This window comes from Candidatus Magnetaquicoccus inordinatus (genome assembly GCF_004217665.1).
Classification (GTDB): domain Bacteria; phylum Pseudomonadota; class Magnetococcia; order Magnetococcales; family Magnetaquicoccaceae; genus Magnetaquicoccus; species Magnetaquicoccus inordinatus.
This window is the reverse complement of sequence record NZ_RXIU01000006.1, coordinates 1-52,318: the sequence shown is the minus strand read 5'-3', so window position 1 is coordinate 52,318 and position 52,318 is coordinate 1. Positions and strand designations below refer to the sequence as shown.

The window sequence follows — 52,318 nt, the reverse complement described above, 5'->3', positions numbered from 1 at the left end:
CCTACACCGCGCCCCGAAACATCCGAGACCTTTTTGGCCATCGAAAATCCAGGAGCAAAAATCAGATCGAGCAGCTCTTCCTCACTCATCTCTGCGCCACGCGCTTCGGTGATCAACCCCTTCTCAATGGCTTTGACTTTGATCCTTTCCGAATCAATACCGGCACCATCGTCAATCAAGGCAATATTGACCATGCCATTTTCATGGTAGGCTGCCAACTCCACTTTACCGGCTTCCGGCTTGCCAATCGATACCCGATCTTTGGGCAGCTCAATAGCATGATCGGCCACGTTACGGATCATATGGGTCAAGGGGTCGGAGAGATGTTCGATCACCGACTTGTCCAACTCCACATCACCGCCCCGCACCTCCAGATCGATCTTTTTACCCAGTTTGAGGGCCAAATCGCGCACAATGCGGGGAAATTTATTAAAGACCACGTTGACCGGCTGCATGCGTGCCTGCATCACCTTGCCGTGAATACGGCTGGTGACCGAGTCGATGCTTTGTACCAGAGAGGCGAGATGGGGCGATTGTGCCACAAAGCTGGAGGTGGCGCGGATCAACTGGTTACGGGTCAACACCAACTCGCCGGCCATATTGATCAACTCATCCAACAAGGCCACACTCACGCGCAGCGTCTCTTCCACTGTGGGCTGTCCGGCTTTTGCCTTGTCTTCGGTGCGTCCGCTGCTGCCAGCGGCTCCCAAATCTGCTCGCGGTTTCACCAATCGCGAAGAGTGGGTCGAGGATTTGGCCTTGGCAACCGCACGCACCGGCTCCGGTTCAACCACCTCAGGGACGGTCGGTTTGCTGACCGGAACCGGAGGCGCCAACTTGTTGACCAAGGCGGTGGGAATGGCAACCGGCTGAATGGCTTGCGGTTTCAGTTGTACTATGTCTTGCAACAGATCGGGAGTCAGTACCGACGAAACCAGGATGCGTAAATTTTTGTCTGGCAGAGTCGGAACAGAGCCTCCTGAACCCAGGGCCGGTTTGAAATCCACCACCGTACCCACCGATTCTACCAATTGACTGAATTGATTAACAAAATCTTTTCGTTCTTTTTCGTCATCCAGCAGCACTTCCAGTCGCAATTCATAGAATTTGCGATTTTCTTTCAGCGCCTCGCTGACCACGTTGGTATAGTTTTCCAGAACAAACGGTTCAGCGCCAGCCAAACTGGCTACCGCAGTGCTGGTAGGCTCTGCTGCCGCAGGGGCTGCCGTCGCAGGAGGAGGAGCTTCCGCTGCCGGTGCTGCCTCGGCTGGTTTTGGTGGTGGTGGCGCACTGGGTACCGCATGGCCAGAGCGTTCCAGAATGGCCAAGATGGCAGCCACTTCGGCAGAGGCATCCACCGCTTCACTGTTGATGACATCGTGCACCATGGTTTTCAGCTTGTCCAAGGCGGAAAGCAAGCTGTCAGAGACCTCTGAAGTGGGTTCGATGCTCTTGTCGCGCACCTTACCCAACAGATTTTCCATGGTGTGGCTTAGTTTGGAAATTGCTGTCAAACCAAAAAAGCCGGCAGAACCTTTTATGGAGTGCACACCCCGGAACAGGCTATTGATGATTTCCGGGTCAGTGGCCGCACCACGCTCTTCCAGGATCAACAGATTGGGCTCGATGTTTTCCAGGTGTTCTGTCGACTCCTGGACAAACATCGCTAGTAGTTCTTCATCTTCTTCCGCCATTCTCTTTCTCCATCAGCAGAAACAAAAGCAGATTCGGGAAATCCATGCCTTCCCAGATTCTATTCCTGGATTCGCAACCGGCTCAACGTCTTGTCCAAGTCTGCCGTGATGGCGGTAATGGTTTCGACTTGTTTGCCGACGGTTTTACTCTTTTTATCAATTATATCTACGGTACGCTTCACCTCGATTATGCCCTTTTCCATCGAACCGGCTACTTTGGAGGTTTCGGCAATATGACGCGAAATTTCCGCACTTACCGAAGAGACTTCCATCAATGATTGGGTCATGCCATCGACTCCTGAGGAGGCTTCAACGACATTGCGGGTCACCTCATCAATACCGGAAGAGATCTCCTGGACATTGCGTGACACCTCACCAATGCCCGTAGAGGCATCGACAACCCGTTTGGTGACTGCGGCTGTCTCAGCCGACACCTCCACCATTGAATGGGAGATTTCAGAGACAGTGCGGCTCTGTTCATCCACCGCCTGCAGAATCTCCCCATTGGCACCGCTCAAACGCTTGATGATTTCCCCAACCTGTTGGGTGGCGATACCGGCAGCGTTGGTGGTGTCCTGGATTTGGGCAATCTTTTCCGAAATCATCCGTGTTGCTTCGCTGGTCTGGCGCGCCAACTCTTTGACCTCGTTGGCCACCACAGCAAAGCCCTTACCCGCTTCCCCGGCACCAGCCGCCTCAATCGAGGCGTTCAAGGCCAAAATATTGGTCTGTTCTGCAATATTGCTGATGACCGCGACCACTTTACCGATCTCTTGTGCTGAAACACCCAACTTTTGCATGACTCCAAAGGTGTCCTGAGCATTGCGCTTGGCCTCTTCTGCCTCTTTGGAGGCACTTTCGCAACGCAGACGCACTTCGCTGATGGAGGCAGTCAACTCTTCAACCGAGCTGGCAACCGTGCTCACCGATTGTCCAGTTCGTTGTGAGGTGTCACGCACCTGCTCCATGTTACGGCTGGCCCGTTCGCTGGATTGTGCCACCGAACTCAAATTGATATTGGCCTCTTCGGCAGCCGAAGAGATGGTATTCATATTGGCACTGATCTGTTCAGCAGAGGCCGAAACAGTTTTCATATTGTTGGTCATCCGCTCCGTGGTGGCCAAAATAGTCTGCATGTTGCTATTCATATTGGTCACCACCCCAGTAGTCGAGGTGGATTGGTTGTTCAACTGATCGGCGCCACTGGTCAATTCACGTGCCGCATTGGCCAACTCAGTTGCCGATTGCCGCAACTTGCTGGCATCCTGGCTAATATCCCGAAACATTTCGTTCAGGCTTTCCACCATGCGTTGTACGGCACGATTCACACTGTTGTCGCTGCTGGCGTTGCGCCCCATTTCCACCAAAAAGTTGCCATCGGCAATCGCTTCGGCTACCTGACGAATGGAGCCCGGATCGCAACCGGCATTGGAACCAATGTTGCGGATCAATACAAAGGAGATAATCAAACCAATCAGGAGTCCAATACCCGGAACCAGAAGTGAGCCGAGCAGTGAAGAGCGTCCCTGCTGCGCTGCGCTTGTGATATGCTGGAGAGTTTTACGAGTTTCAGCGGTTGCCTGTTCCAGCAAACGATCCAGATCCCGTCTTTTCCCGGTCAATTTTTCTGTCAAATCGGTGGCTTCATTTTGCCGATTGCTGCGCAGCAATTCAAAAACATAGGCACCCAATTTACTGTATTCGCCAGCATCTTTTTCGATGTTACGCAAAGAGTCGGCCAAGGCATTCAACTCTTGGGCACTTTTATCTCCGCTGCGACTGGCACGGCTGATTCCGTCGCGGAGCATATCCTGGCCTTTGCGTACACCATCGGCAACCTGAGATACCAAACGTTTGAAATCGCTTTCAGCACGTTGCACGCCATCGCTGGAAGAGCTGCCATCGGCTGAATCACGTCGTTCCTCACGGCTGCCATCAGTGGGTTTGCTTAGTCCACGCTCTACTTTCATGCTGGCTGATAAACGACCAGGGCCTTCCTCTTCAGCTTTTTGAGTCACGGCATCACGACCTTTGACGCCGCCAAGGGCGCGAATGGTGCGCAAAGCCCGTTCAATTTGGACCGCTTGTTCCATTTGGTTGGCCCGAACGGTTGCCAGGGTATCTGTCAAAGGCATCACTGCATCCAGGAGAGCAGATGAATCCTCATTGCCGCTCGGAGAGCGCAGAATACCGATCAGACTGGTGATAACCAGAATGGTTAACAGTACAGCCGTCAACATATACAGTTGCGTTTTGAGCCTCATTGTCCCCAACATCTCGATACCTCTACCTTGTTAACTGCCTTGCTGATCCATTAATGCTTGCTTGCCGCAGGTGCATCCGTTTTTTGTTTCGGCGTGCTGACTTCAGCAGAAAGTGTTTCCCGGGCAATACGAATCTCTATACGTTTGGACTGCCCCAAGTGAGTGTTTTTAATGGCAGCAGATTCCGCTGGCGCATTGTTCTTGCTATCGCTGCTACCAGTAGCGCTGGCCGCTTTGCCTTCGGTGCGGATACGCCAGGCAGGAATGTTTCCTTCAGAAACAAAAAATTCTGCGAGTGCTACCGCATGGGCCAAGGCCGGATTATTGTTGAGCAGGGCGATTGCCTGTGACTTGTCATTGCCTTTTCCAGCAGTTGCGTTGGCACTCTCAGCAGCAGGGGGAGCCGCACCAGTCGCACTTGCTGGGGTGCTGGGTGGGGGGCTGAGGGCTGAGACCTGTTGCAGTTGGGTCGTCAGCGCTAGAGTACCCGCAGACCGCGAGTTGCCACCTGTTTCTGTGCCGCCACCCCGTGCGCTGCTGGTCGCGGAGTGTGTTCCACCTTCTGCAGATGCTTTACCGCCCTCTTTTTTACTGGTTGCCGGTTGCGCGGGAGAATCGATATATCCCGTGACATGCAATAAATTTTCCAGGCTGGCCAGCAGAGTGGCCATCGAACGCAGACGGTGACGAATCTCTGGACGCATTAAGAGGGTGCCGGGGACAAAAACGGTGTCCAGATCCATACGCATAAAAAATCCCTCTTTCGTGGTCTCCACCTCAGCCAAACGCCGATCGACCAACGGGGTGATTTGGTGCAACAGAGCTATTTTTTGCGGAAAACCGATTGGATCATCTACTGCTTCTCCGAGCGCTTGTGGTGCAGCGGCTCCTTTGACACCTAAAGCGCGCTGGATCGATGCCACCAACATGCCAGAACGGTTTGGATCCGAACGAGAAACCGATAAAAAGCCAACAAAAATAATCAACAGCAACAAGGCCAGATTGGCGACAGCCAAGGTCCAGGGCGGCATACGCTTTGTCTTGTTCAGAGAAAGTGGTACCACTTCCTGCGCTCCTTTCTGTCTATTGCCAAGAGAACGAACCATTAGTCATTGGCGGTCAGTTGTCACCAGAAGATCCTGCTTTCTGAAAACATGCAATATCTGCCACATCTTCAAATACGCCAGATTCGCTAAAATATCAAGTGTGGATCATCTGCATTTGGCCATCATTTTTCGTCAAGGATGTTACTGTTGAGCGGGCTTGTCTGCTTTTGCTTTGCTCCATGCGGCGCAGTGATCACTGCTCTCGGCACTGGCAGGGGTCAACCAGAGCATTTCATGTGCGGGGAGAAAGCTGGTTGAACCGATATGCAGGGTTGGCAAGGGCAACGAGGAGACAAACTCCTCCCATGAACCACTGATCAAGCCCAGGTTGAGTTGACGCAGTTGCGGGCGCAGAGCGTGGACGCGCTCATAGATCCCCATATTATGGGTGACATGACCGGCACCGACGATGATGACTATGGGAGAATCATTGTTTTCACTCATTGCAACAATGCTTTGCGCCATGGCCTCATTGCGTGCCAGCCAGGTTTCATAGAGTCGATCCAACAAGCTTTCCGAGGCCATGCCACAATGGGCTTGCGCCAATTTATCGCGCATCAGTTGTTGATAATCCGCATGTTGAAAAGGGGTTTGCCTCCACAGAGAGCGTTCAAGTGGGGTGAGGGATTGCAATCCCTCACGTGTCAAGCGCAGCCGCAATCCCTCTGGCAGATCGGCACCAAATATGGTCAGATGCTGCTGTCGTGCCAGTTGCAGAAGTGGAAAATAGTAGGACCAATCCTCTCGTTTTTCCCATCCCAACTGTACACGCAACTGTTGATCCGGATCCAACGGCTGTTTAATGGGCAGGCTGGAGGGTTTGCCGACCGTATAGTGCATCAACCAAGGGGTTTGCTCTCTGGAGAAAAACTCAAAGCCGATAAGGGGCTTTTTGCCGTGTTGCAGGAGTTGTTGCAGCACTGCCAACTGTATCTGATGGTGGTGCGGGTTATCATGCTCTTCTCCCAAATAGATCACATCGGCCTTCAGGAGTTCTGGCAAAAGAGCAGCAGGATTCAGTTGTTTATGGTTGCGGCTGTCCAGGATGGTAGGCGGGCTGTCGGTTTGCCACAGCGTCTCTGCAGGATTCAGGGACGAGGCGACGGGGAGTCCTTGGCACGCGGTAAGCAGCAGCAAGCAGCTCAGGCACAAAGAGTGATATAACTGAGAGAGAGAATGTTTCATGGCAGGTGCTGTTGCAAAATCTGCTCATCAGTTGCAGAAAAAGCCACCAAGGTGACCTGCATATTGGCGTCAGGATGTTGGGCAAAAAAGCTGCGGATAGTCGCGATGGCGATTTGGGCTGCTGCCTCTTTGGGAAAGCCATAGACGCCGGTGCTGATTCCCGGAAAAGCGATTGTTTTGGCGTTTTGTGCCAAGGCCAGCTCCAGACAGCGTCGATAACAACTGGCCAGGTGTCCATGCGGATCGGGATCGCTATCATAAATGGGGCCGGCCGTATGAATCACCAGCGCTGAGGGCAAATTGCCGCCGGTGGTGACGACCGCTTCTCCGGGAGGCAAGCCTTGGGGATAGAGCGTGCGCCGAATCTCTTGACAGGCTTCCAGGATGGCTGGACCTCCGGCGCGATGGATGGCGCCATCCACCCCGCTCCCGCCTAGCAGGGAGGCGTTGGCCGCATTGACGATGGCATCCCTGGTCAGTTGCGTAATATCAGCGGTCAGAGTGGTGAGTTGATTCATCGCTGGCTCCTGATAGGCTGGCAAGAAGGGGGTCAGTGCACGTTGCGGGTTGTGCAGGAGGATGGATTATTGCTGCCACGGCAGCAACCACATCATCCAGCCTGGCACTGTTCATTTCGGTAAAAAATGCACCGCCAGGGGCGATGCGCAGGTTGGGGCCTTCATGGCAACGCCCAAAACAGCCAATCGGTTCAACGGGGATTGGCAGACCCGCTTCCTGCAGTTTGTATTCTAACTGTTTGGCCAGTTTTGCGCTGCCCTGCACACCACAAGAGGGACGATCGCTAAAGCGTTCATTGATGCAGACGAGTATGGAAATTTTTCTTGTGGGCATGAATAGTCTCTAGAGTGCTTTCTGGGGAGTGATCCAGACCAGATCTGTCTCTATCGTGCCGTCGGCATGCAGATGCAGCCAACGGAAAGCGAACCGATCATGAATAAACTCTGGTTTACTGGTACCATGGGCAAATTGCACACAGGTGGAGGGAGTGCCAAGCAGGCGAATAGAGCGATAGAGTGTATCGAATGGCTGATGGATATGTCCGAAGAGTATCAAAGCGACCTGTGGATAGCCTGCAAGCAGGGTGAACAACTCTTCAGAGTTACGCAACGCCATCTGTTCCATCCAACTGCTATCGGTGGGTCGGGGATGGTGGTGCAGGACGAGTGCGGTGGGCAGAGGCGGAAGCTGCTCCAACTGCTGCTGCAAATGTTCTAATTGTGCAGCGCTCACCTCTCCTGCATCCTGTTTGGGAAGCACAGCGTTGAGAAAAAGAAAGTGCCAACCCTGTAAAGTCAGAGAGGGTTGCCAGTGCAGCGCTGTTCCGTTAAAGAGTTTTTCCATGGTTTCCGGGCAGTCATGGTTTCCGGGTACGCTATAGACCGGACAGCCAAGGGCGGAAAACATCGTATTGAGTTGTTGATAGGCAGCGGCTTCACCATGTTGGGTCAGATCTCCGCTGATAATAGCCATATGGCTGCGGGCTGCCCAGGGCTGGGCTGCCTGTAATACCTGTTGCAGGCATTGTTCTGGATCGGCTCCGTACAACCTTTCCTGGGGATCAGCCAACAGATGACAGTCAGAAAACTGCAAAACAGAGAGCATGGGTCAGATCTCCAACGCAACCAGTGAAAAAATCTACTGTGCAACATTGTACTCGGCTTGTTTTCTTTCGGCAAGAAAGGGTTGCACAGATTTTTTCCGGAGCAGTGCACATGATCAATCCTTGCAAATCAAGAGAAAGAGGTGAACCATCCCGTCGGTAATGGCCACCATCCAAAAAATGGCAGTGATGAGGTGAGGGCCAATTCTTGGCGGAGGTTGCACAATGACAGAAGGGAGGAGCAGTCGTGCACAGCAGTGAAGAGTGGCAGCAACCCTATCGGGAGTTGACCTGGCAGGCTCTGGCGTTGGGGATTGTCAGCGGAATATTGTTGAATGTCGCCCTGATCTATTCGGCTCTCAAATTGGGTTTTGCCATCAGTGCCTCGGCCATTGCCGCTTTGATTGGTTTTGTGCTGTTGCGGGGGCGCTCCTGGCGGGGTACCGTGATTGAAAACAATCTCAACCAAACCATTGCCGCAGCCATCGTGACAGCAGGTTCCGGGGTGGTTTTTACCCTGCCGACCCTGTTTTTATTGCAGAGTAACAAGACTATTGGTTCCTTTTCCCCCTGGCCATTATTGGCTGCCGGGGTGGGGGGAGCTTTATTGGGTGTGGTTTTGATCATTCCCTTGCGGCGGAAAATGATCGAAATCGATCGTCTGCGCTTTCCCACCGGCACGGCGGTGGCCACCATTTTGCGCTCTGGGGCGGCGGGGAGCGAGAAGGTAACTCTGCTCGCTTATGGATGTGCCATTGGAGCTGCCTGGAAACTGTTGCTGCTCTCTGGTTGGCTCAATTGGCCGGGGGTGATTGAAAATGATGAGCTGTCATTGAGTTTTGGTCTGTTGCCAAGCTATCTCTCTGCCGCTCTCTATCTTTCACCTTTGACCTTTGCTTCCGGTTTGCTGGCGGGACGAGGCGGTTTGCCCTTTTTTTTCGGTGGAGTGGCCGCCTGGTGGATCATTGCCCCGTGGATGGTTCATGCTTCCTGGCTCAATCCCCAGTTGGCTAATGCGGAACTTGTTGAATTTATTTATAACAAGTCATTGCGACCGTTGGGGATTGGGGTTTTGATTGGCGCTGCCATCATGGCCATGTTGCTGACTCTGCCCATTATCGTTGCCGCACTGCGTTCCGTAGCGCAGGCGGTGGGTGAGTCCCGAGCGCAGGGAGCCAAGAGCAACGAAATCTCCCCATGGTTGCTGTTGTCTGGTTTGTTGGGAGCGATGCTTTTGCTCTTTTTTGCCTCCTGGAGCACGGCAGTCGATGTACCGTTATGGCGGATTTTGCTGGCGACTCTGGTGGGTACCCTGTGGCTGGGTATCGCAGGTTTGATTGTCGCGCAGGCGACCGGGATGACCGATATCTCGCCGATGTCGGGCATGACTCTGGTGTCGGTGGCCTTGACCATGGCTTTGCTGGGTGGCGAGGTGGTGGCTGCCTTGGCAATGGGGATAGCCATCAGTGTGGCGGTGGGACAAAGTGCCGACATGATGCAGGATCTGAAAACCGGTTTTTTGGTGGGTAACCGTCCCTTGCAACAGCAGGCTTTGGAGTTTTCCCTCTCCTGGATCGGAGTGGTGGTAGCCTTTGCGGTGATTTATGCCTTGTGGCAGGGAGGTGGCAGCGCTGGGGGGGGATTTGGTCCCAACAGCTCTTTGCCTGCTCCGCAAGCCAGCGCCTTGGCCGAAGTGATCGAGGCGGTGCAAAAGCAGCAGATTCCGCTGGATAAATTTATTCTCGGAGGAGTGGCAGGCATGGTGCTGGAGGGAACTCCGGTGGGAGGTTTGGGTATCATGGTCGGTTTGGCCATGTATCTGCCCTTTTCCATCACCTTGACCTATGGTTTGGGCTGTTTGGCGCAGATGCGCATCGAAAAAATTCGTGGTTATGCCTATGCAGAGGGTGTGCTGGTGCCTGTTGCTGCCGGGTTGATCATTGGTGAAGCGTTGATTGGCGTTGCCGAGGCTTTTTGGCACATGGGAGGAGGATGAAGGAGGCTCTGGTGAATAAACAGATTTTTGCTCCCTTGGGCACCTTGTTGGCACTGTTGCTGGCACTGCTGGCGGCGGCCAAACCGCTGGCAGAGAGTGCGCAGTGGCCAGATACCTGGCAGCTTTGCCTGCTGGCTGTTCTGGTGGCTGGCGGGCTCAACCTTTTGTGGCGCGCCCAACCGCAACCTCTGTGGGCAGAGAGCATAAGCGGTGCAGAGGAGAGTGCTGCTGGCGCTACTGTCTCAGCAGAGGCTTTGCGCGAGTGTATCGATGCCTTGCAACAGTTGCACAACGCGGCGGCGGCTATGGGTTTGCCCGCAATTTTGCATGAGTTGGAGGAGATTCACAGCCAGTGGTTGTTACCTTTGATTCACACCAGGAGCTCTTTGAGTGCTGGTATGAATCGTTTACAAAGAGGTCGTTTTTTGGCCGAATTGGCTGCTGGCGAGCTGTGGCTGAATCGGGCCCGTTCCACTGCCGGTGATTGCTATCGCGTGGAGACCCAGCAGGCTATTATCCAGGCGTTGGCACAGTTCATCTCTGTGCAACAGTTGCTGGCAGCGTCGCGGTAGAGGGTTGCGGGAGCAGGTTGGCTGCCACAACAGGACACAACAGGAGATGCCGAAATTTTATGTGTTGGGCAGGGACTAGGGTTTGCCCGGTTGCCAATTGTCGGCACGAGTTTCTGCCTCTTCTCTTTGCGCTGGTTGCAGATGTTTACGCAGCGCATTTTTGGCTGCCTGCAATTGGGGAGCATTGGTTTCGCTGTAATGGGCATGTTTGCTGGCCAAGGAGAGCCAAAAATAGGCCATCTGCAAATCTTTGGCGACTCCTTTGCCCTGTTCGTGCAGTAGCGACAGACGGTATTGGGCGTCAGGATTGTTTTGCGCGGCGGCTTTTTGATACCAGTGGGCCGCTTCCTGGCTGTTTTGTGCTACCCCTTCACCATTTTCATACATTTCACCCAGAGTGAATTGTGCCAGATCATCCCCTTGCTCGGCCGCCTTGCGAAACCAGCGCAGTGATTCATTTCTGTCCTGGGGGAGTCCATCTCCTTCACTGTAGCGGCGGCCCAGACTGGATTGCGCGACACTGTTGCCCTCTTCGGCCGCTTTACGGAACCATTCTGCTGCCTTGCTGGCATCCTGGGGCACACCGTCGCCCAGTTCGTAGAGCAGACCCAGGCTGAATTGGGCACTGCTGTTGCCCTGTTCTGCGGCTTTCAAAAACCATTTTGCTGCTTCTTGGGCATTGCGGACGACACCTGTTCCAGAGTGATACATTTCACCCAGGGTGGCTTGGGCGCGGGCATCTCCTTGTGCTGCTGCTTCCTGAATGGCTGCTGGCGTGTGTGGTTCGGCAGCGAGCAAAGGCGCAACATAGAGTAGGGCGGACAAGGTTGTACCACAGATGATTGCTGAAAAAACGCTCTGTTTATCGTTATCTCGCATTGCCAGTGCCTTCCTGGAGGTTCAAGAGTGGAGATTTCGCTACAATTATTTACAATGCCGATTCTACTCTATTCAGGAAACAATGCGCTATTATATTTTTCTTGGCTGGCTTGCTCTCTGGGTGCGGATTGTTTTCACCAATAAAAGTTCTATAAATCAGGTTGATGGAGAGTTTGTTGTGGCAGATGCAGCAGGGCAGGTGTGAGGAGGAGGCGAAGCAATGGCAGTACAACAAGAGGAGCAGAGAGTGCATGACTCTGCGTTAGAGGTGCGTGGGGCTGCAGATCATGGCACTCCTGGCAAGCCTGATCCGCGCCACTCCCGGTGGCGCTGGTTTGTTGGGCTCATACTGTTGTTGTTGCTTGGGACTGCCTGGCAACAATGGCCGCAACTCACCCTGCTGTGGTCTGGCAAAGGTGAAAAGCGTGAGGAGGCTGGAAAGGGGGGGAAGGGAGAGGGGCGTGGCAAGGGAGGGCCGATTCCGGTGGTGACCGCTGTGGTGACTACGGGTGCGATTCCGATACAACTGGATGCCCTTGGTACAGTTACTCCTGGCCAATGGGTGGTGGTACGCAGTCGTGTGGATGGTCCGCTGCTACGCTATGCTTTCAAGGAAGGGGAGTTGGTCGAAGCGGGGCAATTGCTGGCGGAGATCGATGCCAAACCTTTTCAGATTCAATTGGAGCAGGCCAAGGGGCAGTTGTTGCGTGACCAGGCTCTGTTGGCCAATGCCCAACGTGATGCCCAACGCTATCGCACTTTGCTCAAGGAGGACTCGGTGTCCAGGCAGCAGGCCGATACGCAGTTGTCGTTGGTGCAGCAATATCAAGGCAGTGTCCAGGTGGATCAGGCATTGGTGGAGAGTGCTGCTTTACAGCTTTCCTACACGCGCATTACTGCCCCGATCACTGGAATAGCTGGATTGCATCAGGTGGATCCGGGAAACATGATTCGCCAAAGTGATGCCAATGGTTTGGTCGCTATTGCCCAGATTCGACCGATTCAGGTGTTGTTTACCCTGGCCGAAGATCAACTGCCCCGTTTATTGCCCTATTGGCAGAAGGGCAACCCTCTCAAGGTGATCCTTTTTGATCGAGAGCGCAAAAACCGTTTGGCAGAAGGCAAGCTGCTGACTTTGGACAACCAGATTGACAGCAGTACCGGCACGGTCAAACTGAAGGCAGAATTTGCCAATGAAGAGGGAAGGCTTTTTCCTAATCAATTTGTCAATGTTTCTCTTGTTTTGGAGGAGCGTCCTGCGGCTTTATTGATTCCGTCGGCAGCGTTGCAGAGGAGTCGCAAAGGAACATATGTTTTCCGGGTGCAGGAGGATCAAACCGTGACCCAGCAGATGGTCAAACCGGGGCCGGTGCAGGGAGAGGTGACGGCCATTGATGAGGGGTTGCAGGCTGGAGAAAAGATAGTGGTAGCGGGTGTGGATAAATTGCGGGAGGGAAGTCGGATTCAGGAACCGGCAAACGAAGGGGGAGCCGACAAGGGTGGTGGAGCGGGAGGCGGCAAAGCAGGGGGTGAAGGCAAAAAAGAGCGCAAAGGTGGGCAAGGAGGCGCCAACGAGCCACGAAAGGGGGCTGCCGGGGGAGGCTAGGCGATGAATCCTTCGCGTTTGTTTATTTTGCGGCCGGTGGCGACCACTTTGTTGATGGCCGCCATCTTTTTAGCCGGTCTTTTGGCCTTTCGTTTGTTGCCGTTATCGGCCTTGCCGGAGGTGGATTATCCCACGGTGCAGGTGATTACCCTCTATCCGGGGGCTAGTCCAGAGGTGATTGCCTCCTCGATTACTGCACCGTTGGAGCGGCAATTTGGACAGATGCCTGGTTTGAATCGTCTCTCTTCGACCAGTTCGGGGGGCTCCTCCCTGATTACTTTACAATTCAGTTTGCATCTGACGTTGGATGTGGCCGAGCAACAGGTGCAGGCGGCGATAAATGCTGCCGCCAATCTGTTGCCCACTGATCTGCCAGCGCCACCCATTTATTACAAGGTCAATCCGGCGGATGCACCGATTCTCACCTTGGCGGTAACCTCTCGTACTTTGCCGCTGCCTCGGGTGCAGGATCTGGTGGAGACACGGGTGGCACAAAAGATTTCGCAACTCTCAGGGGTCGGTTTGGTGACGTTGAGCGGTGGTCAACGCCCCGCTTTGCGGGTGCAGGTCAATCCTTCGGCGCTGGCTGCTTATGGGATGGGTTGGGAAGAGTTGCGACTGGCTATTGCCAATGCCAACGTCAATCAACCCAAAGGCAGTTTTGATGGTCCCAGCCGGGCGAGCACTATAGATGCCAATGATCAGATCAAATCGGCCCAGGAGTTTGCGCAGATTGTCATAGCCTATCGCAACGGGGCAGCGATTCATCTGCAGGATGTTGCCGAAGTGATAGAGGGGGCGGAAAACAGCCGTTTGGCCGCCTGGTCTGGTTTGGAACCAGCCATTATTCTCCAGATACAGCGGCAACCGGGTGCCAATGTCATCCAGGTGGCAGATCGGGTGAAAGAGCTGTTGCCACGTTTGCGGGCGTCGTTGCCGGGCAGTGTGGATCTGCTGGAGGCCAGTGATCGCACCTTGACGATTCGGGCGGCGGTCAGTGATGTACAATTTGAGTTGCTGTTGGCGGTGGCCTTGGTGGTGATGGTTATATTGCTGTTTTTGCGCAATATTAAGGCTACTGTGATTCCGGGCATTGCTGTGCCCTTGTCCTTGATTGGCACCTTTGCGCTGATGTATTTGGCCGATTTTTCCATCAATAATCTGACATTGATGGCTTTGACCATTGCCAGTGGGTTTGTGGTTGATGATGCCATTGTGGTAATCGAAAATATCTCCCGCCATCGTGAAGAGGGCAAGTCACCTCTGCAGGCGGCTTTGGATGGTTCGCGGGAGATCGCCTTCACGATTGTCTCGCTGACCTTTTCGCTGATTGCGGTGTTGATTCCATTGCTTTTTATGGCAGATGTGGTGGGACGTCTGTTTCGGGAATTTGCCATTACCCTGGCTGTGGCCATATTGATTTCCGCTTTGGTGTCGTTGACCTTGACACCGATGATGTGCGCACGGCTGTTAGAGAAGGGTGTGGCTGAGTCAGAGTCTGCTGGGCAGGGAGTGTGGAGTCAACGGATCATTACCGGTTATGGTCGCTGGTTGGGCTGGGTTCTGGATCATCAGAAAAGTACCCTGTTGCTGGCTGTGGCAACTTTGCTGTTGACAGTATGGTTGGCGGTGATCATTCCCAAAGGCTTTTTTCCGCAAGAGGATAGCGGTTTGTTGCAAGGAATCAGTCAGGCACCCGCTGCGAGCTCGTTTGCAGCCATGGCCGATTTTCACCAGCAGTTGAGCCGTCAGTTGTTGGCCGATCCCGCAGTGAAGGGGTTGACCAGCCATATCGGAGTGGATGGCACCAATATCACGCTCAACAGTGGCCGTTTTTTGATTGCTCTGCATGCACGGGCAGAGCGTCAGGGGGAGTCGTTGGCAACTGTGTTGGCGCGATTGCAGCAGCGTGTGGCGCAAGTGCCGGGGGTTATGCTCTATCTGCAACCGGTTCAGGATTTAACCATCGAAGAGCGAATCAGCCGTACCCGTTATCAGTTTACTTTGGAATCGCCAAGCCAGGAGGATCTGGCGCTGTGGACGCCGCGCTTGTTGGAGCGTCTGTCGCAGGAGCCGGCATTACGCGATGTCACCAGTGATCAACAAGAGGAGGGGTTGCAGGCCTATCTGGTGATTGATCGCGATGCTGCGGGCCGTTTGGGGGTGACTGCGGCAGCGATTGATAACGCATTGTATGATGCCTTTGGCCAACGTTTGATCTCTACCGTTTTTACCCAAGCCAATCAATATCGCGTGGTTTTGGAGGCCAAAGGGGGGGCGCAACAGGGGCTGGCGATGCTGGATGGTTTGCGAGTCACAGCGGCCAATGGCTCTTTGGTTCCCTTGAGTGCTGTGGCGCGTGTTGAAGAGCGTTTGGCACCCTTGGTGTTGCAGCGGCAGGGTCAATTTCCTGCCGTCAGTCTCTCTTTTAATGTGGCTGCAGACTCCTCTTTGGGGGCCGCGGTGCAGGCTATTGAGGCGGTCCGAGAAGAGATCGCTGTGCCGGCGCATATCCAGATCACCTTTTTGGGGGCTGCCCATGCCTTTCGGGTGGCGTTGGCCAATGAGCTGTGGTTGATACTGGCGGCCATTGTCACCATGTATATTGTCTTGGGGGTGCTCTATGAAAGCTATATTCATCCGGTGACCATTCTTTCCACGCTGCCTTCGGCTGGTGTGGGGGCTTTGCTGGCCTTGCTGCTGGCCGATATGGAGTTGGGAATTACGGCGATTATCGGGATTGTTCTTTTGATCGGAATAGTCAAAAAAAATGCTATTTTGATCATTGATTTTGCTTTGCAGGCGCAGCGACAGAGGGGCTTGACAGCCAGAGAGGCGATTTATCAAGCCTGTCTGTTGCGTTTTCGGCCCATTTTGATGACCACTTTGTCCGCCCTGTTTGCCGCTTTGCCGTTGATGTTAGGCGGGGGAGCCGGTTCAGAGTTGCGGCAACCGTTGGGAGTGACCATGGTGGGAGGATTGTTGCTCAGTCAACTGGTCACTTTATTTACCACACCGGTGATTTATCTGACTTTTGCTGCCTGGGCGGAGCGACTGCACAGGTGGCGGCAAGCCAATTTTGTCTTCAGGGAGTCGCTGCAGTGAACCCTTCGGTACTGTTTGTGCAGCGACCGGTGGCCACCTCTTTGTTGACTATGGCCATTTTGTTGGCGGGCTGGTTGGGGTTTCGTTTGTTGCCGGTGGCGCCACTGCCACAGGTTGATTTTCCGACCATATCGGTGTCGGCGGGATTGCCAGGAGCCAGTCCAGAGACCATGGCGGCCATTGTGGCTACCCCTTTGGAGCGTACTTTAGGACGTATTGCCGGGTTGAGTGAAATTACCTCACAAAGCACTTTGGGCAGTACCCGAATTATTCTGCAATTTGATTTAAGCCGAAATATTGATGGGGCAGCACGCGATGTGCAGGCGGCCATCAATGCCGCTCGCGCCCTTTTGCCGCCCAACCTTCCTTCCAACCCCAGCTTCCGCAAAGTCAATCCGGCGGATATGCCGATCATGGTACTCTCCTTGACCTCGGAGAGTAAGAGCCAGGGGGAGATGTATGATGTGGCGGCCACCGTACTGGCGCAAAAGTTGGCACAGGTGCAAGGGGTAGGGCAGGTCAGTTTGGGGGGGAGCTCTTTGCCGGCGGTACGAGTCGAACTGGATCCGGGAAAGTTGCACGCTGCCGGCATTGGTTTTGAGGAGGTACGCAGTGCCATTGCCGCAACCAATGCCAATCGCCCCAAAGGTGTTGTCGAGCAAGGAGAGCGGCAATGGAGTCTCGATGCCAACGATCAAGCGCGGGTGGCGGCAGATTATCGTCCGATAATTATTACTTGGCGCAAACAGGCGCCGGTGCGTTTGGCTGATGTGGCGGAGGTGGTGGATTCGGTACAGGATATGCGCAATGCCGGGATGGCAGATGGCAAGCCGGCGGTGTTGCTGATTATCTCGCGTCAACCGGGAGCCAATATCATCGAAACGGTTGGGCGAATTCGTGATTTGGTGCCGTCGTTGCACAGTATTCTTCCCAGTTCCATCGAGTTGACAGTCTTGATGGATCGTACCCCGACCATTCGCGCTTCATTGGCAGAGGTGGAACAGGGGTTGTTGTTGGCCATTGTGCTGGTGATTTTGGTGGTGTTTCTCTTTTTGCGCAATGTGCGGGCGGCATTGATTCCCACGGTCGCGGTGCCGGTTTCCTTGATGGGCACCTTTGGTTTTATGTATCTGTTTGGCTATAGCTTGGATAATTTGTCGCTGATGGCCTTGACCATTGCCACCGGTTTTGTGGTCGATGATGCCATTGTGGTTTTAGAGAATGTCTCCCGCTATTTGGAAAAGGGGATGAGCCCGATGCAGGCCACGCTGCAGGGGGTGCGCGAGGTGGGCTTTACAGTTTTGTCGATGAGTGTGTCGTTGGTGGCGGTTTTTATTCCCATTCTGGCCATGGGGGGGATTGTCGGGCGGTTGTTTCGGGAATTTGCGGTGACTTTGAGTATAGCGGTATTGGTGTCGTTGCTGGTTTCGTTGACCACCACTCCGGCGATGTGTGCCCGATTGTTACGCGCCAAGGGGGCGCACAGTGGGGCAGGCGCTGATAATCGATCCGAGTATGGAGCCATTTTTGGGGCGGTCTTGGCATTTTATGCACGCACTTTGGCCATCGTCTTGCGACACCCTTTTTTGACTTTGCTGGTCTTGCTGGCCACCATTGCCTTGAATGTCTATCTGTATATTACCATTCCCAAAGGATTTTTTCCGCAGCAGGATATTGCTCGTTTGATTGGCACCATTCAAGGGGATCAGGGGATCTCTTTTCAGGCAATGCGCAACAAGGTGGAGGAGTATAGTCGGATTATTGGTCAGGATCCGGCAGTTGCACATGTGGTGGCCTTTACCGGAGGGGGGCAGCGCAACAGTGGGGTGATGTTTGCTGGCCTGAAGCCGCGCCAGGAGCGGGGCAATATCGAGCAGGTGATGGGTCGTTTACGCGGTCAATTGGCGCGGGTGGCCGGATCCACCATGATGCTGCAACCGGCACAGGAGATTCGTGTGGGGGGGCGCCAAGGGAGTGGAACCTATCAATATACATTACAATCAAGTGATTTGGAGGAGCTGCGTTTTTGGGAGCCCAAGATTCGTCAGGCTTTGAGTGAGTTGCCGCAACTGGCGGATGTGTCGAGTGATCAGAATGAACGAGGTATTTCCACATATATTCAACTGGATCGTGCCAACGCCTCCCGCAAGGGGGTGACACCGCGTCTGATGGATCTGACCTTGAACGATGCCTATGGCCAGCGTCTGGTATCGACCATCTATACCCCTCTGAATCAATATCGGGTGGTGATGGAAGCTGCACCCTCTTTTGTGCAAGATCCACAGTCGCTGAACACTTTGCACATTACCAATAGCAGTGGCCAGCAGGTGCCATTGAGTGCGATAAGTACGATCAGCCAAAGTGTGGCGCCGTTGGCGGTCAACCATCAAGGTTTGTTTGCCGCTTCCACCATCTCCTTCAATTTGGCTGGCGGAGTCAGTCTATCCCAGGCTACCCAGGCCATTGAAGAGAGCTTTGCCCGTTTGGGAACCACGGTGCAAGGAGGGTTTCAAGGCACCGCCAAGGTGTTTCAAGCCTCTTTGGAGAGTCAGCCTTGGTTGATTTTGGCGGCTTTGTTGTCGGTTTATATCGTCTTGGGCATGTTGTATGAGAGTTTTATCCATCCATTGACCATATTGTCTACCTTGCCTTCGGCGGGGGTGGGCGCCTTGTTGGCATTAATGATCAGTGGCAATGAGTTTAATCTGATGGCGATGATTGGTGTGGTATTGTTGATTGGTATTGTCAAGAAAAATGCCATCTTGATGATTGATTTTGCACTGGATTTAGAGCGCCAGCAGCAGGTTTCTCCGTTGGAGGCGATTCGTCAGGCTTGTTTGTTGCGGCTGCGACCTATTTTGATGACCACCATGGCGGCGTTATTGGGTGCCTTGCCCTTGACCATGGGGCAGGGGGAGGGCTCGGAGATGCGTTTTCCATTGGGGATCTCGATTGTTGGTGGTTTGATATTGAGTCAACTGCTTACCCTCTATACCACGCCGGTGGTCTATCTCTATCTGGATCGTTTGCGTTGGTATGTGCGTGGACGGCGGCAGCCGACCACTTACAATTCTTAACATATTGCCTCTGTTTCCAAACCTTTGCGCACGATACAATGCCGCCAAAATATGCCAATGTGCCAGTTGGTCAGCTTTGTGCTGCCGAAATGATCGGGGATGAAGAGTATGGAGAATGATCCACCTATCCTGTTATTGGTTGATGATGATCAGGAGTTATGCGCCATGTTGCAGCGCTATTTGACCACCGAGGGTTTTCGTTGTCAAAGCGTATTTGATGGCGAGGCTGCCTTGGAGTGTGCTCTCAACCAGCCTTTTGACGCCATCATTCTCGATCTGATGCTGCCCCGGGTCAATGGCTTTGAGGTTCTCAAGCGCTTGCGCAAGGTGAGCGCAGTACCGGTATTGATGTTGACGGCACGTGGCGATGACAGCCATAGCATTTTGGGGTTGGAGGGGGGAGCCGATGATTATTTGACCAAGCCGTGCAATCCCAAAGTGTTGGTAGCGCGGGTAAGGGCGGTGTTGCGGCGGGTGCAGCCCAATACGGAGAGTGCGCAAAACAGCTCTGTATTACAGGTGGGAGCGATGAAGCTGTATGCAGCTTCGCATTTGGCAACCTTGTCGGGGAAGAGTCTGGAGTTGACTTCGGCGGAGTTTTCCCTGTTAAAGCTTTTGCTGCAACGAGCCGGGGAGGCGGTGAGCAAGGAGTTGTTATGCCAGAAAGGGTTGGGACGCAAGCTGACCAGTTATGATCGCAGTGTGGATATTCATATCAGCAATTTGCGGCGCAAACTGGCGGCGGTCAAAGGGGGCAAGGCAGAAATTGTGACGGTGAGGGGTGTGGGTTATCTGTATGCTTTGCCGGTTGAGGAGTAGGCAATGCGGTTGTTTTTGAAGCTGTTTTTCTCCTTTTTGTTGACGATATTGCTCATCAGCAGTGTCGTCTTCTGGATAGGTCACCATTTGCGTCCCGAGATGGATCAGCTTATGCACCAGCAGTTGCGGCAGGTGCAGCAGGAGCGGCGCCAATTGGCGCTGCTTGTGGAGCAGAAAGGGGTGGAGGCTGCCAGAGAAAAGCTGCTTGCTTCTTTGCTGCAAAAAGAGATTTTGCTGCTGACCGAGGAGAATCAAGATATTTTGGCGCGTCCTGTTCCAGAGGAGGTGTTGCGCCATTTGCGCCGTGCCGGGTCAGGAGAGCGGCAGTGGTCTGTGGAAAGAGGTCTGGTAGTTGAGTTGCAAGCACGCTTGAAGGGAGAGGGGCAAACGGGAGCTGAGAAGCTGGTGCAAAATCATGACAACGCTGAGGAGTTGGAGCGTCGTCTCTATCCGCCACCGCATCTGCCGTTTTTGGTGCGCGACAGCCAGCAACGTCTGTACAAGGTGGTCATGATGCCCCCCCCACCGTTATGGCGACGGATCAGCAGTGAATATCCTTTGCTGCCTTTGGGGGTAGTATTTTTGAGTGCGTTGGCAGTATTTGTGCTTGCCGGCCATTTTACCCGACCGATTCGTCGGTTGCGGCGGATGGCCAAGACGATAGCGCGTGGTGATTGGGGAGAACGGGTCTCTTTTGTGCGCGGGCGCATTCCTGATGAATTGAATGATCTGGAGCGGGATTTTCATTTCATGGCCCAGCAGTTGGAAGAGATGTTTCATGCCCGGCAGAGATTGTTGCGTGATGTATCCCATGAGTTGCGTTCGCCATTGGCGCGCTTACGGGTGGCTTTGGGTTTGCTGGAGCAGGCTCATCCGGAGGCGGATGAAAATTTGCTCCGCATGGCGTTGGAGTTGGAGCGTTTGGATGAGTTGATTGGGCAGATTATCGTGGTTTCTCGTCCTTTGTCTGCGGGGGAAGGGCGTCGTGATGTCTTGGTGGATCTGCCGGAGATGATTCGCCTGGTATTGGCGGATGCCCGTTTTGAGGTAGAACGTCATCCTGGGGTCACTATTCGTGAGCAATTGGCAAGCAATGCTCTCTTGTGGGCCAATGGCAGTGAATTGCGTTCGGTGATTGATAATCTGGTGCGCAATGCGTTGCACCATTCAGGACAACAGGGTGTGGTAGAGGTCTCTTTGCAGTGCCAGGATCAACAGGCCTGTTTTGCAGTTGCCGACCAGGGACCGGGTGTACCGGAGGAGGAGTTGCAGCGGATTTTTTATCCGTTTTATCGCGTGGAGGAGTCACGAGCCCAGGAGGGAGGGCGATTTGGTTTGGGGTTGGCCATTGCGGCACGGGTGGTGCAAGAGCATGGTGGCCGCATCCTGGCGCAAAACCGGGCGGAAGGGGGGTTGTTGGTGACAGTCTGGTTGCCGTTGGTCACGGACAAGGAGGTTGAGGAGTAGTGATAATTGTGCTTATTGAAACATTGGAGAGGTTTTTCTTTGCTTTTCGGCAGAAAATGCTGTTGGGGCGATTTACTTTGTCTGTGATGATTTGTTATGCTGCATGACCGGATAATGACATTTTTCCAACTGCTGCCATTGCCAAGGTGGGTAGCCTGATTTTGTTGAGGTTGCAGGGTGGGCATCTGCTGCAGGCAATGGGGAGAAGTGGTAATGGCTGGTCGTCTGTTTTTTTTCTTGTGGTTGCTGGCAAGCCTTTTTTTTCCTCACACACTGTGGGCAGTGGAAGAGGTACGCATCGGTGTGCTCTCATTTCGTACTCCGGCAGAGACGTTGGCATTTTGGTCTGCGACGGCTGAATGGTTAACCGCCCGGATTCCTGGCAAACATTTTCAGATTATCCCCTTCTTTTTTTCCGATTTGGATCGCGCTGCCGCACGAGGCGAAGTCGATTTTATCCTGACCAATCCAGAACATTTTATCCTGTTGCGCAGTCGCATACACATTACCCCTATGGTCACTTTGATGTCCGTGGCGGAAGGGCATCCAGTCACCCAATTTGGTGGGGTCATTTTTGTGCGTTCGGATCGTTATGATCTGCAGCAATTGTCGGATCTAAAGGGCAAAAAAGTTGCAGCCGTAGATGAACGTTCGCTGGGTGGATATTTGATGCAGGCCTGGAGTTTGCGCAAGGCCGGAGTGGATGCTGGCCGGGAGTTGGCGATGCGCTATACCGGAATGCCGCATGCCAAGGTGGTACCGGAGGTGTTGTCGCGTCGGGTGGATGCAGGCTTTGTGCGTACCGGGATTTTAGAAAATTTGCTGCAGGAGAATCGACTGGATCTGCAGGAGATTCGCATACTCAACATGCAGGGGCCAAGCACATTTCCGTTGCTGTTATCCACGGATCTCTATCCTGAATGGCCTTTTGCGGCCATGCCGGATTTGCCGGACACGTTGGTCAAGGAGGTGACGCTGGCCTTGCTGGAGATCACTCCTGACTCTTTGCCAGCCAAGGATGGTCACTATTATGGTTTTTCCCCGCCGGCCAATTATCAATCGGTTGAGGCGGTGATGACGCGCTTGCGGGCCAATCCTGATCGGATTGATTTTGATTGGCAGGATATATTTGATAAATATACTTTTATCATTCTTATGGTGTTGGTGGCCTTGCTGGTGACTGCCTTGTTGGTGGCCTTGCGTCTGCATCGCGGCAAAAAGCTGCTGCTGCGGGCATTGGCAGAGACCAAACGTTTGGGGGTGCGCAATATATTACTGGAAAGTTTGGGTGAAGGGGTGTTGGGAGGGGATACAGAGGGGCGCTGTATTTTTGTCAATTCAGCGGCTTTGTCATTGACTGGTTATCGTCAGGAAGAGGTGATCGGCAATCCTGTCAACTTGCTGTTTCACTGTCGGCGTTGGGATGGCAGCGCTTATGAAGAGGGTGATTCGCCGATTGATCGGACCATCCGTGACGGTAAACAGAGAGAAAATGAGGGGTTGTTGATTACCCGTGACCAAAGACAGGTGCCGGTGCACTGGTTGGTGACCGCCATTCAACCGGAGATGACCCCTTCTGGGGTTGTCATCGCTTTACAGGATATCTCTTTGCGCAAGGCGATGGAAAAATCGCTGCGCGAGAGTGAACGCCGACTCAAGGATATTCTCAACCACACGCCGTTGCTGGTAATGTTGAAGGATTTGCAGGGACATGTATTGCAGGTCAATCGGCAATATGGACGGATTTTTGCGGTCTCAGAGGTGGCGGAGAGTGGTTGGAATTTGCGTGATCACCATTCGCCGAAGGTGGTGCAGCGTTTGCTGGAGATGGATCAACAGGCTTTGACGCGCTTGGCGCCGGTTCAGGCGGAGGAAGAGCTGTTGCACCCGGATGGAGAGCGTCACACCTATTTATTGATTACTTTTCCTCTGTTGACCGATGATGAGGTGCCATATGCGCTGTGTACGGTGGCGATGGATATCAGTAAGCGGGTGCGGGCGGTGGCCGAGTTGGCGGTAGCCAAAAAGCAAGCTGAAGCAGCCAATCAAGCCAAAGGAGATTTTCTGGCAGCGATGAGCCATGAGATTCGCACGCCAATGAATGTTGTTTTGGGGATGTCGGATCTGTTGTTGGAAAGTGCTTTGGAGGAGGAGCAGCGGGAGATGGTGCGCATGATGCACCGTTCCGGGAAGGCGTTGTTGGGGGTGATCAATGATGTTTTGGATTTTTCGCGCATTGAGTCCGGTCGCTTTGTTTTGTCGGAGGTGATCTATTCGCCGCGCCAGGTTGTGGAAGAGACCACAGCTTTGATGCGGATGGCGGTTGAAAACAGTCAAATTGTGTTGCAGGAGGAGATTGCCAAAAATATTCCTGAACAGATGTATGGTGATGATGGCCGGGTGCGGCAGATTTTGATCAATTTGTTGGGTAATGCCATCAAATTTACCCACGAGGGTGGGGTGACAGTTGAGGTATTGCGTGATCCGGTGCAGGAGAATCAGTTGATGTTTCGGGTGCGTGACAGTGGGATCGGCATTGCCCCGGAACATATGGAGCATATTTTTAAACGATTTACCCAAGCCGATTCCGGGATCACTCGTCGCTATGGGGGGACCGGTTTGGGTTTGGCGATTTGTCGCCGCCTGGTGGAGATGATGGGGGGGCAGATCAGTGTCGAGAGTCGTTTGGGGGAGGGGAGTACCTTTTCTTTTTCTTTGCCGATTCAGCCTCTTCCTGTAACCCAGTCTCCACAGTCGGAGCAGGATCGACAACTGGATCAAGGAAATCGCATTCTGGATATTTTGTTGGCAGAGGATCGGTTGGACAATCAGACTCTGTTTCGGATTTATTTGAAGAGCACGGGTCATCGTTTGACCATCGTTGCGGATGGGCAGCAGGCGGTGGAAAAGGTGCGCACGCAACGTTTTGATTTGATCTTGATGGATATCCAAATGCCGGTGATGGATGGCTATGCAGCAACGCAGGCGATTCGACTGTGGGAAAAGCAACAGGGAGTGACTCCTGCCATTATTATTGCTTTGAGTGCCCATGCTTCGTTGGCCAAACGGGCGGAAAGCCTTTCTGCCGGTTGTAATGATCATTTGACCAAACCGATAGACAAACAGACCTTTTTACGAGTGGTGCAGCAGATTGCTGATAGTGTACAGCACAATCGCCCTTTTACCACACTGCAACTCTATTCTTCCCAGGTGTGAGAGGCATGGCTCTCTCCATTCGCGTTCGTCTGTACAGTGGTTTCAGTTTTTTGTTGGTGTGTTTGATGGTATCGGCGTTGCTGGCGGTGACCATGCTCGGCCAATTGAATGAGCGGGTCAATTTGTTGGTTGCCGAGGATATGGAAAAGGTGCGTCTGGTAGCCTTGTTGGAGAAGAGTCTGTTGGGTGTCTCCAATGCCGAGCGCAGTATCATACTGTTGATTGAGCAGGATGAGATGATGCACTTTGCCGGGGAGATGGCCTGTCATGCCGAGCAGGTGCGGCGGGCGTTGGATCAACTGCATCTGTTGCACACTTTGGGGGATGAAGAGCGGCGGATTGTGCAACGTATCGAAGTGTTGGTAGCCCAAGTGATCTCCATTGATCTGGAGGTGCAACGCCTGGGACTGCTCAACTCCAACGTGCGTGCGGCACAGTTAGCCGAACAAGAGGGGCAGTTGGCCATGTCACGGGCAGAGTCGGCATTGGATCAATTGCTCCGGCACCTGGAAGCAGAAGAGGAGAGCAATGGCTCGTTTGATCCGAGCAAGCAATTGGAGCGGTTGCGCCTGCTGCGGGAGATGCAGCGCGTATTGAAAAAAATGTTCAATCAGGAGTTGAATCTGTTGCTGGCCACAGATGAAACTCGTATTGAACAACTGCTTGTGCGGGTGGCAGACAGTGAAAGAGAGTTGCAACAATTGTATCAAAGCGTTTTGCCGTTGTTGCAGGAGAGGAGCCATTCCGGGATAGAGAACTGGGAAAAGAGTATTCAAGCCTATTTGGAGATCTCCAAGCAGTTGCATCTGCTCAGTCAGGAGCGCGGTAATTTGCGTGCCACCCGTTTGTCGCATGATCAAGGGTGGCCATTGATGGTGCGCTTGCGTGCGGAGCTGCAAATTTTGTTGCAGAGCAGTGAACATTTGATGCGCGAGGCCAAGGAGCAATCGGAACGGGAATTTCGTGTTGCCACTTGGATATTGTTGATCATTCTTGGGTTGAGCATCCTGATTGGTGTTGTGATGTCCTGGAGGATTGCCCAGGATGTGCATCGCGGTTTGCGTTGGGTGGTGGAAAAGTTGGAGGCGGTGGCCTTGGGCGAGATTGCTCCTGGCGAGGAGCAGGAGGCAAGTGCGACCAGTGATGAGTTTGGGCGCTTGCGATTGGCGGTGCACCGTCTGGTGCAGGCAGAGCGGCATGTGGCGGATATGGCAGAGCGTTTGGCACAGGATGATCTGGCGTTGACCGTGCAGGAGCGCTCGCCGCAGGATCGCTTGTTGAATGCCATGAAACAGTTGTTGACCGCCTTGCGCGAGCGTTCGGAGTTGCGTCGGATGCTGATTGTGGCAGAAAAGATGTCTGGAATCGGTCAGTTTGCAGTACGGGTGGCGCATGAGATTAATAATCCGTTGGCGACGGCGGGGATGGGGTTGCATAACATTCGATTATTGTTGCCCAATGAGTTGCTGCAGGGAGCTTTGGAACATCGCTTGCGGCAGGTGGAGGGCAATATCAGCCGTGCGACGCGCGTAGCCCGGGAGATGTTGGCCTACTCCTGGAGTGGGCAACCGGATTGGCAGGAGTTTGATTTGTGTGAGGAGCTCAATGAGATCTTGGCTCTGGTACAGTTGGAGGGGAGTACGCCGGAAATTATTTTGCAACTTCCAGAGCGGATGATGCTGGTGGGGGACCGGGTAAAAATCGGACAGGTGTTTCGCAATTTGCTGCAAAATGCCTTGGATGCCTCGGCAGCAGGCTCTCCTGTGTGGGTGACAGTGCGCCAGGAAGAGGAGTGGATCGAGGCAGAGGTGGTGGATCAAGGGAGTGGGATTGCGGCGGAGATTTTACCAAAAATTTTTGAGCCTTTTTTTACCACCAAGCGTTCAGGGTTGGGGGTAGGCTTGGGTTTGCCGATTTGTTATAGTATCCTGCGTCAGCATGGGGGAACTCTTGAGGTAGTCAATGGCTCTGGTGGTGGCGTGCGGGCGACACTACGCTTGCCGTTATGTCCCGCTGGGATAGGAGTGCATTTTGATGAGCAGTCGGTCACAGGTTTTGATTGTCGATGATGAAGCGGAGTTGCGCGATAATTTGTCGGCCGTATTGGAGTATGAGGGGTTTCAGGTGGTGACAGCGGCATCAGGTGCAGAGGGGATCCATCTGATGTCTGCGCAGCGTTTTGATGTGATTTTATTGGACCTGATCATGCCGGGACAGGATGGTATCGATACCATGCTGGAGATGCGTCGTTTTAACAATCAAACCAGATATATTATCATGACCGCCTATGCGACGGTGAATACGGCGGTGCAGGCGATTCGCAAGGGGGCATCGGACTATCTCTCCAAGCCGTTTCGGGTAGAGGAGTTGGTGGCGGTGATCAAGCGTTCTTTGGAAGAGGCCCGTTTTGAGCGGCAGATTGTGGCGTGTAATCTGGACAAGACCTTGACTTCTCTGGCCAATCCCATCCGTCGCCGCATCATTGAGTTGATGGGGTGTGCCCCTTTGCTGCGCATGACCGACATCAGCCAAGCCTTGGAGATTGATGACCATACCAAGACCATGTTTCATTTGCGCACCCTCAAGGAGGCGGGATTGCTGCATCAACCGGATGACAAATCCTATGCTCTCACCCCGGCAGGGAGCAATGCTTTTAATCTGTTGCGATTGTTCAATAATCGAGAAAGTTGAAATTTATTCCTATAAAAATAGAATGAAAATTATATTGTTGTAGCAGTGGATCAGTCGGACAATCTTGTTTAACGGTTCTTTAGTGCTGGGGAAAGGAGCGGAAACATGGTTCGTTTACTGGTTGTAGCAGGGCTGCTTTGGGGAGTTTTAATGGGCAGTGCTCGCGGGCAGGAGAGTGACTGCAAGCAGGCGTTGGTTGCTGCCGAAATGATGGTCTGCCAGGATCCAGAGCTGTTGTCACAAGAGAGGGCGATCACCCATTTGTACCAACGCATTTTGGAGAGGGGAGATGCCGCCATTCGTGCAGAACAGGAGAGCTGGTTGGCGGAGCGTAAACGTTGTTGTGATATAAGTTGTGTAAAAAGCCTGCAAAATTATCGGTTGCAGGCGTTGCAGAGCCGTTTTGGTGTGATGATGGAATATGGTACAGCCGCCGGGCAAGAGTGGCAGGATCCGGTGACCGGGATTGTTTTTGTCTGGGTTCCTGGAGGCACTTTCCAAATGGGTTGTGGTTCATGGAGTGGTGAGTGTCGGGATGATGAGACGCCAGCTCATACGGTACGGGTGGATGGATTTTGGTTGGGCAAATATGAGGTGTCACAAGGGGAGTGGAAACGGTTGATGGGTAAAAATCCCTCGCGTTATGCCTTGGGCGAGAACTATCCGGTGGATAATGTTTCCTGGCTGGATGTGCAGCAATTTATTGAAAAGAATGAGTTGATCAACAATGTTCGCTATCGTTTGCCCAGCAGTGCCGAGTGGGAGTATGCCTGTCGCAGTGGTGGCAAGGAGGAGCTGTATGCTGGAGGTGAGGATCTGGCGACTTTGGCTTGGTATCGAAGCAACAGCGGTCGGCATCCGCATCCGGTAGGTCAAAAGCGTCCCAATGGTTTGGGTCTGCATGATATGAGTGGCAATGGTTGGGAGTGGGTGGAAGATGCCTATAGCAATGATTTTTATGCTACGCCGCAGGCGATACTGCCCAATCCGGTCAATCGGGATGTGGGCAGTGGTTTACGGGTTTTTCGCGGTGGTTCCTGGGGCAGTGAGGCACGCAATCTGCGTTGCACGGCCATTCATAGCGACTGGCCCAATGATCGTCCGCGTGGCAATGGCAGTTTTCGTTTGGTGCGCGAGGTGGCGGTGCAGGGACCACGGTGAAGAGAGAGGGTTCGGGATGGGGGATGAGGGGAAACATTGTGTTTTCTCTCATCCTTCCTGAGCAGAGACCGGAGATGCCGGTACTGGCTAAACTGTGTTTTATCTTGCGCTCATCTTTTATCCATCCAGATACAAAGTTGTATTTTTTTAAGGCTGTTTTATTGGGGATTCATTTTCCTGTGCAGGGCGGATGACCTGACCGCGACTGATAAAGGATTGCGATTGGGCTCCCCAGCTAAAGAGATGGACTGTTTCCATGATGGGTTGATTGATGGGGCGCTCTGCCCGCCAAGTGACCACAAAGTTGGCTCCCGTTCCTCCAGAGCGCTCTCTGTATTCCACAAAAAAATCGGCAGATCCCATTGGTTTCAAAGCTTTTGGTTGGTTCAGATATTCGCGTAAGCGTGTACCATGGGTATCATAATAGGTGACTGATTGAATGGTCATACCGTGCACGGGGTCGGTATTGCGCACACTCAACATCGCAGAGAGCAGAATCTCTTTGGCTTGTCCGCGTTCGTTGACATTTCCATAGAGCACAGAAGAGTAAACCGGAACATACACCATTTGTCCCATGGCTAAGGGGGGATTTTCCATGGCTTGGGCGTCGGTAACCAGCAGGAATAATGCCAGGGCAAAGATGCGGAGAGAGTGCGGTTGGGACGGAGTAATCATGATTTATTCTCCTTTGTGTATGGCGGATGCAACATAATTGCGAAAGGAGTTTCTGGCCTCTTGACTGCCGATGATAGCGAGAGAGTCTCCTTCTGCCAATATAAAATTGGCTTCTGGGTTGACGTGGAGTTGTTGTTGACGCAGCAAGGCGACAATGGAGACACCGAGAGAGGAGCGGACAGCCAGACCGCTGATTGAGTGGTGGGCGAGTTGGGAGTGGTTGGGGATGGTGATCCATTCCATGTCAAAGAGTTGCGGAAAATGGCCCAGTTGTGGATGGGGATCCAGGTTGGGACAGAGAGAGGCAGAAAGGCGGTTTCTGGCTTCGGTTGTCAGTTGGTGAATCAGGGAGGGTGGTGTATGCAGCAGAGCGAGGGCGCGGCGTGACATCTCCAGCCCGGTTTCCAGGTGTGGCCAGACCAACTGTTGTACACCGGCTTGCTGCAGTGCTTGAAACTGGTCCAAGGCGGAAACCTGGGCAACGATAGCGATGGTGGGGTTATATTTTCTTGCTTGCGCGATGATCAAGGAGGCGATGTTCAGATCAGGGATGGTGATCAGGAGCAGTGAGGCGGTGTGAATTTTGGCAACATCCAGGAGCAGTTCCTGTGTTGCGTCTCCAAAGAGTGTGGGCATGCCCGACTTGGCCAAGGAGTCAACTCGCCTTTGATCGATTTCGATAATCAGACAGGGTGAGGAGATCTGTTTGAGCAGGGTGGCGATTTGTTGACCGACGCGCCCACCACCGATAATCAGGGTATGCTCTTTGAGCTCTTTTTGTGTGATATTGAAGGTGGCGAGGGGTGGTTTTTTTCTCTTTTTTTTCCAGAAGGCATAGAGTGGTGTGGTCAACCCGGAGAGGGTTGGGGTCAGCAGCATAGTGACGATGGTGACCGAGAGGAAGAGGGAGTAGGTGTCGTCGTTAAAGGTTCCGAGGGAGTGGCCGGTTTTGGCCAAGACGAAGGCAAACTCTCCGATTTGGAACAGTCCGAGTCCGACGGCCAAGGGGATCACATTGCCATAGCCGAAGAGGTGGCTGATCAGAATCAGAATGGCGGATTTGCCGATGGTGACCAGGAGCACCAGGATAAGAACAATGGAGGCGTTGTTAAGGAGGTAGAGGGGATCGAGCATCATGCCGACGGAGACGAAGAAGAGCATGGCAAAGAGGTCACGGACTGGGGTAATGTCGCTGAGTGCCTGGTGTCCGAAGTGGGAACCGCCCAGGACCATGCCGGCGACGAAGGCACCCAGGGCGAAGGAGAGTCCAGAGAGATAGGTGATATAGCCCACGCCGAGACCGACAGCGAGCAAGGTGAGAGAAAAGATCTCCCGAGAGTTCCATTGGGCGACGCGGCGCAGCAACCAGGGGATGAGACGCACCCCGACCAGTAGCATGCCGATCAAAAAGAGGGTCGCTTTGGCGGCGGCGAGGGCCAGAACAGTATAATTGAGCTCCGCCTGATTGAGTTGCGGCAAAATGATCAGCATGGGCACCACAGCCAAGTCCTGGACGATGAGCAGGCCGATCATGACCCGACTGGAGAGGGTGCCCAGCCATCCTTGGTTCATCAAGGTTTTCAAGATGACCATGGTGCTGGAGAGGGAGCACATGGCGGCAAACCAGAGGCTGGGCAGCCAATCCAGGCCGCAGAGGCGAGCGGCGCCATAGCCGAGCAGCATGGAGAGGAGCATCTGCAAGGGGGTGCCCAGCAAAGCGATTTTGCGCACTGGTCGCAGTTCTTTGAAGGAGAATTCCAGGCCCAGGGCGAACAGGAGCAGAGCGACACCGATTTCAGCCAGCAGTTCGATATCATGGATTTGGGTAACCGTGATGCCACCGGTATGGGGTCCGACTACGATACCGGCCAGAATATAGCCGATAATCAGGGGCTGGCGGAGGATATGGGCCATCGTGCCGCCGAGCAGGGCGGCAATGACGATGATAATGATGTCGGTGGCAAGCCCCATGTTTCAGTCTTTCGGAAGACAGGAAAGGGTATCAGGGCAGGATCTTGCAGAAGATCTCCTATGATATTGTATGGGGGTATTATGTCGGAGATTCAGTAAAAAGAGAAGTATCCGGCCTGGGAATAGAGAGAGATGGCAGAGACGTGCTATCACTGTTTAGTACATGACTAAAATGTTATATACCATCTGGATAGAGGGTGGGCACGATGGTGTTGGGTGTGCTGGCAGCAAGGATTTTGGCATGTTTGGATGGGTCGGTGTCGATAAAGAGAATTTTCAGCAATTTGTTCGAGGATTGCTGCCGTGGTTCAGCACCCTGCAAACGCAGAAAAAAACAGCTTGTTGATCATATCGCTAAAACTCAAAAATCCATGGTATGGATATTGCTGCTCAAGATAGTGCTATATTGCTGTTCAACACAGTGCTATATTGCTGTCTAGGAAGAGTGTATTGCGAGGGAAGGTTTTGACTGTTTTTGAACAGAATGAGGAGCTTTATTGGTCGTGCGGATGCGATTGTGAGGGTGGGTGCTGTTTTTGCTGGTTGTGGTGACTATGCAGAGATGTGGCTGTTCAAGTCTGGAAATAGTTGCCTCTATTGAAAAAAATAACAGGGAAAGGGGTGCGTTATTCTTTTGCTTCGAGAGTTTGGTTTGTTGCAGGATCTTGTAATAAATAATTTTTTTTGTATTATAATTATTTATTACAGTAAAAAAGATGTTGAAGTTGTTCAATAGGAAAAGATTGCCGTTGCCAGTAGCAACCTATTGTTACTGGTTCTGGTGGAGCAACCAGGGATTGGGGGGGGGATTGAATGACTGTTTCGACACCAGTTGCTATACTGTCTAGTGAGTCTGCTGTTGTATCTACTGGTATGGGTTCGATGGATGATTTGCAAAGAGAGGTGCGTTATCTGCGCTTTTCCAGAGATCTGACCAGAGAGTTTGTTCAAAGTAGCGGTGGGATGAAGAAGGTGATGTCCGCCGTTTTCGCCAAAGTCTTGACGACAATGGATGCGGAAGCCGGATCATTGTGGATTACCGATGCGGCGACTAAAACCAATATCTGTCATCAGGCAGAGGGGCCGGCAAAAGCCAAGATTTTGGGGTTGCGCCTGCCACTTGGTCAGGGAATTGTTGGTCAAGTAATTGCCAAAAACACAATGGATGTGGTGTTGGATTGTGCAAAGGATGCCCGTTTCAGTGCCGATGTCGATCAAAAATCCCATTTCAAAACAGAGTCCATGATCTGTATTCCCCTTGCCGATAAAGGGGTTGCGTTTGGGGCTCTGCAAATTATCAACAAGCGATCCGGGATTCAAAAGCAGTTTACTGAAGATGATCTGCGCTTGGTTGAAGATTTGGCCTTATCGGCTGCCATTGCTGTCCGCAATGCCAGGCAACAGCAGTTAGAGAGCGATAACCGAACCGAGCAGGTCAGCGCCATGCAGCGGGAGGTGCAATATTTTCGGTTTGCCCGGGATTTGACCCGTGAGTTTGTACAAAGTTCTGGTGGCTTAAAGCAGGTGATGACAGAGATTTTTGCCAAAGTTTTAAGTACCATGAATGCCGAAGCCGGTTCCCTATGGTTGACTGACGAACGATCGGGAACCAATATTTGCCATCAGGCAGAGGGTCCAGCCAAAGGTCGCATTCTGGGGTTGCGTTTGCCACTTGGGCAAGGCATTGTGGGCCAAGTCATATCTTCCAATAAAGCAGATGTGGTTCTCAATTGTGCTTTGGATAGTCGTTTTGATGCGCAGGTGGATAAGCGGTCAAACTTCAAAACAGAATCGATGATTTGCGTTCCTCTTTCCGAGCAAGGTTCCGCTTTTGGGGCCATTCAGATTATCAATAAACACTCTGGTTATCAAAAGCGTTTTACTGAAGAAGATCAACGTTTGGCTGAAGATTTGGCTTTGTCGGCTTCCGTAGCGGTGCGCAATGCCCGTTTGTTGGAAAGCGAGAGCCGGGTCAAGGAGATGAACACCTTAATGGAACTCTCCCGGCAAATCAGTGCTTCGGTAGATATGGATGAGGTGTTGCTGCTGGCGGTGACGCTTTCTGGAGAGTTGGCTGAGATCTCGCACGCCGCAATTGCATTGGTGGATGAAACCAGCAATGCACTGTTTTTGGCGATGCTTTCTGGTGGAGTAAAGGTGGATGCCAGTGTCTCTTGGCAGAGTGCTCTCTTGGCATTGCTGGAGCAGGTTCGACAGGCTAAACGTTTGAGTTATATTCCCGATCTTATGGCTTTACGGGAGCAACAAGGAAAAGAGACGCCTTGGACAGAGTTTTTAGCACAACGCGGTTCGGTTGCCGCTTGGTCGATGCCTTTGGCTGACACAGAGGGGATACTGGGGGTGTTATGGTTGGAAAGCGACCGCAAACATTTTGCCAGTGGTACAAAATCGGACATGATCTCCATTCTGGCAACACAGATTACGGTTGCGCTGCGCAATGCTAGTCTTTTCAAACGTATCCCTTTCTCTTCCGTAATGAGTCGTTTGGGGGACAGCGGAAAAAAATGGGCAGTAGGTTGGCGGAAACGGGTAGCGTTGCTTTTGGCAGGTACAGCAATAGCGACTGGATTACATCATTTGCCGATCTTTCGTTCGGTCAGCGGTGATTGCGTTGTGGATTCCCGTTTTGGACAAGGGGTCTATCTGCGGGTGGCAGGTCGCATTCAAAAGACACTGGTAAAAGAGGGGGATCAAGTTCAAGCCGGGGATGTGTTGGCCAAGATTGACGAGATGCCCATTCGGTTGCGTTTAGTGGAAGCAGAAACCAAATTGGCGCTGTTGGATCGGCAAATTATCGAGGCCAAGGCTGCTTCAGATGCATCGGCTCTGAGTCGGGCGCTCATCGACCGTTTGGCTGCCAAGGCAGCATGGGAACAAGCAAAATTGGATATGGAACAGGTGGAGATTCGCGCCCCTCTCTCGGGCGTTATTCTCACCGCACGTACTGAAGAACTGGTTGGTCGTGAACTGGGATTGGGCAATGAAATCTTGCGCATTGCCAATCCCGATAATTTTACTGTGGTGATCCAGCTTCCTGAAGAGGATGTGAGCGATGTGCGTAGCGGACAATCCGTTCATGGTGTTTTGAAATCCCGTCCTGGACAAGGATTTCGTGGTGAAGTGCTCCATGTGGGTCGTGCCTATACTGTTCCGACCGAGGCTTTGGAAAAAGGGGTGACCGACAAAACGCAAGCAGAGGGGTTTATTGCTGAGGTGCGGGTATTGGAGAAGGATGTGCCTTTGTTGCCTGGCATGACAGGTCGAGCATCTATCAGCACTCCTGAGGTATCGGTCATGACGCGCTTTTGGCGAAGGGTAGTTAATCTTTGGTCTTTCTGGATTGCCAGGAGTTAAGCATGGCAGCTCCAGCCCCTTTGCGTGATGTATTAAAAATTCGCCGTTTGGTTCAGCGGAATGAAATTACATATGTAATTAAAGAGCCCGACAAACAGGCATATTACCGTTTCAGTGAAGCGCAATATCTGATGTTGACCCTGTTTGATGGTCAAAAGGATCTGGATGCTTTGTTGGAGGCGTTTGATGAGGCCAGCGAAGAGTATGCGTATGACAAGGAGGCTTTGCTGGATTTAATTCGTTCGGCAAAGGATTTCCAACTGTTACAGCGCACACAAGAGGAGGAGAAAGCAGCCTTTTTAGAAAAATTGCGGGCCCAGAGAAAAGGACGTTTTTTGCAGGCCAAGGGATCTTTATTGAATATGCGCTTTCATTTGCATGATCCCAGCCTCACTCTGGACCGGGTGCTTCCCTATCTGCGTTGGTTGTGGACGCCGCAAGGTGTGTATGCTTCGATAGTGTTGATAGCAGTAGCAGTTGCTGTGGTTTTGCTACAGTGGGATCGTTTTACTGCCGATTTTGAGAGGGTGTTTTTCTTTTCGCAGCAAAGTGGAGAGAATGCGCTGACCGTGTGGTTGATCATTCTCAGTGCCATTGCGGTTCATGAAATGGGCCACGGTTTAACATGTCGTCATTTTGGTGGTGACGTGGATGACATGGGTGTGCTGTTGTTGGCCTTTCAACCCTGTTTATATGCCAATGTCAACGATGCTTGGTTGTTTGAGAATAATCGTCATAAATTGTATGTGGCATTGGCTGGGGTTTGGGTGGAACTGATTTTGTGTGCCTTTGCCGTCTTTATTTGGACCATGACCGATGTGGACTCTTTTATAGGACGGATTTCATTCATTCTGGTAACTGTTGCCACCGCTTCCTCTCTGTTTCTGAACTTGAATCCGCTTATGAAGTTTGATGGTTATTATATACTGAGCGATCATTTGGAAATACCCAATCTGCGGCAAAATGCCATCGACTGGTTTTCTTTCTCCTTGAAGAAACATCTGTTGCATTTGGATGTGCCACCACCCTTTGACGTGGATCATCGGGAGAAGAAGATCTATTTTTATTATGGATTGTTGATTGTCGTGTATCTGACCATCATGTTGGGTGGTTTGGCTCTATTGGGATATGGTGCTGTTGCTGATATCTATGGTTTCTGGGGCATTCTGATTTTTTTGTTGCTTGTTTTTAAGTTGGCAAAATTGATGACTGGAAGTTGGGTGGCAACCTTGAAGGAGTGGATCATGACAAAAATGTTTTCCACCCCGCAACGGCGTGTATATTCGTCTGTTTTTGGCCTGTTGCTGGTATGGGCTTTGTTTGCTTGGCAGCCACGTATTCTGGTGTTGACTACTGGTATGGTGGACGCCGATATAGTGGCTGTGCATGCTCCAGAGAGTGGTTTTATTGAGCAGATTGCCTACCAGGAGAATCGTTTGTTGATCGGCAAGGCGGGGGAGAGTCTGTTTACTGTGGTTTCTCCTGAGTTGGAGTTGGAAATGGGCCGGACCCAAGCCCAGTTGGAAGGGATGGAGATCAAGCGCAATAGCGCTTTGGTGCAGAGTGATCGGGCCAAACTGTTGCAGGTGGCCCTTCAAATCAACAAAATGCAGGAGCAGCTATCGGGATTGCAGGGGCGCAGGGGTCAGATGTCGGTTTTGATACCACCAGGCGAGTGGCAAGTGGAAGCACCACCACCACAGGTAATGCGTGGTCGTTATGTTGCTCGAGGCGAAACAGTGATAAGTCTTGTGCCGTTGCGGCAAAGACGGATCAATGTCTTGCTCGCCCAGTCGGATCTTTCCGTGGTGCGTGAGGGTGATCCCGCGCGTATTCGTTTGAGTGGATCTCCAGAAAGAATCTTTTCTGGACTGGTACAGAGTATTACCCCGGTGACCAAAAAAGATGGTCCCAATCGTCTTTTCCAGGTACGTATCGATATGATCATTCCAGAAGGCGTGACTCCTCCACTGTTGGATACGACAGGAAGTGTCAAGATTGAAGGGGAGTCGGCGCCATTATGGGCACATCTTTTGCGTCCTTTGCGGACAACATTTCGCACAGATTTATGGATTTGATTTTCATGCGTGTCATCCAGATAGGGAGTTTTAGTGTGCACTCAAACAGGAGGGGTGAGGTTAATGGATAGACCATTACAACAGAGGCGATGCACGCAGCGGGTAGTATTCATGGCCTTGGCAGGTATCATGTTGTTTGGGTCAACAGTCAGTGCGAGAGCGGCAGAAAATGGTGATGCGACTATCCATTTACGGGGGGTGGTATTGCCGGTCAGTCAATCCAAACTGGGTTTTACCCAGTCGGGTGTGGTTGTCTCCATACCATTGGAGGGTGCGGAGGTAAAAAAAGGTATGCTGTTGGCTCGCATTGACGATGCAGTTGTACTGCAACAGTTGGCGAAGGCCGATGCTGCACTTGCCAATGCACAGCTAAAATTGCAACAAGCGGTCCATGCACAGGAAAAGAACAAGCGTTTGTATGCGGAAAATGTGTTGGCTGATATGGCGTTGAAAGAGGGCGAGTTTGCGATCATTCAGGGACGGATAGGTGTTGATCAGGGAAAGGCCGAAAGGGAGGCTGCCCGTTTGGCTGTGGAAGGGACTAAAATGTTGGCTCCGTTTGATGGAGTAGTGGCCAAGGTGACAGCACATTTGGGAGAGTGGATCGGAGCGGGAGCCCCGGTTTTGGAATTGGTGGATATGAGCCAATTGGAAGTCAGTATGGATGTACCTCCTGACTCACTCTCTGGATTGCAGGTTGGTATGGAGACCGCAGTTTTGCTTGAAGGTCAGCGGGTTGGTACAGCCAAGGCGCGGACTATTTTGCCTCTGGTAGATGCGGCCAGTGGCTTGCGTCGGGTGATGTGGCGGATTATCCCTAATCCTGGCCAATTGATGACCGGGCGTTATGTGACCTTGGAACGATGGAAGGTGAGTCAGCCAGGAGGAAAACCATGAAATCGGTTATTGGCTGGTGCAGTGTCATGCTGTTGGCTGCATGGCAGAGCACATCACTCTATGCAAATGCGCTACATGAATCTGGGGCAGATAGTATTATTGCAGAAAATATGCAGGCTTTATTGACGGATGAGGTTTCGGAGAGTTCTGCATCGGAAAGGCAGAGTGTACAACAAGCGATCCCTGTTGCAGCAAAGGGTGAGGGATCTGCGATGCGTGGAATGGCCAATCAAGATGCCATGACACTGGAGGAGATTTTGGCGATTGCTTTGCGTGACAATCTGGGTTTGGTTTCAAAAGAGTTGCAATTGCAGAACAAGCAGTTAACCGCATCTGCTTCCTTCCGAAAAATGCTGCCCACAATGAGCTTGATCAGTAAACGATCTGACATTATGCGCAATACCGGGGGCACGGATGGTATCACTTATGATACCACCGTCACCATGACCCAGCCTATTTATAAAGGTGGAGCGCTGTGGAATAATTGGAAATCAGCAGAATTGCAGGAGACGCAAGCGCGTTTGGATCTGTTGCATACCGCTCGTACTTTGATCAAGGATGTAAAAACAGCTTGGTACTCTTTATTGGAAAAAAAGCTGTTGTTGAAAGAGGCTGAGGATACCTTAGTCAGACTGCGTCAACTGGAAAACAATGCTCGTTCATTTTTTCGGGAGGGGCGAATGTGGCGCAATGAGGTGTTACAGGCCAATGTGCGGGTTGCCCAAGGTGAGCAAGCTCTGATTACTGCGCAAAATCAGGTAGAGTTGGCCCGTTCTGAGTTGAATCGGTTGATGCGTCGCTCTTTGAACCATTCTCTGGAAACCAATGGTGAGCTGGCATGGGAAAAGCTGCCGTGGACACTCGAAGATGCCTATGCGCATGCCAAAATACACAGAAAAGATTTGGAAAAAGCTAAATTGGATGTGGAAGTGGGTGAATTGACTGAAAAGAGTACAGCAGCAGCCACCTCTCCGACGATGGATTTTTCTCTTGCCTATAACTGGAATGCACAGGAGGCAGATTATCGTGATCGAGACAGTAAAACCACAGCATTATTGACGATGAACTGGACAGCCTGGAACTGGGGGCAGACGGCTCAAGAGGTTTCTGCCGCCAAGGCCACAACCAACAAAAATCGCATTACTTACGATGATCTATTGCAGACTGTGCTACTGGAGACACGCAAGGCATTTTTGACGGCGCAAGAATCGGCTCTACGTTTGGAAGTGGTCAAAAAATCTCTGCAGCAAGCCGAGGAAAACTATCGTGTCAATCAGTTGCGTTATCGCGAGCAGTTGGGTACAGCCACCGATGTGCTTAATGCCCTGGATCTCTTGACAACTACCCGTAATACCTATACCTCGGCATTGGCCGCATATCTGACAGCCATGGCTGCTTTGGATTTGGCAGCAGGCAAAGGACCAGAAGATTTGGAGAGGACATATGAGTGAGATTGAAAAGGAAACGGATGACTCTGCGGTGCGTCGGGTACGGATGATCCGTGTACCCTATGACAAGGATGTGGTTCTGCATCTGGATGATGGCAGAGTTGTTTCTGGACAGGCAACCAACTTGAATGCAACCGGTTTTTTCATGGCTATGGACATTGGGCAAGTGGATTCCTCTTTGGCAGGTGCAAACGGCTATATGGTAGAAGAGTTGCACGGTGAACGCTTAACCATGGCTTGCCGCATTGTCCGTGTGGTGGAGAGTGGTGTGGGAGTGTTGTTTCTCAATGGATCATGAAAAATTTATTGCGAAGAGTGTTTTTTTATTGCAAAGAACATCTTTGTGTGTGCTATACTTACTACCTGTAGTTTGATGGGTAGCAGTACTCTATCGTCTTTTTTGTCTGAGGGGGCAAAACATCGTGTTGACCTTTTATTCATCTTCCTACCGCTAATTTCCCGCCGTTCATGCGGTGCATCGAAGCGTAGGGGTTCGCTGCATTCGCTTTCTCTCTCTGCTGTCTAGAAAATTAATCATTGCTTGCGTGCTGCTATCAGCTTTGGAGGCCGGTATGCTGGTTTTTTTCACGTGCAATTTTCCCTGATTGGTGAACAATTTCCATTGCTCATGTTATTTCTTGCATAATATCTTAGCATATAAGGAGATTAGTTGTGTCTAAAGACAAAGATAAGAAAAAAGTTGTTTCTGGTAAAGTGGAGCAATTGGAAGATCGTATTGCCCCGGCCATGATTGGTGGTGATTTGGCCTCAGTGGCTGCTGATATTCCGGTAGCGGGAGAAGATTTGGGTAGCTCTTCTGGCCAAGATCTCGGTGTGCCGCCGCCTCCAGTCGGCGAGGGTGTAGATATGCCGCCGATGGAAACTGGTGAGGAGTTGCCCCCACCTCCTGAGGGGATGGATACCCCCCTGCCGTATGAGGGAGGAGAGCCTGTCGATGTGCAACCAATTGGCGAGGAGGCTTATATTCCCCCTCCGGCTGATGAGTTTTCCGATATTCCACCGCCACCAGCAGATGAATTTTCCGATATTCCACCGCCTCCACCTGTTGATGGAGATGCGCCTCCTCCCCCACCACCTGCTGGAGATATGACAGCACCGCCACCTCCGGTAGATGGTGACGCGCCACCGCCTCCGATGGATGGAGAAGGCCAGCCACAGGTGGAAGGCGAGGAGAAGCCGCCGATGGATGGAGACGGCCAGCCACCGATGGATGGAGACGGCCAGCCACCGATGGATGGAGACGGCCAGCCACCGATGGAAGGCGAGGAGAAACCTCCGATGGATGGAGACGGCCAGCCACCGATGGAAGGCGAGGAGAAACCTCCGATGGATGGAGAAGGCCAACCACCGATGGATGGAGACGGCAAGCCACCGATGGAAGGCGAGGAGAAACCTCCGATGGATGGGGAAGGCCAGCCACCGATGGAAGGCGAGGAGAAGCCACCGATGGATGGAGAAGGCCAACCACCGATGGATGGAGATGGTAAGCCTCCGATGGATGGAGAAGGCCAACCACCGATGGATGGAGATGGCAAGCCTCCGATGGATGGGGATGGCAAGCCACCTATGGAAGGCGAGGAGAAGCCTCCGATGGATGGAGACGGTCAGTCACCGATGGATGGAGACGGCAAGCCTCCGATGGATGGAGAGGTGCCTCCTTCTGTCGAGAGCGATTCTGTTTCGGAGACGCAGTATACAAATAATCCAGATGGCTCAGGTTCTTGGTCAGATGATCAAGGCAACTCCTCAGTCTGGAATGCTGATGGATCGGGTTCCAGCAATTTTGCCGATGGTTCCTCCTCGTCGTGGGATGGGCAAGGCAATGGTACCTACAATGGAGCAGACGGATCCACATATTCATGGAGTGCTGATGGTTCTTCATCCTGGAATGATGGTCAGGGCAACTCGGGAAGCTGGAACGCCGATGGCTCTGGTCATTGGTCAACTGAGGATGGATCATCCGGTTATCACAATGCGGATGGATCCGGTGGGTATACGATGGCAGATGGTTCACAAGGCAATTGGAATGCCGATGGTTCTGGTAGTTGGCATGATGCAGAAGGCAACTCATCTTCTTGGGATGAGCAAGGTAATGGTTCATGGAGCAATGCCGATGGATCATCTGGAACCTGGAGTGCCGATGGTTCCGGCAGTATTACCCATGCCGATGGATCTGTTGAGTCATGGAGCGGGGCAGAGGTCACCTATACAGTTGATGGTGAGAATTATTCACCAGAGGATTATGAAAAAGGTGAGTTTACCAATGCGGATGGTTCCACCGATCAATTCAATCCCGATGGTTCCAGCAGTCATACCGATCCGGAGGGTAATGAATACTCTTACAAACCAGATGGTTCCGGAAGCATTGAGAGTGCCGATGGGGATAAAGAGAGCTGGGATGCCCAAGGCAACTATTCCTATGAAGGCAGTGACGGTGAAACGGCAACCTATGAACAGGATGGATCCACAACCTATGATGATGGTAAGGGCAACACGGGTTGGGAGGATGGCGAGGGTAATGGAGGCTGGACAGCGGATGATGGTTCCTGGGGTCAATTCAACTCCGATGGTTCCACTGACTATGGTGATGGAGAGGGTGGTGGCGGTTGGAGTGACGGCAAGGATGAGTCAGGCTGGTATGATGATGCTGGCAACAGCGGGGGAACGGATGGTGAGGTGACCTGGACTCAGGGTGACGATGATTCTGGTTCATTCTCGGATGGCAAATTTTCTGCTTCTTGGGATGGAGAAGGAGAGGGACAGTGGCAGGATGCCGAAACTGGCCAGTCAGGTACTTTTGATGGGGAAGATGGCTCCGGTTCTATCACCTATCCCAATGGGGTGGTGGAAGAGTGGAACAGTGAAGGTGAGTACACCTATACAGATCCAGCCAATCCCGATGCAGAGCAAGAACCGGTTGGTTCCTATGAAGAGCCTGGTCAATATCCGCAGCCCGATGGAAGTGTTGACACTGTCAATGAGGATGGATCATCTAGCCATACCGATGAAAATGGAAACACATATACCTACAACGCCGATGGTTCTACCGCTACCACCTATGCAGATGGTTCAGTAGAGACGGTTGCTGCTGACGGAACATATCAGTGGCAAGGTGCAGATGGAGGTTCCTATACTGTGTCGCCGGATGGCTCAGGTAGCTGGAATGATGGGCAAGGCAACTCTAGTGTCTGGAATGCGGACGGTTCTGGTTCCAGCAGCTATGCCGATGGTTCATCCTATGGCTGGGATGCAGAGGGTAATGCGACATGGGCTGGAGCGGATGGTGCGCAGTCTACATGGGGTGCCGATGGCTCAGGATCCTGGACAGATGCGGAAGGCAATTCGGCTGCATGGGGAGCTGATGGATCGTACAGCTATCATGGCGCGGATGGTACTTCCACAGTGTACAATGCCGATGGATCGGGATCATTCCATGATGCGAGTGGCAACTCCAGTACATGGAATGCGGATGGTTCTGGGTCGACCAGTTATGCCGATGGTAGTTCCTCGACTTGGGATGGCCAAGGGAACGGTTCCATGACCTATGCTGATGGCTCAACCAGCACTTGGAATGCCGATGGTTCAGGAAGTTGGAGTGATGCCCAAGGCAACACCAGCACCTGGAATGCCGATGGATCAGGAAGTTGGAGCAGTGTTGACGGCACCAATGGTGTATTTAATGCGGATGGATCAGGCAGTATGACCTATGCGGATGGTTCTACCAGTGCCTGGGATGGGCAAGGCAACTGGAACTATACCGATGCTGATGGTGGTACGTGCGATCAGGAAAGTTGCGAAACCGGCAGCTTTACCAATGCAGATGGGACAACAGACCAGTTTAATGAGGATGGTACCAGCTTCAGCACAGATAGTGATGGCAACAGCTATGCTTATGCCGAGGATGGTTCATGTACCACCACCTATGCAGATGGATCTGTGGAGACGGTGGGAGCCGATGGTTCCTATGAATGGTATGGAGCGGATGGCAGTTCCAGTGTGCTCAATGCCGATGGTTCCGGTTATTCTAACGGTGCCGATGGTTCGAGCAGTTCCTGGGATGCAGAGGGGAATGGCACCTGGACAGGAGCAGATGGATCTTCTGGTAGTTGGAATGCTGATGGTTCTGGAACCTACAATGGTGCAGATGGCTCTATCGGTGTTTATAACGCCGATGGTTCCGGTATTTTCACTGCGGCCGATGGAACCAGCTATTCATGGCAGGCTGATGGTACAGGAACAACCACACATGCCGATGGTACTGTGGAGCAATGGTCATAATGCAGGTATGATCCGCTTTATTCGTTGTTTTTCTTAGAGTTAGCGCGCCGGGTCGTTGCGTGATGCAACGACCCGGCTTATGAATCACTTCTCATATTTCTGAAGGAGAAACAGATGGCAAAGCCGGTACCGTTGACAAGAATCAAAAATGTTCTGAAAGCAGCCTCAGAACGCGCTGAGGCGCGCAAAGATCAAGCAGAGGCGCGCTTGCAGACGGCCAAAGTAAAACAGATGATCAACAAACCGCGGCCAAGAGTGGCTCAACCGCAACAATAACGCCGTTTTGTGTGTTTTTTGGCATTAATATTCTGGAATGGACTTTCATGGAGGGAGAATAAGTGTGGCAGAACCAGTAAAAACAGGTAGATCTGATGCACAAATGCACAAAGCAAAACTAAAACTGGAGCAGATAGCTGCCCAGTCTCAGTCCAAGCGCATGAAGCATTTAATGGAACGTCCAAAACCTCGCGTGAAAACACCAGTAAGCGAGTAGCCATTCTGCTGAGCAGGACATTTTCTTTGGATGCAGATGTTGCAGAGCTGAGTTTGAGCTTTGAAACAAGGAGGTGCGCTCTCCTGGTGTCATTCATAATGCTCTGTTGAATGAATACTCTGCTTTGATAAGCGGTTTGGGGACCAGGGAGAGCCACTCCCTGGTACTCCTCAGCTTGGGAGGGTGGTGTATTTACATCTCATTGCCATTTTTTTTCAGTTTTGTGTAAGATTCCTTGACCCTGTAGCAACTATAGGGTGTAAACGGACAGCTCTCTTTGTCACACTTTTGCAAAAAGGGAGTGTCCGATGCAACACGCGCATGCCTTGTGGCAACATCAACACCATTTTGGTCTGGGAGAACAACAAGCTGCCGAACGGCGGACCTATTGGGTCATCGCCATTACCTTGGTGACCATGGTGGTGGAGTTGATTGTGGGCTATACAACCGGCTCTATGGCCTTGACGGCAGATGGCTGGCATATGGGAACCCACGCTGCCGCTCTGGGATTGACCGCTTTTACCTATGTATTTGCTCGCCGTCATGCCAGCAATCCCCGCTTTACCTTTGGTTCTGGCAAGGCTGGTCCTCTGGGAGGATTTGCCAGCGCTATTGCGTTAAGTATTGTCTCCTTGTTGATGGCTATCGAATCGTTGCAGCGTTTGGTTGCCCCTATCCCGGTGGAGTTTTCGACCGCCTTGCTGGTTGCGGTAACTGGATTGGTGGTGAATCTGTTGTGTGCTTGGTTGTTGGGGGGAGCCCATGACCATGGCCATGGTCACGCACATGGGCATGCGCACGATCATCACGAGCACCATGCCCATCATGCTCACCACGACCATGATACTCACCATGCCCATGATGACCATCACGACCATGATGCTCACCACGCCCATGATGACCATCACGCCCATGATGAGCATCACGACCACCAGGAGGATTCTGCAAAGCCAATGGGGCAGGGAGAAACCGCTGCTGTTTATCAATTGGAGCATCAGGATCACAATTTACGTGGAGCCTATCTGCATGTTTTGGCGGATGCTTTGACCTCGTTGACGGCGATAGTGGCCTTGATTTGTGGGATGACTCTTGGTTGGGTATGGATGGATCCGCTGATGGGAGTGGTAGGGTCGGTAGTGATTGCGGTTTGGGCCTATGGCTTGATTCGCAACAGTGCCAAAACCCTACTGGATGCGGAAGACAATCAACCATTACGGGATCATGTGGCAGAGTGTTTACGTGCGGGGGGAGACTGTGAGATCACCGATCTGCATGTCTGGCGGGTGGGCCCGCTCAGCCATGCTTGTATCGTCTCTTTGGTTACCCATCAACTGCGCTCTGCGGATGAATATAAGGTGCTTCTCAAAGATATAGCCGGTTTGGACCATATCTTGGTGGAGGTCAACCACTGCCGCAGTTGTGCCTGATCAGGATGCTTGTGGCGCTTGTGGGTGACGCTGTGGTTTGTGTTTCAGGTGGGATAAGGGGCTGCGTGGAACAGCAGGCGTGGCAGGGGTGCGCCGCCAACATGATCGACCCTTACGCGACTTAAACCCGCATAGTCCACGACGATGCGGGAGAGGTTGTTCAAGGGCATATTGAGGACGATGGCACCCAAAAGCATGCGAATGACCCCACTGTGGGCGACCAGCAGCAGGGATTGATCGGGATGTTGGGCGAGCATATCTTCCCATCCGCCCAGAACACGTTGCTGAAACTGCTGCAACGGTTCACCGTTGGGTGGCGTATTCTGCAGTGGATCCCGCCAGAAGCTGGTGAGACGCTGTCCATCCTGTTCCAGAAGGAAGGTGCTGGTTTTGCCTTCCCAGTCGCCAAAGTGCATCTCACGAAACCTCTCTTCGCGGATCAAAGGCAACGAGAGGCGTTTGGCCAGAGCTTCAGCAAAATGGGCACAACGCTGCAAAGGCGAGGTATAAATTGCCTGCCAAGTGGGATGATTCTGGATAGCCTTCTCCATCTGCTGCCAGCCGGTGCTGCTGAGCGGATCATCCAATGAACCACGATACATCGGTCCCCCCTCTGGTTCTCCGTGGCGCAGCAGATCAATCAGCGTGGACATGGCATTTTTCCTCAAACAGGGTTGCAGGTTGTCGCAAAAATTGCCCCAGGATAATCATCGCGCTCAGTTTGATCAAGCCTTCTGGCCCTGGTGTGCCGTTGTTTGCTCTTCATGGACAGCAAACCAGGTGGCATAAAGGGCCGGGAGAAATGCCAGAGTCAACAGAGTGGCGATGACCAATCCGCCCATGATGGCGATAGCCATTGGTCCCCAAAAGATACTGCGCGAAAGGGGAATCATGGCCAAAATGGCGGCTGCAGCGGTGAGCAGGACCGGACGGGAACGGCGCACAGTGGCTTCGATAATGGCTGACCAAGCAGAGGAGCCGGCTTGAATCTCCTGTTCAATTTGATCGGCCAGGATCACCGAGTTGCGCATGATCATGCCGCCGAGGGCAATAACCCCCAGCAAGGCCACAAAGCCAAAGGGGGCATTAAACAGCAATAACGCCGGTACCACACCGATCAACCCCAATGGGGCGGTCATGAAGACCATCCACATCAGGGGAAAACTGTGCAATTGCGCCATCAGAATGGTCAGCATGACCAAAAACATGAGCGGAAATACCGCCATCAATGCCTGATTGGCCTTTTCGCTCTCTTCTATGGCTCCTCCTGTTTCGATGCGGTAGCCGGGGGGAAGAGAGGCACGAATCGATTCCAGGGAGGGCCAGATGCTTTCGGTGGCATAGGGGCCCTGGACACCATCGACCAGGTCGCTGCGTACCGTGATGGCCATGTTGCGGTTGCGTCGCCAGAGGACCGGTTCTTCAAAATCGTTCTGCAACTGGGCAAATTGTCCCAAGGTGATGCTCTCCCCGGAGCGGAGCAGCAGAGGTGTGTCCAGCAGTTGGGCGCCATTTGCCCGTTCGGCGCTGTCGCTGCGTAAAACCAGATCAATCAGCTCTTCACCACGGCGAATTTGGCTGATGGGTAGGCCATTTTGGATGGCTTGCATCAGGTTGGCCACATCGCTGCTGCTTATTCCCAATAGACGTGCCCGTTGTTGATCGATCTGGATGCGTTGGATACGCACCTGCTCGTTCCAATCCAGTTGGGTATCGCGAACCAAAGGCGATTGGCGGACCTTGTCGCGGACCTGGTAGGCAATTTCACGTACCATGTTGCTGTCTGGGCCAATAATACGAAACTGCACCGGAAAGCCGACTGGTGGTCCAAATTCCAGACGCAATACCCGCGCACGTATTTTGGGAAAAGCCTCATCCTGGGCAAAGAGGGTGAGCAGACGCTGGCGCAAGGCTTCTCGGGCGTCGCTGCCGCTGGTCATCACCACAAATTGTGCATAGCCTGGGTTGGGCAGTTCCGGTTCCAGAGACATATAAAAGCGCGGTGAACCTGCACCCAGGTAGGCGGTAAAATAGGGGACATCTTTTTCCTGACCCAGCAGTTTTTCCATTTGCCTGACCTGCTCTGTGAGGGCGCTAAAAGAGGCCCCTTCACGCAGACGCAGTTCAATCAACAATTCGGGGCGGGAGGCGGTAGGAAAAAACTGTTGTTGTACAAAGGTGATGCCAAAAGCGGCAGCGATAAAAAGCAGGAGGGTGCAAGCAAGGGTGAGTGTACGATGGCGCACCGCCAAAATAATCAGTTGGCGCAGGCGTTGATAGAGGGGGGAGGCATACAGATCGATAGTCTCTGCCTGCTGCGTACTGGCGGGCAGCAGGCGCACGCCCAGAAAGGGTGTGAAGAGTACGGCCACCAACCAGGAGGCCAGCAGAGCGATACCGACGATCCAAAAGATGCCTCCGGCATATTCGCCAGCGATGGATTGGGCAAAACCGACCGGCATAAAACCGGCGATGGTGACCAGGGTACCGGTCAGCATGGGGAAGGCGGTGGATTGATAGGCGAAGGAGGCGGCCTGCAGACGATCCCATCCCTGTTCAATTTTGACCACCATCATCTCCACGGCAATAATGGCATCATCGACCAGCAGGCCGAGGGCGATGATCAAGGAGCCGAGGGAGATACGATCCAGATTCCAGCCGGCGGCCTTCATGACGATCAAGACCAGACCAAGTACCAAGGGGATTGAGGCAGCCACGACAATTCCGGCATGGCGTCCCAGGGCATAGAAGGAGACAGCCAAGACAATAGCCAATGCCTCCAGGAAAGATTTTTCAAACTCCCAGACCGATTCAGCGACCACAGTTGGTTGATCAGCATATTTTTCCAGGGTCAAGCCGGTGGCAAGTGTGGGGCGATAACGATCAAGGAGTGCATCCAGTTGCGTCCCTGCACGCAGAATATTGGCGCGATTGTGCATGGTGACACCGATGGTCAGCACCTGTTGGCCGTTATGGCGAATCACATAGTTGGGGGGATCCTGATACCCGGAAGAGATAGAGGCGATTTCAGCCAGTGGCAGCAGGCCTCCGCCGACAGCAATGGGCAGTTCGGCCACATCCTGCAGAGTGTGCAGACTGCCGCTGACCCGGGTAAAGATGCGGTCATCATTCGTATCCAGCATGCCAGCCGGTTTGAGTTGATTTTGTTGGGAAAGAGTATCCATCAGGCTGAAGGGGGAGATACCCAAAGCGGCGAGGCGGCGGCTGGAGATGTCGATATGGATTTTTTCAGCCTGTTTGCCCAGAATATCCACCTTGCTGATGGTGGGGAGCGTTTGCAGCTCTTTTTTGAGCAGCTCTGCCTGTTCCAGCAGTTGTGCCGGGGAGTATCCTTCTCCGTGCAGGGCCAAGAGAGCCATATAGACATCATTATATTCATCGTTGTAGAACGGTCCCTGCACCCCTTCTGGAAATTGGTGGCGAATATCGCCGATCTTTTTTCTGGCCTGGTACCATGAAGATTCAAACTCCTGTTTGCTGAGGCGACCTTTCAGGCGCAGGGTCAGTGCGCCATGGCCCTGGCGGGCAAAGGTGCGCACAAAATCAAAACCTTCCAACTCTTGTAGAGGTTTTTCCATGCGGTTGAGCAGATGATCCTGGACCTCGCGGGCGCTGGCCCCTGGCCAGATCACTTGGGCAGTCATCATCGGTACATTAAACAGAGGATCTTCCGAGCGCCCCAACTGCAGATAGGAGAGCAAACCAGCCAGGAGTGTGGTCAGCAGCAAATAGAGCAGTACAGCGGGATGGGTCACCGCCCAATGGGAAAGATTGAAGCGGTTCATGGGCTGACACTCCTCTGCGTCAGCCGCGACGGGTCGCTGTTAATCGCTTGTACCGGCAGGGCAGCGTCCAATTTGAAGCCGCCGGTTACCACCACCTGCTCACCTTCCTGTAAGCCATCGAGCCAGACAGAATCGTTTTCCTGACGGAGCAGAGTAACCGGACGCTGTTGCAGTTGCGAGCCGTTGACCACGATCCAGACAAAGGGGGCAGCACTGTTTTTCAGCAGGGCGCTGGCTGGCAGTGGGCTGGCCAGGGGGCCATCCTGGCTCTCCAGATGGACAGTTGCACTCATGCCAAGGCGTAATCCTGCTTGACGCAATGCCGCCTCTTGTGGCATGCGGAAGCGGCTGCGAAAGGTTCCAGAAGTGGGAGCAGCTTGTGCCGCCAGTTCGCGCAGAACCAGGGGTGTTTCCGGTAGAGAGTTTACCCAGAAGCGGGCGACCGCCTGCAGTGGCTTGTTCTGGGCGACCACACTCTCTGGCAGATCGACAACCATCTCCCATTCATCCGGGCTGGCTAACGTCACTATGGGCTGACCTTCGTTGACCATTTGCCCACTTTCAAAGCGCACAGAGGTTATGATGCCTGCTCGATGGGCGGTCAGGGTGGTATAGGCATGTTGATGGTCGGCCAAATCGCGTTGCCGTTTGGCTTGTGCCTGTTGGGCGGCGGCAGCAGCGGCTTTGGCTTTTTGCCGTTCGTGGTCGGCATCGGCCACCGAACGATCACGCAATAAGCGTTGTAGACGCGCCTCATCGACGGAGGCCTGTTTGGCATCGATCTGGGCGACACGCAGTTGATCTTCTGCCGCTTGCAGAGCCAATTCATGATCAGAGGGATCCAGACGGGCCAAAATCTGCCCAGCCTGCACGTGGTCACCGACCTCCACCAGGCGGGCAACAATTTTGCCATCGGTACGAAAGGAGAGTTCACTTTCGTAGCGGGCGCGCACAGTTCCGAGTGTACTCTTTTTTGTGTGTAATGGGGTGGGATGCACCGTCACCACTTGCACCATTTTGTTTTGTTGTCGCACAGCCTTCTCTTCTTTGCATGCAGGAAGCAGAGAGAGGGCAAGCAGCAAGGCAAGCACAGAGTATGGGTGATTCATGGTTGCAATTCCTGTGATGTCGAAGCCATATCGTGGGGTTGTGGCAAGTTTTGCCAACCCCCACCTAAAGCGGTAAAGAGTTGTACAGTCAGCATGGCCTGCTGCATCTTGCTTTCATTCATATTCAAAGCGGCATTGAGCAGGCCGCGTTGTGCTTCCAGATAGGGGAGCAATCCGCTTTGCCCTTCGCGCAACAGTGAGGCCGCACGCTCTTGCACCTGTTGTCTGGCCTGCAGTGTGGCTTGATAGTGTTGCACGCTCTGTTTGTTATTCCGGAGCGCCAGGAGCAGATTTTCTACCTCTTCAATGGCCTGATGCAGCTTTTTTTCATATTCCAGCCAGAGCTCTTGTTCGCGGGCGCTGTGGGCTTCGCTATTGGCCTGGATGGCACCGGCATGCAGCAGAGGCAGGGTAAAGCTGGCGGCAACAGTGGAGAAGGGGGAGGTGGCCGGTTGCAGAGTGTGGTTGATGGTCAGGGCTTGTCGCCCAAAAAGGGCGCTCAACAAAATTTTTGGAAAGATTTGGGAGCGTGCCTCTTGCCATCGGGCAGAGGCGGCCGCCAGCTCCCGTTCTGCCGCCAGCAGATCGGGCCGTCGTTGCAGCAGGGCAGCCGGTTGTCCGGGGGAAAATTCCGGGAGTTGCTGCAGTGGGAACGGGGGGCTGTATTCTATTTCCGGAAGTGGCACAGAGGGGTCGCTGCCGCTGAGCAGGGCCATACGCTGTTCGCTGAGTGCTGCCTGGCTGTGCAGGGCAGGCAGCAAGGCGGCAAGATTACTCAATTCTGCTTCGGCAAGTTGGAATTCCCTTTCGCTTACCAAACCTTCGCGCAGTTGGCTGTGCAAACGATCCCGCTGCTCTTGTTGGTTGGCCAGCAACTGTTGCAGCAGTTGCAGACGCTCTTGCAGGGCATGCCAGCGCAGATAGTGACGGGCTGTTTCACTGATGGCCAGCAGTTGTGCTCCGGCGACGCCATAGCGGGCAGCAGCCTCATCCTCTTCGGCGGCCTGTACTGCTGCTTGCCTGCCTCCAAAAAGATCGAGCTCCCATTGGGCAGAGAGAGCAATCTGTTGGCGCTGCAGATCCGGCATCCCCCCCTGTTTGATGCTGTTGGGCAGGCCCGTGCGGGCATCGGAGTGGGCGGCGTGGAGATCCAGTGCCGGCCACAGAGCGGCACTGTTGGCTATGACCCCTTGCCGAGCCTGTCGGAGCCGTTGCACGGCGATACGCACGTCGGAGTTGGCGGTAGCAGTCCGTTGCAGCAGTTGAACCAGGCGTGGATCGGCAAAGAGCTGCCACCACTCGCTGGCAGCAGCAGTCAAGGAGGGATCTTCTGGAGCGTGACGAAACTGGTTGCTGGTTGGCAGTGCGGGCAGCAGGTGAGAGCTGCCGCTGCAGCCATTGAGCAGGAGAACCGTGCCGAGTAGGAGAGCGTGCAGGAGATGTGCTGGCAGCATATGCGGCTCCATTTTATATACTGTACCGTATGGTACAATATATGCTGGCAGAATCTTTTGCCCGCGTCAAGAGCATTTTTAGGAGGGGAGAGAAGTTTTGCGGCAGGCGTTGAGGAAGAGGGAGAGGCTCTGTTGCAGGATGGTCTGTTTTTGTTCCGGGGTAGGAGAGGCGAGGCCGAAGAGGGCCAGAAGATGGGCGCGCCCCATAAGCAGGGAGAGAAAATGGTCGGCGGCGGTAAGGGGATCGTTGATGGTGAGGGAGTTGGCTTGTTGGGCGGCGTGCATATATTGGGCAACCTGGCGCATGATATCTTCTGGACCACGACGAAAGAAGAGTTGGCAGGCGGTATTCTGTTGCGTGGCGCTGCCAATCAGGGCGCGAAAGATCCCGATAGCCTCTTCGGAAAAGATCAGGTGCAGGAATTGTTCACCGATATGGGTTAAAGCCCGTTCTGGTTGTTGGGGGTCAAGGAGTTCGGGGGGAAGGTTGGCGAAGACCTGATCGGAATAGCTGCCGACCACCGCCTCGAAGAGCTGTTCTTTGGTGGAAAAATAGCTGTAGATGGTGACTTTAGAAACAGCAGCCTCCTGGGCGACCGAATCGATACTGGTACGTTCGTAGCCCTGTTCACAAAACTGCCTGGTAGCCGCTTCCATGACCCGTTTGAACCGTTTGGGGTCGCGTGGTCGGCCACGTTGGGGAGGAGAGTTGGTCATGGATAATCGCAATAAAGGAAAGGTGAGATGCAGCTATAGCACACCGATCAAGGGCTCGGCAAGCACTTCTTGCGGGGTGCCCAGGGCAAGCGCATTTGCCAATTTCCTCA

The 52,318-nt window shown here is 52.9% G+C and carries 37 protein-coding genes; 22 read left to right on the top strand and 15 right to left on the bottom strand.

Annotation, left to right across the window (positions count from 1 at the left end; translation table 11 throughout):
• The 7 genes from EJP87_RS01225 to EJP87_RS01195 form a co-directional block, all read right to left on the bottom strand.
• A partial coding sequence (locus EJP87_RS01225) for a chemotaxis protein CheA (RefSeq protein ID WP_130470044.1) occupies positions 1–1,694 on the bottom strand: 1,694 nt, incomplete at its 3' end.
• A 59-nt stretch (positions 1,695–1,753) separates the two neighbouring features.
• Entirely contained in the window at positions 1,754–3,958 is a 2,205-nt protein-coding gene (locus EJP87_RS01220) for a methyl-accepting chemotaxis protein (protein ID WP_193771037.1), read from the bottom strand.
• 50 nt (positions 3,959–4,008) lie between these two features.
• Complete coding sequence (locus EJP87_RS01215) at positions 4,009–5,022, bottom strand: hypothetical protein (protein WP_130470042.1); 1,014 nt, start codon at positions 5,020–5,022, stop codon at positions 4,009–4,011.
• Positions 5,023–5,205: 183 nt separating this feature from the next.
• Complete coding sequence (locus tag EJP87_RS01210; protein WP_130470041.1) at positions 5,206–6,249, bottom strand: ChaN family lipoprotein; 1,044 nt, start codon at positions 6,247–6,249, stop codon at positions 5,206–5,208.
• Positions 6,246–6,767 carry an O-acetyl-ADP-ribose deacetylase gene (locus EJP87_RS01205; protein ID WP_130470040.1) on the bottom strand — a complete coding sequence of 174 codons (522 nt, stop codon included), beginning with the start codon at positions 6,765–6,767 and terminating at the stop codon, positions 6,246–6,248. The genes EJP87_RS01210 and EJP87_RS01205 overlap by 4 nt, the downstream gene beginning before the upstream one ends.
• The gene (locus EJP87_RS01200; protein ID WP_130470039.1) at positions 6,739–7,101 is read right to left on the bottom strand and encodes a (2Fe-2S) ferredoxin domain-containing protein; all 363 of its coding nucleotides are present in this window, start codon (positions 7,099–7,101) and stop codon (positions 6,739–6,741) included. Before EJP87_RS01200 ends, EJP87_RS01205 begins: the two co-directional genes overlap by 29 nt.
• 9 nt (positions 7,102–7,110) lie before the next feature.
• A complete protein-coding gene (locus tag EJP87_RS01195) occupies positions 7,111–7,872 on the bottom strand; it encodes a phosphodiesterase (protein ID WP_130470038.1) in 762 nt (253 codons plus the stop codon).
• Between the two features lie 245 nt (positions 7,873–8,117).
• Here EJP87_RS01195 and EJP87_RS01190 point away from each other — a divergent pair, with 245 nt between their 5' ends.
• Positions 8,118–9,866, top strand: a complete 1,749-nt coding sequence (locus tag EJP87_RS01190) for an OPT/YSL family transporter (protein WP_130470037.1) — start codon at positions 8,118–8,120, stop codon at positions 9,864–9,866.
• An 11-nt stretch (positions 9,867–9,877) separates the two neighbouring features.
• Positions 9,878–10,438 carry a hypothetical protein gene (locus tag EJP87_RS01185; protein WP_130470036.1) on the top strand — a complete coding sequence of 187 codons (561 nt, stop codon included), beginning with the start codon at positions 9,878–9,880 and terminating at the stop codon, positions 10,436–10,438.
• A gap of 75 nt (positions 10,439–10,513) precedes the next feature.
• Here EJP87_RS01185 and EJP87_RS01180 read toward each other — a convergent pair whose 3' ends face one another.
• On the bottom strand, positions 10,514–11,263 hold the full coding sequence (locus EJP87_RS01180; protein ID WP_227657392.1) for a tetratricopeptide repeat protein: 750 nt from the start codon (positions 11,261–11,263) through the stop codon (positions 10,514–10,516).
• A gap of 13 nt (positions 11,264–11,276) precedes the next feature.
• On the opposite strand from EJP87_RS01180, the gene EJP87_RS17555 reads away from it, so the two are divergent.
• The 11 genes from EJP87_RS17555 (at position 11,277) to EJP87_RS01130 (ending at position 28,459) form a co-directional block, all read left to right on the top strand.
• Positions 11,277–11,522 carry a hypothetical protein gene (locus tag EJP87_RS17555; RefSeq protein WP_193771038.1) on the top strand — a complete coding sequence of 82 codons (246 nt, stop codon included), beginning with the start codon at positions 11,277–11,279 and terminating at the stop codon, positions 11,520–11,522.
• Complete coding sequence (locus tag EJP87_RS18940; protein ID WP_130470034.1) at positions 11,482–11,583, top strand: BPTI/Kunitz-type proteinase inhibitor domain-containing protein; 102 nt, start codon at positions 11,482–11,484, stop codon at positions 11,581–11,583. The genes EJP87_RS17555 and EJP87_RS18940 overlap by 41 nt, the downstream gene beginning before the upstream one ends.
• The gene (locus EJP87_RS01170; RefSeq protein ID WP_130470033.1) at positions 11,538–12,923 is read left to right on the top strand and encodes an efflux RND transporter periplasmic adaptor subunit; all 1,386 of its coding nucleotides are present in this window, start codon (positions 11,538–11,540) and stop codon (positions 12,921–12,923) included. Before EJP87_RS18940 ends, EJP87_RS01170 begins: the two co-directional genes overlap by 46 nt.
• A gap of 3 nt (positions 12,924–12,926) precedes the next feature.
• Positions 12,927–16,028, top strand: a complete 3,102-nt coding sequence (locus EJP87_RS01165; RefSeq protein ID WP_130470032.1) for an MdtB/MuxB family multidrug efflux RND transporter permease subunit — start codon at positions 12,927–12,929, stop codon at positions 16,026–16,028.
• The gene (locus EJP87_RS01160) at positions 16,025–19,105 is read left to right on the top strand and encodes an efflux RND transporter permease subunit (protein WP_130470031.1); all 3,081 of its coding nucleotides are present in this window, start codon (positions 16,025–16,027) and stop codon (positions 19,103–19,105) included. Before EJP87_RS01165 ends, EJP87_RS01160 begins: the two co-directional genes overlap by 4 nt.
• Positions 19,106–19,213: 108 nt before the next feature.
• Positions 19,214–19,924: a response regulator transcription factor gene (locus tag EJP87_RS01155; RefSeq protein ID WP_130470045.1), complete on the top strand. Its 711-nt coding sequence runs from the start codon at positions 19,214–19,216 to the stop codon at positions 19,922–19,924.
• A gap of 3 nt (positions 19,925–19,927) precedes the next feature.
• On the top strand, positions 19,928–21,391 hold the full coding sequence (locus EJP87_RS01150; protein ID WP_130470030.1) for an ATP-binding protein: 1,464 nt from the start codon (positions 19,928–19,930) through the stop codon (positions 21,389–21,391).
• 213 nt (positions 21,392–21,604) lie between these two features.
• Complete coding sequence (locus tag EJP87_RS01145) at positions 21,605–24,607, top strand: PhnD/SsuA/transferrin family substrate-binding protein (protein WP_130470029.1); 3,003 nt, start codon at positions 21,605–21,607, stop codon at positions 24,605–24,607.
• 5 nt (positions 24,608–24,612) lie between these two features.
• A complete protein-coding gene (locus EJP87_RS01140; RefSeq protein WP_130470028.1) occupies positions 24,613–26,676 on the top strand; it encodes an ATP-binding protein in 2,064 nt (687 codons plus the stop codon).
• The gene (locus tag EJP87_RS01135; protein ID WP_130470027.1) at positions 26,642–27,298 is read left to right on the top strand and encodes a response regulator; all 657 of its coding nucleotides are present in this window, start codon (positions 26,642–26,644) and stop codon (positions 27,296–27,298) included. The genes EJP87_RS01140 and EJP87_RS01135 overlap by 35 nt, the downstream gene beginning before the upstream one ends.
• A gap of 105 nt (positions 27,299–27,403) precedes the next feature.
• Positions 27,404–28,459, top strand: coding sequence for an SUMF1/EgtB/PvdO family nonheme iron enzyme (locus EJP87_RS01130; RefSeq protein WP_130470026.1), 1,056 nt, complete (start codon positions 27,404–27,406; stop codon positions 28,457–28,459).
• Between the two features lie 147 nt (positions 28,460–28,606).
• On the opposite strand, the gene EJP87_RS01125 is transcribed toward EJP87_RS01130, so the two are convergent.
• Complete coding sequence (locus tag EJP87_RS01125; RefSeq protein WP_130470025.1) at positions 28,607–29,134, bottom strand: DUF3124 domain-containing protein; 528 nt, start codon at positions 29,132–29,134, stop codon at positions 28,607–28,609.
• Positions 29,135–29,137: 3 nt separating this feature from the next.
• Positions 29,138–31,105 carry a monovalent cation:proton antiporter family protein gene (locus EJP87_RS01120; RefSeq protein WP_130470024.1) on the bottom strand — a complete coding sequence of 656 codons (1,968 nt, stop codon included), beginning with the start codon at positions 31,103–31,105 and terminating at the stop codon, positions 29,138–29,140.
• A gap of 882 nt (positions 31,106–31,987) precedes the next feature.
• On the opposite strand from EJP87_RS01120, the gene EJP87_RS01115 reads away from it, so the two are divergent.
• The 9 genes from EJP87_RS01115 (at position 31,988) to EJP87_RS01085 (ending at position 45,122) form a co-directional block, all read left to right on the top strand.
• Positions 31,988–34,480, top strand: coding sequence for a GAF domain-containing protein (locus tag EJP87_RS01115; protein ID WP_193771036.1), 2,493 nt, complete (start codon positions 31,988–31,990; stop codon positions 34,478–34,480).
• Positions 34,481–34,482: 2 nt separating this feature from the next.
• Positions 34,483–36,558: an efflux RND transporter periplasmic adaptor subunit gene (locus tag EJP87_RS01110; protein ID WP_130470022.1), complete on the top strand. Its 2,076-nt coding sequence runs from the start codon at positions 34,483–34,485 to the stop codon at positions 36,556–36,558.
• A 63-nt stretch (positions 36,559–36,621) separates the two neighbouring features.
• Positions 36,622–37,455, top strand: a complete 834-nt coding sequence (locus EJP87_RS01105) for an efflux RND transporter periplasmic adaptor subunit (RefSeq protein ID WP_130470021.1) — start codon at positions 36,622–36,624, stop codon at positions 37,453–37,455.
• The gene (locus EJP87_RS01100) at positions 37,452–38,906 is read left to right on the top strand and encodes a TolC family protein (protein ID WP_193771035.1); all 1,455 of its coding nucleotides are present in this window, start codon (positions 37,452–37,454) and stop codon (positions 38,904–38,906) included. The genes EJP87_RS01105 and EJP87_RS01100 overlap by 4 nt, the downstream gene beginning before the upstream one ends.
• On the top strand, positions 38,899–39,201 hold the full coding sequence (locus EJP87_RS01095) for a hypothetical protein (RefSeq protein ID WP_130470019.1): 303 nt from the start codon (positions 38,899–38,901) through the stop codon (positions 39,199–39,201). Before EJP87_RS01100 ends, EJP87_RS01095 begins: the two co-directional genes overlap by 8 nt.
• A 374-nt stretch (positions 39,202–39,575) precedes the next feature.
• Positions 39,576–43,202: a hypothetical protein gene (locus tag EJP87_RS01090; RefSeq protein ID WP_130470018.1), complete on the top strand. Its 3,627-nt coding sequence runs from the start codon at positions 39,576–39,578 to the stop codon at positions 43,200–43,202.
• Between the two features lie 114 nt (positions 43,203–43,316).
• On the top strand, positions 43,317–43,478 hold the full coding sequence (locus EJP87_RS17550; protein ID WP_193771034.1) for a hypothetical protein: 162 nt from the start codon (positions 43,317–43,319) through the stop codon (positions 43,476–43,478).
• Positions 43,479–43,542: 64 nt separating this feature from the next.
• Entirely contained in the window at positions 43,543–43,695 is a 153-nt protein-coding gene (locus tag EJP87_RS17545) for a hypothetical protein (RefSeq protein ID WP_193771033.1), read from the top strand.
• A gap of 308 nt (positions 43,696–44,003) precedes the next feature.
• The gene (locus EJP87_RS01085; RefSeq protein ID WP_130470017.1) at positions 44,004–45,122 is read left to right on the top strand and encodes a cation diffusion facilitator family transporter; all 1,119 of its coding nucleotides are present in this window, start codon (positions 44,004–44,006) and stop codon (positions 45,120–45,122) included.
• 44 nt (positions 45,123–45,166) lie between these two features.
• Here EJP87_RS01085 and EJP87_RS01080 read toward each other — a convergent pair whose 3' ends face one another.
• From EJP87_RS01080 to EJP87_RS01060, 5 genes are all read right to left on the bottom strand, one after another.
• On the bottom strand, positions 45,167–45,775 hold the full coding sequence (locus EJP87_RS01080) for a histidine phosphatase family protein (protein WP_130470016.1): 609 nt from the start codon (positions 45,773–45,775) through the stop codon (positions 45,167–45,169).
• A 72-nt stretch (positions 45,776–45,847) separates the two neighbouring features.
• Entirely contained in the window at positions 45,848–48,928 is a 3,081-nt protein-coding gene (locus EJP87_RS01075; protein WP_130470015.1) for an efflux RND transporter permease subunit, read from the bottom strand.
• The gene (locus tag EJP87_RS01070; RefSeq protein WP_130470014.1) at positions 48,925–50,037 is read right to left on the bottom strand and encodes an efflux RND transporter periplasmic adaptor subunit; all 1,113 of its coding nucleotides are present in this window, start codon (positions 50,035–50,037) and stop codon (positions 48,925–48,927) included. The genes EJP87_RS01075 and EJP87_RS01070 overlap by 4 nt, the downstream gene beginning before the upstream one ends.
• On the bottom strand, positions 50,034–51,491 hold the full coding sequence (locus EJP87_RS01065) for an efflux transporter outer membrane subunit (protein WP_193771032.1): 1,458 nt from the start codon (positions 51,489–51,491) through the stop codon (positions 50,034–50,036). Before EJP87_RS01065 ends, EJP87_RS01070 begins: the two co-directional genes overlap by 4 nt.
• A 78-nt stretch (positions 51,492–51,569) precedes the next feature.
• Positions 51,570–52,208 (bottom strand): TetR/AcrR family transcriptional regulator, encoded by a 639-nt coding sequence (locus EJP87_RS01060; RefSeq protein ID WP_130470012.1) that lies wholly within the window; start codon positions 52,206–52,208, stop codon positions 51,570–51,572.
• Positions 52,209–52,318: the final 110 nt, after the last annotated feature.

What these genes read in the sequence shown, in the direction of transcription:
- EJP87_RS01145 (WP_130470029.1), top strand. Translation starts at nt 21,605, where the DNA reads ATGGCTGGTCGTCTGTTTTTTTTCTTGTGGTTGCTGGCAAGCCTTTTT.
- EJP87_RS01105 (WP_130470021.1), top strand. Translation starts at nt 36,622, where the DNA reads ATGGATAGACCATTACAACAGAGGCGATGCACGCAGCGGGTAGTATTC.
- EJP87_RS01060 (WP_130470012.1), bottom strand. Translation starts at nt 52,208, where the DNA reads ATGACCAACTCTCCTCCCCAACGTGGCCGACCACGCGACCCCAAACGG.
- EJP87_RS01195 (WP_130470038.1), bottom strand. Translation starts at nt 7,872, where the DNA reads ATGCTCTCTGTTTTGCAGTTTTCTGACTGTCATCTGTTGGCTGATCCC.
- EJP87_RS18940 (WP_130470034.1), top strand. Translation starts at nt 11,482, where the DNA reads ATGGAGAGTTTGTTGTGGCAGATGCAGCAGGGCAGGTGTGAGGAGGAG.
- EJP87_RS01065 (WP_193771032.1), bottom strand. Translation starts at nt 51,491, where the DNA reads ATGCTGCCAGCACATCTCCTGCACGCTCTCCTACTCGGCACGGTTCTC.
- EJP87_RS01125 (WP_130470025.1), bottom strand. Translation starts at nt 29,134, where the DNA reads ATGATTACTCCGTCCCAACCGCACTCTCTCCGCATCTTTGCCCTGGCA.
- EJP87_RS01115 (WP_193771036.1), top strand. Translation starts at nt 31,988, where the DNA reads ATGGATGATTTGCAAAGAGAGGTGCGTTATCTGCGCTTTTCCAGAGAT.
- EJP87_RS01165 (WP_130470032.1), top strand. Translation starts at nt 12,927, where the DNA reads ATGAATCCTTCGCGTTTGTTTATTTTGCGGCCGGTGGCGACCACTTTG.
- EJP87_RS01110 (WP_130470022.1), top strand. Translation starts at nt 34,483, where the DNA reads ATGGCAGCTCCAGCCCCTTTGCGTGATGTATTAAAAATTCGCCGTTTG.
- EJP87_RS01200 (WP_130470039.1), bottom strand. Translation starts at nt 7,101, where the DNA reads ATGCCCACAAGAAAAATTTCCATACTCGTCTGCATCAATGAACGCTTT.
- EJP87_RS01135 (WP_130470027.1), top strand. Translation starts at nt 26,642, where the DNA reads ATGAGCAGTCGGTCACAGGTTTTGATTGTCGATGATGAAGCGGAGTTG.
- EJP87_RS01155 (WP_130470045.1), top strand. Translation starts at nt 19,214, where the DNA reads ATGGAGAATGATCCACCTATCCTGTTATTGGTTGATGATGATCAGGAG.
- EJP87_RS01220 (WP_193771037.1), bottom strand. Translation starts at nt 3,958, where the DNA reads ATGAGGCTCAAAACGCAACTGTATATGTTGACGGCTGTACTGTTAACC.
- EJP87_RS01210 (WP_130470041.1), bottom strand. Translation starts at nt 6,249, where the DNA reads ATGAAACATTCTCTCTCTCAGTTATATCACTCTTTGTGCCTGAGCTGC.
- EJP87_RS01170 (WP_130470033.1), top strand. Translation starts at nt 11,538, where the DNA reads ATGGCAGTACAACAAGAGGAGCAGAGAGTGCATGACTCTGCGTTAGAG.
- EJP87_RS17555 (WP_193771038.1), top strand. Translation starts at nt 11,277, where the DNA reads ATGATTGCTGAAAAAACGCTCTGTTTATCGTTATCTCGCATTGCCAGT.
- EJP87_RS01095 (WP_130470019.1), top strand. Translation starts at nt 38,899, where the DNA reads ATGAGTGAGATTGAAAAGGAAACGGATGACTCTGCGGTGCGTCGGGTA.
- EJP87_RS01070 (WP_130470014.1), bottom strand. Translation starts at nt 50,037, where the DNA reads ATGAATCACCCATACTCTGTGCTTGCCTTGCTGCTTGCCCTCTCTCTG.
- EJP87_RS01120 (WP_130470024.1), bottom strand. Translation starts at nt 31,105, where the DNA reads ATGGGGCTTGCCACCGACATCATTATCATCGTCATTGCCGCCCTGCTC.
- EJP87_RS01205 (WP_130470040.1), bottom strand. Translation starts at nt 6,767, where the DNA reads ATGAATCAACTCACCACTCTGACCGCTGATATTACGCAACTGACCAGG.
- EJP87_RS01085 (WP_130470017.1), top strand. Translation starts at nt 44,004, where the DNA reads ATGCAACACGCGCATGCCTTGTGGCAACATCAACACCATTTTGGTCTG.
- EJP87_RS17550 (WP_193771034.1), top strand. Translation starts at nt 43,317, where the DNA reads ATGGCAAAGCCGGTACCGTTGACAAGAATCAAAAATGTTCTGAAAGCA.
- EJP87_RS01140 (WP_130470028.1), top strand. Translation starts at nt 24,613, where the DNA reads ATGGCTCTCTCCATTCGCGTTCGTCTGTACAGTGGTTTCAGTTTTTTG.
- EJP87_RS01130 (WP_130470026.1), top strand. Translation starts at nt 27,404, where the DNA reads ATGGTTCGTTTACTGGTTGTAGCAGGGCTGCTTTGGGGAGTTTTAATG.
- EJP87_RS01080 (WP_130470016.1), bottom strand. Translation starts at nt 45,775, where the DNA reads ATGTCCACGCTGATTGATCTGCTGCGCCACGGAGAACCAGAGGGGGGA.
- EJP87_RS01150 (WP_130470030.1), top strand. Translation starts at nt 19,928, where the DNA reads ATGCGGTTGTTTTTGAAGCTGTTTTTCTCCTTTTTGTTGACGATATTG.
- EJP87_RS01100 (WP_193771035.1), top strand. Translation starts at nt 37,452, where the DNA reads ATGAAATCGGTTATTGGCTGGTGCAGTGTCATGCTGTTGGCTGCATGG.
- EJP87_RS01075 (WP_130470015.1), bottom strand. Translation starts at nt 48,928, where the DNA reads ATGAACCGCTTCAATCTTTCCCATTGGGCGGTGACCCATCCCGCTGTA.